The 57,671-nt window shown below is 71.7% G+C and carries 36 protein-coding genes and 1 pseudogene (1 of these 37 only partly in view); 12 read left to right on the top strand and 25 right to left on the bottom strand.

Features of this window, described 5'->3' with window-relative positions; genetic code table 11:
• Window positions 1-105: the start of a class I SAM-dependent methyltransferase gene (locus tag WMF11_RS22255; protein ID WP_437978822.1), read on the bottom strand. Its footprint begins 525 nt before the window's first position; the window shows 105 of its 630 coding nt (coding positions 1-105); the start codon lies at window positions 103-105; its stop codon lies off the left edge, out of view.
• Between the two features lie 136 nt (window positions 106-241).
• Here WMF11_RS22255 and WMF11_RS22250 point away from each other — a divergent pair, with 136 nt between their 5' ends.
• Window positions 242-1,507 carry a sulfotransferase family protein gene (locus WMF11_RS22250; RefSeq protein ID WP_437978821.1) on the top strand — a complete coding sequence of 422 codons (1,266 nt, stop codon included), beginning with the start codon at window positions 242-244 and terminating at the stop codon, window positions 1,505-1,507.
• A 30-nt stretch (window positions 1,508-1,537) separates the two neighbouring features.
• Here the strand turns inward: WMF11_RS22250 and WMF11_RS22245 are convergent, their stop codons facing one another.
• Together WMF11_RS22245 and WMF11_RS22240 are read right to left on the bottom strand one after the other, a co-directional pair.
• On the bottom strand, window positions 1,538-2,371 hold the full coding sequence (locus WMF11_RS22245; RefSeq protein ID WP_437978820.1) for an alpha/beta fold hydrolase: 834 nt from the start codon (window positions 2,369-2,371) through the stop codon (window positions 1,538-1,540).
• Window positions 2,372-2,803: 432 nt separating this feature from the next.
• Window positions 2,804-5,119 carry an adenylate/guanylate cyclase domain-containing protein gene (locus WMF11_RS22240; RefSeq protein ID WP_437978819.1) on the bottom strand — a complete coding sequence of 772 codons (2,316 nt, stop codon included), beginning with the start codon at window positions 5,117-5,119 and terminating at the stop codon, window positions 2,804-2,806.
• Between the two features lie 1,006 nt (window positions 5,120-6,125).
• On the opposite strand from WMF11_RS22240, the gene WMF11_RS22235 reads away from it, so the two are divergent.
• Complete coding sequence (locus WMF11_RS22235; RefSeq protein ID WP_437910501.1) at window positions 6,126-7,595, top strand: protein kinase domain-containing protein; 1,470 nt, start codon at window positions 6,126-6,128, stop codon at window positions 7,593-7,595.
• A 102-nt stretch (window positions 7,596-7,697) separates the two neighbouring features.
• Here WMF11_RS22235 and WMF11_RS22230 read toward each other — a convergent pair whose 3' ends face one another.
• A complete protein-coding gene (locus WMF11_RS22230) occupies window positions 7,698-8,546 on the bottom strand; it encodes a helix-turn-helix domain-containing protein (protein WP_437978818.1) in 849 nt (282 codons plus the stop codon).
• A 192-nt stretch (window positions 8,547-8,738) separates the two neighbouring features.
• Here WMF11_RS22230 and WMF11_RS22225 point away from each other — a divergent pair, with 192 nt between their 5' ends.
• Window positions 8,739-9,137 (top strand): hypothetical protein, encoded by a 399-nt coding sequence (locus WMF11_RS22225; RefSeq protein ID WP_437910499.1) that lies wholly within the window; start codon window positions 8,739-8,741, stop codon window positions 9,135-9,137.
• Window positions 9,138-9,143: 6 nt separating this feature from the next.
• On the opposite strand, the gene WMF11_RS22220 is transcribed toward WMF11_RS22225, so the two are convergent.
• From WMF11_RS22220 to WMF11_RS22205, 4 genes are all read right to left on the bottom strand, one after another.
• Window positions 9,144-9,851 (bottom strand): DUF4336 domain-containing protein, encoded by a 708-nt coding sequence (locus tag WMF11_RS22220; protein WP_437978817.1) that lies wholly within the window; start codon window positions 9,849-9,851, stop codon window positions 9,144-9,146.
• Between the two features lie 66 nt (window positions 9,852-9,917).
• Window positions 9,918-10,523, bottom strand: coding sequence for a glutathione transferase GstA (gstA, locus tag WMF11_RS22215; RefSeq protein ID WP_437979329.1), 606 nt, complete (start codon window positions 10,521-10,523; stop codon window positions 9,918-9,920).
• 44 nt (window positions 10,524-10,567) lie between these two features.
• The gene (locus WMF11_RS22210; protein ID WP_437979328.1) at window positions 10,568-11,323 is read right to left on the bottom strand and encodes a Uma2 family endonuclease; all 756 of its coding nucleotides are present in this window, start codon (window positions 11,321-11,323) and stop codon (window positions 10,568-10,570) included.
• 272 nt (window positions 11,324-11,595) lie between these two features.
• Window positions 11,596-12,855, bottom strand: a complete 1,260-nt coding sequence (locus tag WMF11_RS22205; RefSeq protein WP_437978816.1) for a formylglycine-generating enzyme family protein — start codon at window positions 12,853-12,855, stop codon at window positions 11,596-11,598.
• 591 nt (window positions 12,856-13,446) lie between these two features.
• Between WMF11_RS22205 and WMF11_RS22200 the strand changes: the two genes are divergently transcribed.
• The 3 genes from WMF11_RS22200 (at window position 13,447) to WMF11_RS22190 (ending at window position 17,324) form a co-directional block, all read left to right on the top strand.
• On the top strand, window positions 13,447-15,087 hold the full coding sequence (locus tag WMF11_RS22200) for a hypothetical protein (protein ID WP_437978815.1): 1,641 nt from the start codon (window positions 13,447-13,449) through the stop codon (window positions 15,085-15,087).
• A 68-nt stretch (window positions 15,088-15,155) separates the two neighbouring features.
• The gene (locus WMF11_RS22195; protein WP_437978814.1) at window positions 15,156-16,277 is read left to right on the top strand and encodes an acyl-CoA dehydrogenase family protein; all 1,122 of its coding nucleotides are present in this window, start codon (window positions 15,156-15,158) and stop codon (window positions 16,275-16,277) included.
• Window positions 16,278-16,457: 180 nt separating this feature from the next.
• Window positions 16,458-17,324, top strand: coding sequence for a hypothetical protein (locus WMF11_RS22190; RefSeq protein WP_437978813.1), 867 nt, complete (start codon window positions 16,458-16,460; stop codon window positions 17,322-17,324).
• Window positions 17,325-17,424: 100 nt separating this feature from the next.
• On the opposite strand, the gene WMF11_RS22185 is transcribed toward WMF11_RS22190, so the two are convergent.
• Window positions 17,425-23,436 (bottom strand): AAA family ATPase, encoded by a 6,012-nt coding sequence (locus WMF11_RS22185; RefSeq protein ID WP_437978812.1) that lies wholly within the window; start codon window positions 23,434-23,436, stop codon window positions 17,425-17,427.
• 63 nt (window positions 23,437-23,499) lie between these two features.
• Entirely contained in the window at window positions 23,500-24,486 is a 987-nt protein-coding gene (locus tag WMF11_RS22180; RefSeq protein ID WP_437978811.1) for a response regulator, read from the bottom strand.
• A gap of 529 nt (window positions 24,487-25,015) precedes the next feature.
• Here WMF11_RS22180 and WMF11_RS22175 point away from each other — a divergent pair.
• Entirely contained in the window at window positions 25,016-25,336 is a 321-nt protein-coding gene (locus tag WMF11_RS22175) for an SBBP repeat-containing protein (RefSeq protein WP_437978810.1), read from the top strand.
• 33 nt (window positions 25,337-25,369) lie between these two features.
• Here the strand turns inward: WMF11_RS22175 and WMF11_RS22170 are convergent, their stop codons facing one another.
• The gene (locus tag WMF11_RS22170) at window positions 25,370-31,390 is read right to left on the bottom strand and encodes an AAA family ATPase (RefSeq protein WP_437978809.1); all 6,021 of its coding nucleotides are present in this window, start codon (window positions 31,388-31,390) and stop codon (window positions 25,370-25,372) included.
• 62 nt (window positions 31,391-31,452) lie between these two features.
• Window positions 31,453-32,439, bottom strand: coding sequence for a response regulator (locus WMF11_RS22165; RefSeq protein ID WP_437978808.1), 987 nt, complete (start codon window positions 32,437-32,439; stop codon window positions 31,453-31,455).
• Between the two features lie 978 nt (window positions 32,440-33,417).
• On the opposite strand from WMF11_RS22165, the gene tkt reads away from it, so the two are divergent.
• The 3 genes from tkt to WMF11_RS22150 all read left to right on the top strand — a co-directional run bounded on the left by tkt (window position 33,418) and on the right by WMF11_RS22150 (window position 38,031).
• Window positions 33,418-35,406 carry a transketolase gene (gene tkt / locus WMF11_RS22160; RefSeq protein ID WP_437554583.1) on the top strand — a complete coding sequence of 663 codons (1,989 nt, stop codon included), beginning with the start codon at window positions 33,418-33,420 and terminating at the stop codon, window positions 35,404-35,406.
• Between the two features lie 143 nt (window positions 35,407-35,549).
• Window positions 35,550-36,491, top strand: a complete 942-nt coding sequence (locus WMF11_RS22155) for an AEC family transporter (protein ID WP_437978807.1) — start codon at window positions 35,550-35,552, stop codon at window positions 36,489-36,491.
• A 136-nt stretch (window positions 36,492-36,627) separates the two neighbouring features.
• Window positions 36,628-38,031 (top strand): PAS domain-containing protein, encoded by a 1,404-nt coding sequence (locus WMF11_RS22150; RefSeq protein ID WP_437910487.1) that lies wholly within the window; start codon window positions 36,628-36,630, stop codon window positions 38,029-38,031.
• Here the strand turns inward: WMF11_RS22150 and WMF11_RS22145 are convergent.
• From WMF11_RS22145 to WMF11_RS22125, 5 genes and pseudogenes are all read right to left on the bottom strand, one after another.
• Window positions 37,982-39,538: an Hsp70 family protein gene (locus tag WMF11_RS22145; RefSeq protein WP_437554579.1), complete on the bottom strand. Its 1,557-nt coding sequence runs from the start codon at window positions 39,536-39,538 to the stop codon at window positions 37,982-37,984. The two genes, WMF11_RS22150 and WMF11_RS22145, sit on opposite strands and share 50 nt — an antisense overlap.
• A 126-nt stretch (window positions 39,539-39,664) precedes the next feature.
• Window positions 39,665-40,489, bottom strand: coding sequence for a hypothetical protein (locus tag WMF11_RS22140; RefSeq protein WP_437978806.1), 825 nt, complete (start codon window positions 40,487-40,489; stop codon window positions 39,665-39,667).
• Between the two features lie 342 nt (window positions 40,490-40,831).
• Window positions 40,832-41,083 (bottom strand): annotated as a pseudogene (locus WMF11_RS22135) (NADH:flavin oxidoreductase/NADH oxidase); the annotation flags it as partial.
• A 115-nt stretch (window positions 41,084-41,198) separates the two neighbouring features.
• Window positions 41,199-41,600 carry a PEGA domain-containing protein gene (locus WMF11_RS22130; RefSeq protein ID WP_437978805.1) on the bottom strand — a complete coding sequence of 134 codons (402 nt, stop codon included), beginning with the start codon at window positions 41,598-41,600 and terminating at the stop codon, window positions 41,199-41,201.
• Between the two features lie 165 nt (window positions 41,601-41,765).
• Window positions 41,766-42,152: a VOC family protein gene (locus WMF11_RS22125; protein ID WP_437300988.1), complete on the bottom strand. Its 387-nt coding sequence runs from the start codon at window positions 42,150-42,152 to the stop codon at window positions 41,766-41,768.
• 284 nt (window positions 42,153-42,436) lie between these two features.
• Here WMF11_RS22125 and WMF11_RS22120 point away from each other — a divergent pair, with 284 nt between their 5' ends.
• Window positions 42,437-44,266: a M2 family metallopeptidase gene (locus WMF11_RS22120; protein WP_437978804.1), complete on the top strand. Its 1,830-nt coding sequence runs from the start codon at window positions 42,437-42,439 to the stop codon at window positions 44,264-44,266.
• 16 nt (window positions 44,267-44,282) lie between these two features.
• Here the strand turns inward: WMF11_RS22120 and WMF11_RS22115 are convergent, their stop codons facing one another.
• From WMF11_RS22115 to WMF11_RS22090, 6 genes are all read right to left on the bottom strand, one after another.
• On the bottom strand, window positions 44,283-45,104 hold the full coding sequence (locus WMF11_RS22115) for a GNAT family N-acetyltransferase (protein WP_437978803.1): 822 nt from the start codon (window positions 45,102-45,104) through the stop codon (window positions 44,283-44,285).
• Between the two features lie 287 nt (window positions 45,105-45,391).
• Window positions 45,392-45,961 (bottom strand): hypothetical protein, encoded by a 570-nt coding sequence (locus WMF11_RS22110; protein WP_437978802.1) that lies wholly within the window; start codon window positions 45,959-45,961, stop codon window positions 45,392-45,394.
• A gap of 311 nt (window positions 45,962-46,272) precedes the next feature.
• On the bottom strand, window positions 46,273-47,478 hold the full coding sequence (locus WMF11_RS22105) for a ferritin-like domain-containing protein (protein WP_437978801.1): 1,206 nt from the start codon (window positions 47,476-47,478) through the stop codon (window positions 46,273-46,275).
• 72 nt (window positions 47,479-47,550) lie between these two features.
• On the bottom strand, window positions 47,551-48,843 hold the full coding sequence (locus WMF11_RS22100; RefSeq protein WP_437978800.1) for a cytochrome P450: 1,293 nt from the start codon (window positions 48,841-48,843) through the stop codon (window positions 47,551-47,553).
• 276 nt (window positions 48,844-49,119) lie between these two features.
• Window positions 49,120-49,473 carry a hypothetical protein gene (locus WMF11_RS22095; protein ID WP_437554560.1) on the bottom strand — a complete coding sequence of 118 codons (354 nt, stop codon included), beginning with the start codon at window positions 49,471-49,473 and terminating at the stop codon, window positions 49,120-49,122.
• A 436-nt stretch (window positions 49,474-49,909) separates the two neighbouring features.
• Entirely contained in the window at window positions 49,910-50,596 is a 687-nt protein-coding gene (locus WMF11_RS22090) for a DUF1349 domain-containing protein (RefSeq protein ID WP_437978799.1), read from the bottom strand.
• A 94-nt stretch (window positions 50,597-50,690) separates the two neighbouring features.
• On the opposite strand from WMF11_RS22090, the gene WMF11_RS22085 reads away from it, so the two are divergent.
• A complete protein-coding gene (locus tag WMF11_RS22085) occupies window positions 50,691-51,173 on the top strand; it encodes a hypothetical protein (protein WP_437910477.1) in 483 nt (160 codons plus the stop codon).
• Between the two features lie 19 nt (window positions 51,174-51,192).
• On the opposite strand, the gene WMF11_RS22080 is transcribed toward WMF11_RS22085, so the two are convergent.
• Window positions 51,193-55,818, bottom strand: a complete 4,626-nt coding sequence (locus WMF11_RS22080) for a HEAT repeat domain-containing protein (protein ID WP_437978798.1) — start codon at window positions 55,816-55,818, stop codon at window positions 51,193-51,195.
• Between the two features lie 158 nt (window positions 55,819-55,976).
• On the bottom strand, window positions 55,977-57,536 hold the full coding sequence (locus WMF11_RS22075) for a hypothetical protein (RefSeq protein ID WP_437978797.1): 1,560 nt from the start codon (window positions 57,534-57,536) through the stop codon (window positions 55,977-55,979).
• Between the last annotated feature and the right edge of the window lie 135 nt (window positions 57,537-57,671).

Genomic DNA, 57,671 nt, shown 5'->3' with positions numbered 1-57,671 from the left:
GTCGTGATCGCGCGTGCCCTCCCAGAACGACAGGGCGTGATCGTCGTAGTGAGCCAGCGTTTTCTTGGTGAGCGCGGAGTGCCGGGGGGCGCTGTCGTCGTGCATGGCGGCAGTGTGGGCCCGGAGCGCCCGGCCGAAAAGGATCGGATGCGCTCGTGGTGCAGCCGCCGCGTGGCCCGCGTGCGCCCGCCCGTTCGGCGCTATCCCTCCGTGCCGCGCGCGCCTACCCTGAGGGCGGCGCATGCACGGACCCACCCGATCGACCCCTCATCCGTACCGCGTGTCGATGCCGTTTCGCGCGCTCAACGCGGTGGGGGCGCGGATGGGGCGCTCGGCCCTGCGCGCGCTCGCTCCCCTGGACGTCGATGTCCTGTTCGAGCGCGCCCGGCGGCACACGGGCCTGACCGATCCCGGCGAGGGCTGGTTCTGGGAGGGGCTGCGGGTCCTCTCCGCCTCGCTCGAGGACGAGGCCGATCTGGCCCTGCTCGGGAGGCTCGGCTTCGGCGACGAGATCGAGCGGCAGATCGCGAATCGCCTGTTGCTGCGGGAGGACGTGCGGCGCGAGCCGCGGATCACCGAGCAGCGCACGCCGCGCCCGGTCTTCATCGTCGGCTATCCGCGGACCGGCACGACGCTGCTGCACAACCTGATGATCCTGCACCCGGACGCGCACGCGCCGCGCTTCTGGCGGCTCCAGGCGCCGTCGCCGCCGGTCCATCCCGAGGACGAGGCCCGCGACCCCCGGCGCGCGGCGGCGAGGCGCCGCGTCCGCTTCGCGCACGCCGTCTGTCCGATCTTTGCCACCATCCACGAGCTCTCGGCGGACGGCCCGGAAGAGTGCGTGTTCCTGATGCAGAACACCCTTCTCCCCTGTGTCCGCGCCGAGACGCCGTCGTACCGGAGGTGGGCGCTCGCGCAGGACCTCGTCCCGGACTACCAGCATCACCGCCGCCAGCTGCAGGTGTTGCAATGGGGGCGCCCCGAGGGGCGCTGGGTGCTCAAGTCTCCCTTCCACCTGCCGGCGATCGCCGCGCTCCTGCAGGTGTATCCGGACGCGTGCATCGTGATGACGCACCGCGATCCGCTCCGGGTCGTCCCGTCGTTCTGCAGCCTCGCCGCGGCCGCGCGCGCGATGCACCAGCGGCGGGTCGAGCCGCGCGCTGTCGGCCCGGGGGCCCTCGAGCTGCTCGGCGCCATGATGGACCGCTTCCTCGAGGCCCGCGCGCGGCTCGACCCGGCGCGGTTCTTCGACGCGAGCTACGAGGAGCTGACCGCGGATCCCGCCGGGCTGGTGCGGCGCATCCACGAGCGCTTCGGCCTCGGGTTCGACGGCGCTGTCGCCGCGCGGATCGAGGGGTGGATGCGCGAGCACCCGCAGCACCGCTGCGGGGTCCATCGCTACGCCCTCGACGACTTCGGGCTCACCGAGCGGGAGGTGCTGGACCGGTTCGGCGGTTACCTGGAGCGGTTCGGCGAGCTCGCCGCGGGGAAGCGAGGGCGGAGCTGAGCCGGAGAGCGGGAGCGCCGTATCCCGGGCTCAGGCGGCGTCCAGCCAGGCCTCGAGCTCGGCGGCGAACGCCGCCGGCGCGTCGAGCATCAGCCAGTGGCTGGTCTCCGGCAGCACGACGGCCGTCAGCGCGGGCCTCAGCGCGTGGAGGCTCTGCGGCCATGCGTTCGAGGGGGCGAGGATGGCGTGGGCGCGGGCGCCCGGAGCGGCGAGGTAGCGGTCCAGCGCGTTCACCGCCTCGAACTCCAGCAAGTGCCGGGACATGCCGAGCATCCGGTCGTGCGGCGTGGCGGCGACGCGCGCCAGCACCGTCTCCCGGGTCGCGGGCGTGCTGCCGGCGAGCGCCTCGCTGAAGGTGGCAACGGCGGTGTCACGCCAGCCGTCCGCCGCGAGGGCGGCGAGGTAGGGCGGGAAGTGCTGCGCCTGGACCTCCGCCGGGATCTGCGTGAAATCCCGGGGCGGGTCTGCGAGCAGGAGGCGCGCGACCCGCTCCGGATGCGCGGCCGCGACGGCGAGCGCCACGAGCGCGCCATAGCTGTGGCCGACGAGCGCCACGCGGGGGAGCGCCAGGGCGTCGAGGACCGCGAGCACGTCGGTCGCGCACGCGGAGGGAGCGTAGTCCGCGTCGGGCGGGGGCTCCGACGCGCCGTGCCCCCGGAGGTCGATGGCCACCGCGCGCCGCCGGCCGGCGACGTGCGCGAGCGGCGCCTCCCAGAAGCCGGCGTGGCCGACCATGCCGTGCACGAGCACGACCGGCAGCGCCTCGCTCGAGGGGCCCGCGCCCGCGGCGGTAGGAGCGCCCGTGGCCGGATGATCGACGATGTGGAGCGCGCCCGCAGGGCCCGCGACGGTCAGGGAACGCATGTGCGTCTGCTACCTCGGTGTGGGGGGCCGCGTGAAGGGGCCGTGTTGCGCTGCGAGGGCGGAGCGTAGGCGAGGCGCCTGTTCGAAGCAAAGGTGCTCTCCCAGGAGGGCGTCGCCGTGGGGTACACGCAGGTCGATGTCCTCGGATGCGAGGAGAACCGGTCGCCGAGCCGATACGGCCGCTTCAGGAGGACGGGTTCGAGGTGAACGACATGCCTGTTGACGAACAGGCTCCCGCAGAGCGCCCCAGAGATCGCCTTCTCGCTCTTTTCCACGAGCCCCTGAGTCGGCCTGTCGTCCGCTCCCCGGCACCAGGGGAGAGCGCGAGTTCGTCCCAGGTCTCACGCGACGGGCCCCCTCTCCGGGGGCCGGGCGGCTCGGCAGCACCTCCCGCACACCCGGACGCGAGCCTGCCTGTACGGCGGCGAGCCGCTACGCCTCGGCGCGGTGCAGCTTCTGAACGAACGCCGCGAGCCCCGGCGGCGACGACGTGAAGTGGATGCGCACGACGTCGTCGGCGCGCGCGTCGAGCTCGATCACCTTCGCGTGCAGCTCCCCGCCGAGCTGCTCGCCTAGCGCGCCGGACGGGTGGATCTGGAGGTTCGTGAAGGGCGCGGGCCGGGGATGGATCCGCAGCACGGCGCCGAAGGGCGAGAGCCCGAGGATGAAGGCGGACTGCGGCTCGCCCTCCACCCGCTTGCCCGCGAGGCGCGCACAGACGACCGGCAGCGGCGACGAGAGCGAGAGGATCTCGACCCGCCGCTCGGGCAGGTAGAGCCGCTCGGGGTTGTCGAGGCCCAGCACCTCGTGGACCAGCACGCGGTTCGAGAACCCCTTGACGGCCAGCGCGTGGCTCTGACCGAGCAGGAGCCCCACGCCGGCGGCGCGGCGCGTGGTGTCCGCGATGAGGATCTGGCGGCCCACCGTGCACGACTCGATGCGGGACGTCAGGTTCACCTGCGCGCCGACAACGCCGTATTTCGTGCGCGCCTCGGAGCCGATGTTGCCGACGACGACGGGGCCGGTGTTGAGCGCGATGCCCATCTGCAGCGTCGGCAGGCCCTCGGCGCTGTTCTTCTCGTTCACCGCGTCCATCGCGATCTGCATCTCCAGCGCGCAGGCGACGGCGCGGCGGGTGTCGTCGCCCGCCGGGAACGGGGCGCCGAAGAGCGCGAGGATCGCGTCGCCGATGAACTCGATGATCGTGCCGCCGCGCGCGACGATGATGCGCGCCATCTCGCCGAGGTAGCCGTTCAGCAGCCGCATGACGACGTCGGGCGGCATGCTCTCGGTCATCGTCGTGAAGCTGCGGAGGTCCGTCATCATGATGGTCACCTCGCGCTCCTCGCCGCCGAGGAGCTGGGCCTCGGGCGAGGAGAGCAGGCGGTTCACCACGTCGTCGCTCAGGTAGCGGCCGAACGTCTTGCGGATGAACTCGCTCTTGACCGACAGCTCCGCCGCGAGCTGCGAGAGCTGCTCGCGCGAGCGCTTCAGCGTGAGCTGCGTGTCGAGCCGCCCGAGCAGGATGTCGAAGTCGATCGGCTTCGTCACATGGTCGTTGGCACCGAGCTTGAGCGACTCGACGACGTCCTCGCTCGCGCCGCGCGTCGTCACCATGATCACGGGGAGCTCGGCCTGCGACCGGCTCTGGCGCAGCGCGGAGAGCACGCCGAGGCCGCTGATGCCGGGCATGTTCACGTCGAGCAGCACGGCGTCGAAGCGCTCGCGCGCGGCGAGCCCGAGCGCGCGGGGTCCGTCCTCGGCGGAGGCGGTGCGGTAGCCGTTGTTCTGCAGCACCCGGCAGAGGACGTCGCGGTTGCCTCGGCTGTCGTCGACCACGAGGATGGTGCCGCGCCCGCTGCCCTCGATCTCGGCGTGGACCGCGGGCTCCTCGTGCGGGGAGGGGATGCTGACCTTCACGCTGGAGGGCGCGTCCTCGTCGCCGTTCTCCATCGCCTGCACGATGGTGAGCAGCTTGCGCGACGCGAGCTCGATGTTGCGGATGTCCTCGATGTGCTGCGGGGCGACCTTGCCCTGCAGCGACGCCACGAGCAGGCGCGTGTAGCCGAGGATCTGGTTGATGGGCGTGTACGGGTCGTGGCCCCCGCCGTGCGGCTCGTGGAGCCGCTGCGGCTCGCGCCCCGCGGTCGACCTGGCCGGCGGCGCGGGCTGATGCGCGGGCAGCCCGCCGGTCGCCGTGCGCCTGGCCGGCGACGACGCCGGCGCGTGGCCACGGCCGGCGTCGTCGTGGCGCGACCCCTCCGGGACACGCGAGCTCGGCGGCTCGGGCGGCTGGGTCGCGGGCGGGGCGGGGGAGCCCTCGGGCGGGTCCCACCGGTCGAACGGATCCTGCAAGGTGTAGCCGCTGCGCGCCGCGGCCGCGGCCGCGGCGGTCGGCCGCTCTCGCCAGCCGCGCGCCTCCTGCGACGCATAGACGCCGTGCGGAGAGAGCGGGACGCTCGGCCGATCTCGCCGCACGCGCGCGTCGGCCGGGAAGTGGCTGCCGCGCGCCGGCGGCGGCGCGTGCTGCTGAGGAGGCGGGAGGGTGCTGCCCCCGCGGTTCGATGCGGGCGCCGGCGGCAGGGCGCTGCCGCTGCCGGCGCTGGTGCGTGTCGGAGGCGGCGCTGACGGCAGGGCGCTGCTGCTGCTGGCGCGCGACGGGATCGTCTCCGGCGGGGTCCCTCGCGACGGCACGGGGCTGACCGTTGCCTTTTTGTGCGCGTCCTTGTCGGAGGGGGATCGGCTCATGGTTCCGGCGATTCTACGCCTGCGCGCGTAGACGCAACCATGGATGACACCCGCGCTTCATTTTTTATCGCACCCCTACGCCTCTGCTTCAGCCTCGGCGCGGCTGGATTTCCTCCGCCGGCGTACGCGGGAGCTCCGCGGGTGTCCAGGCCGTCCTCGGCTGGGTGAACTCTTTCAGTGAGCCGGCATCCAGAAGACGAGAGGCTTCAATCCTCCTCTAGAAGACAACCCGCCTGTCGCGGCGCGTGATCCGGGGAAGCGCGAGCGCCCCGCGCGGGTGGAGCTCCGGACAGGCCCGCCCTCCGATGTCGGACGATGCCGACACCCCAATGGGTCTCGCCCCGTCCTCGAGATTCCCGCCCTGGATGAAGGATGAAGAATGAAGACACGAGCGCCGCCCTCCATGCTGCCCGAACGGTGGTTGTGGAGGTAAAATGAAAGACTTTTTTCGAAGTCAAGAGGTGTTGAGCCTCGCGCCCCGGGGGGCTCATCTGGCGCGGCGAGGTGAGCCCATGGATGAAGCCGCAGCGGATCGCGAGCCATGGCCGTACGACACGCACGCTTGTTCCCGGGCTCCCCACCTGTTCATCAGGTAACCTACCTTCAACTCCGTTGTTCAGCGTCACCGCCCGCGACGACGGGTGCTTTCGATCGGCCGGATGAGCGTGGCGCTCGGCATGCGCTCATGCGCCGACACCGGCGCACGGCGGATATCCGTCCATGTGGCCGTATCGCACAGGAGCGCTCCGTGGCCCCTGCGCTCCTGGGGGATGTAAGAGATGTAAGAGACAGGTTGGCTTCAATGTGCGCGGGTGCGCGACACGCGCGCAGACGTGACTGACGCGACTGACGCGACTGACGCGACTCACGTGGCGGAGAGCACTTTGTTTCTCTTGCAGAGGCAATGAAGGCGTCGTAGTGATCTATTTACGCCATTCGGGCGAGTTTTCGGCTGGAGCTGACGGAACCACCGGCTCGGGCCTGTGCGAGAAGGAGTAGCAGAGGTATGCCCCTGCACACCGGACAGATGGTGACGCCTTCGCTGAGGCTCGTGCGCATCCTCCGGCGCGGCGGGATGGGGAGCATCTGGGTCGCGGATAGGCTTCCGCTGAAGGCTCAGGTGGCCGTGAAGTTCATGTCGCCCGAGTACGCGGACGACCCGGGCTACGTCGAGCGGTTCCGGCGAGAGGCGGTCGCCGCGGCGCAGATCACGAGCCCGCACGTCGCGCAGGTCCTCGATCACGGCTTGACCGCGGAGGGCATGCCGTACATCGCGATGGAGCTCCTCCGCGGCGACGACCTGAGGACCCGTATCAGCCGCCAGGGCCGGCTGCCGCTCGGCGAGGTGGCGCGTATCGTGACGCAGACGGCCAAGGCGCTCGGGCAGGCGCACCGACTCGGCATCGTCCACCGCGACATCAAGCCGGACAACCTGTTCCTGACCCAGGTGGACGGGGAGAGCTTCGTCAAGGTGCTTGACTTCGGTATCGCCAAGCGGGTCCGGGACCTGCGGGTCACCTCGACGGGGAACGTGGTCGGGACGCCGCTGTACATGAGCCCAGAGCAGCTCGTCAGCCCGAGGGATCTCGATTTCCGTGCGGATCTCTGGTCGCTCGGCGTCGTCGCCTACCATGCCATGACGGGGCGGACCCCGTTCTCCGGAGAGACGCTCGCGGCGCTCACGCTCGCCGTGCACAGGGGGCGGTTCACGCCCCCCAGCGCGCACCGGATCGACGTGCCAGCCGCCGTCGACGAATGGATGGCGAAGGCCCTGCAGCAGGATCCGAGCGCGCGCTTCGGGTCGGCGAAGGAGATGGCAGAGGCGCTGGAGCGTGCGCTGTCGTCACGCAAGTGGGGCACCGAGACGCCGGCTCCGGCGGCCGGGGACGCGGCTGTGGAGAGCGTGGTCGAGGCCCCGCCCGTGAGCTCGCAGGACGGCGTGGTCACCCGGCGCAACCCTGTCATGACGTCCCCGTCGATACCGGTCGTGGAGGCGGATCTCTGCGAGGACGACGGCGGCGACGGCACGACGGCGGTCCTGGGCTCGGCGTCGAGCCGCAAGAAGCGCAAGAGGCCATCCGCGCGGCTCGCGGCGGCCGCCGCGATCGGCGCCGTGCTGGCCGGCGCCAGCCTGTTCTTCGGCGTCCGGTTCACCGCGCCCGCTGCCGACAGCGCCGCGCTCGCCGCCGTCGCTCCCCGCGCCGGGCTGGCGAGCTCGACCGAGTCGACGCTCCTCGCCAGCGTCGTGGAGGCACCCCGGCCGCTGCTCGCGCCGGAGCTCCAGGAGCCCGTCCAGGCCGCTGCGGCGCAGCCCGAGAGCGCGCCCAGCAGCGAGGCCTCGCGGTCGACCTCGAAGAAGAAGCCCTCCGTGCGGCCCACGCGATCCCCCGGGCGGACCAAGACCATCCCGTCCACTGGGCGGCAGACCCGGCGCATCAAGCCTTTTCCGCGCAACGACATCGCGATGCACCGGTAGCGCTCCCGGCGCTGCTCATCGCGACGCGCGGGCAGCGCTCCTAGCGCTTCTCAGGGGGAGCGGGCCGTGCACGGCTCGTCGACGCGTGCGCGGCGCGCGCCCTCAGAGCGGGATCCGAGGGGATCTCTCGGCGGACGGCCCTTGTCCTCGGCGTCGCGCCGTCGCGCGCAGCGCCTCCGCGGTCGCCTGGTCTGCGGGGAAGAACGACTCGACCGCGAGCTCGGACAGGGTGACGTCGATCGGCGTGCCGAAGACCATCGTCGTGCTGAGGAAGCTCAGGATACCGTCCTCCGTCCTGAGCCTGAGCGGCACCGCGACGGCGACCGGGTCGGGCTCGCGGGCGGGCTCGGGGCGCCTCGATCCTTCCGGCGATGGATAGCGGATGAGCTCTTCGAGGAGCGTCACGAGGGCGGGATCGGAGCTCACGTCGATCTGACGGCGCAGGCGGGCGAGGAGGTGCGCGCGCCACTCGGGCGAGTTCTCGATGCGCGGCGCGAGGCCGCCTGGGTGCAGGCTCAGGCGCAGCACGTTGATCGGGGGCTGGAGGAGGGCGGCGTCGGCGCCAGCCAGGAATGGGCCGATCGCGCCGTTCGCGGCGACGAGGGTCCAGTGCCGATCGATGGCGACCGCCGGATAAGGCTCGTGGCCGGCGAGCACCAGATCGACCGCCCTGCGCGCCGCCGCGAGCGCCGGATCGCCGAGGCTGCGCTCCGGATAGAGCGGCGCGTACCCCGCCGCCACGAGGAGCTGGTTGCGGTCGCGCAAGGGCACATCGAGGCGCTCGGCCAGGTGGATCACCATCTCGCGGCTCGGCTGCGCGCGGCCGGTCTCGAGGAAGCTCAGGTGGCGTGTCGAGATGTCGGCCTCGCAGGCGAGGTCGAGCTGGCTCATTCGACGGCGCTGGCGCCACTCGCGCAGGAGACCCCCGATCGGCGGGTGTGAGCTCGTCATCGCGCGTCGACCCTAGCACGCGGGAAAATGACGCCCATTACCTCGGAGGTAATCGATCGCATGCCGAGGGCGCCCCAAGGTGAGCGGTGTCAGGGGCGCTGCGGACAGCCGGCGCGCCACGCGCGTTCGACGTCGAGCACGTCCCGCCCATCGAGGGGCGATGAGCCCCGACCGCAACGAAAGGAGCCCACCATGTCGTTCGTGATCTCTCCTCGCTTCCTGCGCCGCGTCCTCCTCGCCGACGCGGCCCTCAGCGGCGCTACAGGCCTCCTCATGCTCGCCGCCGCGGCGCCCCTCGCCGGCCTGACCGGCCTTCCCGAGGCGCTGTTCCGCTGGGCTGGCGCGAGCCTGCTCCCGTTCGCGGCGCTCGTCGCGTGGCTCGGCACGCGCGAGCGTCCGGCGCGGGGGGCCGTCGTCGCCGTCGTCGTCGCGAACGCGCTCTGGGTCGTCGACAGCGTGCTCCTCCTCGCGCTCGGCTGGTTCGAGCCGACGGCGATCGGTTATGCGTTCGTCGCGGCGCAGGCGCTCGCCGTCGCGCTCTTCGCGGAGGCGCAGGTCATCGGGCTGCGCCGCGCGCAGGCGGCCGCCTGAGCGCCCTCATCTCGCCGGCAGGAGCCGGCCAGCCCCGGCGCCCATCCACGCGAGCGCGCGGCGCGTCCGGTCCTTCGCCTCGCCTTCGATGACGTCGCCGTGGGCGACGACGACGCGCTCGAACTCCCACGCGAGGACGTCGGCGACGCTGCGCGCCGCCGCGCCCCGGTCCCTCATGAGCACGCGCCACACGTGGTCCTGGGCGGTCTTCCTCCACACGCCGCCCACCCAGAGGAAGACCTTCATGGCGAAGCTGCGGGCCTCATGCACGTTGAAGAGGAGATCCGTCACGATGAGCGTCCGCGACCGCGCGTGCAGGAACACGTGCTCCGCGATGTACGGCACGCCCTCGACGAGGCGTACGCCGAGATCGTCGCCGATCTCCGGCGCCACGCCGGATCGGGGCAGCGGGGTGAAGCGGAGGCCGGAGAGCTTCTTCTCGAGCCCGGGCGCCCCGAGCACGCTCGCGCGCGGCCAGCGCTCGGTCGCGGCCTTCAGGAAGACGTGGTGGAGGCAGCTCGGGGCGACGAGGGCGCGCACCTCGCCGAGCGCGTCGATCTCCCGGGCGGTGTCGTCATCGAACGCCAGCGGCGAGTGGATGACGATGCCGCCGTCGGCCCGCCTCACGACGGTCGTGCGCGCCGGCAGATCGCCGAACGGCAGCCGGAAGTCCCTCTCGTACGCCCACACCTCCTCGGCGATCGCCCGCAGCATGCCGTCATGCAAAGCCGCGCGTGATCGTGGTGTCAAGGCGCGTATCCGCAGGCACTCGAAGGAGGCCTACCGCCTCCGCTCGGCCTCGATGGCGGCCTGCACCGCAGGGCGGGCGCCGACGCGCTCCCTGTAGCGGCCGAGGACGGGCCATCCGCCGAGATCGACGCCCGCGAACCTCGTCCACGTCGTCACGGTGTAGAGGTACGCGTCCGCCACCGTGAACCGCTCGCCGAGGAGGTACGTCGCGCCCTCGAGGCGGTGCGCCACGTAGGCGAAGCGCCGGCCGAGCAGCGCCCTCGCCGCGCTCTTCTGCTCGTCCGGCGCCCGCGGCTTGAAGAGCGGCGAGAACTGCTTGTGCAGCTCGGTGCTGATGAAGCTCAGCCACTCCTGCAGCCGGTAGCGGTCCAGGGTGCCGGCCGGGGGCGCGAGCCCGGACTCGGGCCTCCGATCGGCGATGTACTGGACGATCACCGGCCCCTCGGTGAGCACCTCGCCGCCCTCGATCTCGAGCGCGGGCACGTAGCCCTTGGGGTTGATCAAGGTGAAGTCGGCGCCCGACCGGGTCTTCTTCGTGCCGAGGTGGACCTGCTCGAGCTCGAACTGGAGGCCGGCCTCGCGCAGCGCGATGTGCGGAGAGAGCGAGCAGGCGCCAGGGCTGAAATAGAGCTTCATCATCCGCTTCACAGGAGGAGCGAGAGGAGCGCGGGCGCCGAGCGCTACTTCAGCGTGTCGGGATCGACGCCGAGCTCCCGGAGCCTCGCTGCCAGCCGCATTGCCTGCTGCTCTGCGGACTCGGCGCGCTGCTCTGCGGACTCGGCGCGCTGCTCGGCGGACTCGGCGCGCTGCTCTGCGGACTCGGCCCGTCTCGCGAGCTCCTTGCCAGCAGGCACGAGCTCTCCCTCGGGGGTGAAGAAGCGGAGCTGTCCCTCCTCGACGCCAAGGAAGAGCTCGAGCTGAGCGCTCCAGAGGCGTCCGGACGCATCGGGGGAGAGCGGCTCGTACTGCCCGTCGACGAGGTGGAAGCCCGAGAGCTCGAGCGTCTCCGGATGGAACCAGAAGTAGTCCGGCGTCCGGAAGACGTCCTGGTAGATCTGCTTCTTGATGCCACGATCGGTGCCCTCGGTGCTCTCCGAGAGCACCTCCACGATCACGTTCGGGTACCGGCCGTCTTCTTCCCAGACGACCCAGCTCTTGCGTGGCCTCTGCTCGGTGCCGAGCACGACGAAGAAATCCGGGCCCCGGAAGTGCTCGGTCTTGAGCTGCCTGGGGCTGAAGTAGATGGTCAGGTTCCCCGCGGCGAAGAAGTCGGCCCGGTCCTTCCAGAAGAGGTCCAGGCTCTCGAGCAGCAGGATCATCTGGACGAGGTGCTGGTAGCTCTCCATCGGGGGCTCGTTGCTGTACAGATCGCCCGGCGGAGCGACGACGCTGGGGTCGACGATCTCCGCCGGCATCGCGAAGGCGAGGGACGTCATGTCGGAAGCCTGCCGGAGGATCCACCTCGCAGCAAGGTCCGCGGCGCACCTCGCCGTGTCCGCGTAGCCGCTCGACAGCTTGCGGATCCCGGGTGCGCTCATTTCGAAATCCGCCCTTCTGTGGCGTCGCCGCCAGGGCGCCTCGTGTTCGTCCTGCCCGGCCAGCGCAGCGTCCGTCGCTGTCGCACGCCGGCGCGTGGTGGCACCGCGCGCTCGAGCTCAGCTCGCTCGCGTCCGGTCGCGCGAGGGCCGCCCTCGGCGACGGCTCGGCGCTACGGCGTGCGCGCACAGCGCACGCCGACGCCGTAGTCGCCGCGGTAGTTCGCCGGATCGTAGGAGACCGCCGAGCGATTCGACGACAGGAGATACGGCATCAACCCCGTGTGGAAGCCGCCGCCAGGCAGCACCCGGTTCGTGGCGCCGGTGAGGTTTGCGCAGTCCTCGCAGGGGCTCACGTAGTTCGCGTAGACGTCGAGGTTCCACTCCCACACGCTGCCCGAGAGATCCCACTGTCCATAGCGCCCGACGCCGAGCGGCGTGCTCCCGACGTCCGGCACATTCACGACGCCCGTACAACTGCCCCGCCTTCCGCTCGGATAGTAGCAATCGTAGATCGCATACTCGTTGCCAGAGCCGGGATCCATCGAGCCCCAGGGATACATGCGCTGCTCGTCTCCGCCGGCGGTCGCGTATTTCCATTCGGCCTCTGTCGGCAGAAAGCCGCCGTCCCAGATGCAGAAGGCGTGGGCCTCGTACCAGTTCATGAACGTGAGCGGCAGCATCTCGTTGTCGCCGGCGTTCGCCGTCCAGGTGCCGTACACGGTGGGGGTCAGGTTCTTCGTCCACGTGGCGGCCGCGCCCTGGCCCGTCGGAATGTACCTGTCCCAGCTCGAGTTCCACCCGGACTCGAAGCTTTCGCGCTTCGCGCCATCGGCCACGCCCTGGCCGTCGTTCAAATGCGTGTGTTTGCCGCTGCCCGCCGCCGGCGGGGAGCCGCCGGCGACCAGGTAATCGACGTACTGCCGGAAGCGGCCGACGGTCATCTCGTATTTGTCCAGGCGAAACGAGCTCACCGTCGCGGGATCTCTCGTGTTGGTCGCCCCGCTGCCGCTGTTGCTGTACGTTCGATAGAAGGTGCCGCCCGTGACCAGCAGGCTGGTGCAGCAGCTCTCATTGCCGTCCGGGCCGCACGTCGAGAGCCCAGGTCCGCCGGGCGCGCAGCTCGGCGGCTCGTCGACGCTCGGGCCACCGCCGGATCCACCGCTTCCGGCCGAGGCCGAGCCGCCGCCCTGACCGCTCGTGCTGTTGCCGCCGCTGGATGTGCCCGCGCCTCCGCTGCTGCTGCTGCTCGTGGTACCGCCGCTGTTCGTGGCACCTCCGCTGCTCGTGGCGCCACCGCCGCCCGCGTCACCCGAGCTCGATCCATCGGCGTCGTCGCTGCCGCACGCCGCGGCGCCGAGAGCGAGGGCGAGCGCGGCGCACCATGCACCATGCCGCTGCCGCCCGCGTTCACGGAGCGCGGCGGCTCCCACGTAGGAAGCCAGTGCGTGCGCTGCGCGGCGAGCCGCCGCGTTGCATCGGAGCTTCCCTGTCTGTCGCCTGCGGACCATAGGTGGAAAGTACTTCACTCGAGCTATCATGTCTCCACGGAAATCGGAGACAGCGACGCTCAGGAAGTGTCGTTGTAATTTGCTGTCTTGTGCGTCGGCCCCAACCATTCACCGACGCATCGATCGAAGGCGCTGCGCGCCTCCCGGTGCTCGTGTTCATCGCTCGGAGCGTGCAGCTGGGACCATTTTATCGCGTGGGCGCATACGGCTCGTCGCCGAGCTTCGGGTATACCGGGGGCGAGCGGATCCAGGTTTCGGGGCTGCAGCCTCCAGCGGATGGAGGCGCGCGCCGCCGATCGAGAGCCATGCGTTCGTCCGACACCCTGGCCGCACGCCGCAGATCCTCGGCGGCGCGACGATTGCTTGACCGCTGCTCGCACGTGGATGCGCGCGCGGCCAGCGCGCGACGCACGCCGCGATCTACCTGGAGACATCACGATGACCGAGCGCGCGTTTCCCCTCGTCCCTTCGCCTCTTTCGCCGGCGCCTGCGACGCCGAACCTCCATCGTCCCATGGCCCCGGATGCGCTGCCCCGGCGCGGCGCCGCGGCGCTCCTCGTGACGGCGAGCGTGCTCTGGTCGAGCGCGGCGGCGCACGCGGCAGAGCCAGACTTCAACCACGATGGGTATGCCGATCTCGTCGTGTCGGCTCACGCCGAAGACGTGAGCGGCGCGCAGGACGCAGGCGTGGTCCACGTGATCTATGGATCGAGCCAGGGTGTCTCCGCGACCGGCGCCGGGGGCACCGGGCGCACCGATCAGTCGTTCGCCGCCGGCTCGCTCGGGATCGCAGGCGTCGCGCCGGAGGCGTGGGACAACTTCGGCAAGGCGGTCGCCTGGGGCGATTTCAACGCCGACGGGTGGACCGACCTGGCGATCGGTGTCCCGTCCCGGAATGTCGATGGACTGTTCGCGGCAGGAGCGGTGGCGATCATCTACGGCCTCCCGGCCCAAGGCTTCCTCGCGGCAGGGCTCCGGCCGGGCGGCATGGATGGCAACGCGAAAGCGCAGCTCATCACCCAGGACTCCACCGGCGTGGCCGGGACCGCGGAGAAGGCAGACAGGTTCGGCGCCGCGCTCGCGTCGGGCGACTTCAACGGCGATGGCATCGACGACCTCGCCGTAGGCGCGCCGGGGGAAGACTACCCAACTGGCGGCGTCAACATCATCTATGGCTCGGCCACGCCCCAGGGGCTGGGGTACGGGAAGGCGGGCACCCTCCGGCGCTGCCTTGCGCCCCAGGGGAGCATCTGTCCCTCGAACACCATCTTCCTGGCAGGCTCGACGCTCGCCGCCGCCGATTTCGACGGCGATGGTTACGACGACCTCGCGATCGGGAGCGACTGGTACTCGCGAGGCCTCGTCACGCTCCTCTACGGTACAGCGTCCGGCTTCGCGGCGAGGGACCTCTACATCCTCCGACAGGGCCACGAGCTGCCGGGGCCGTCCAACGAAGGCGACGAGTTCGGCTCCGCGCTCGCCGCCGGAGACTTCGACGCCGACGGGTTCGCGGATCTCGCCGTAGGCGCGCCCGAGGACTTCGTGCCGGTGCTCGGCGGATACGACGCACCTCAGGGATCCGTGAGCGTGGTCTATGGCACGAGCGATGGGCTGTCGACCCTCGGCAGCCAGCGCTTCTTCCCGTCCTTCCTGGGGAACCCCGGGAACGAGCTGATCGGGTTCGGTAGCGCGCTCGCCACCGGCAACCTCGACGGGCAGCACGGGGACGATCTGGTGATCGGCGCGCCGTACGAGTCGGGAGCAGGGTACTCGGGGAATGGCGCGGCGTATATCCTCTACGGCATCTCCGGCGGGCTATCCATCCTCTCCCGCAGGCACTGGACTCAGGAGAGCTCCCTGGGGGCCTTCCTCTTCGCTCCGATATGCGACGAGTTCTACGGGAACGGCGATCACTTCGGCGAGGTGCTCCGCGCGGGCGACTACAACAACGATGGAAGGGCGGATCTCGCGGTCTCCGCGCCAGGAAAAAGCCTGACAGCCGACGTCGGCCACGAAGGCATGGTCTTCGCGCTCACCAGCGGCGGCAACTTCTTCGACAGCGATCCGCGCAACTTCTCCTCCGCGCGGTCGCTCCGGCAGGGGAGCGATGGCGTGAACGACCTCGGAGAGGCGAACGACCGTTTCGGGCAATGACACCTGTCGGCGCCGCGCTCGGTCGGGTCGCTGGGTCGCGTCGCCGCCGCGGCCTACACTCCCTTCGCATGTCCCCCGGATCACCCACGCCGCCCGCCACGTCCGGCTCCGCCGCGCTGACCGAGCGCGCCCGCCGGCTCGCGACGCTCGTGCTCGCCCCCTCGGCGAACGCCACGGATCAGGCCGCGACGGTTCCCCGAGAGCACATCCGCGCCCTCGCGGGCGCAGGTCTCCTCGGGATCGCGACGCCAGCGTGCCACGGCGGCCACGGCGCCCCGCCGCGGGTGGCGCGCGAGGTCCTGGAGATCCTCGCCGGCGCCTGCGGTGTGACGGCGTTCGTCCACATGCAGCACGCCGCCGCGTGCCCGCTCATCGCGCGCGGCGACAACGAGGCGCTCAAGGAGCGCGCCCTGCCTCGTTTCGCCTCCGGAGAGCGCTTTTGCACCGTGGGCTTCTCGCACGTCCGCCGCCCGGGCCCACCGATGGTCAGGGTCGAGCCCGACGGCGACCGGTTCCGCTTCGACGGCACCGTGCCCTGGTTGACCGGCCATGGGATCGCCGACGATGCGGTCATCGCCGGCGCGCTCCCCGACGGACGCTTGATGTACGTCCTGACACCGCTGCAGGCGGGGGATTCCATCGAGGCATCGCCGCCGCTCCGCCTGAGCGCGATGAACGCTTCGGCCACGGTGTCGCTGACGCTGCGCGAGCTCCGCGTCGGCCCCGAGCAGGTGATCGCCACCCTGACGCGCGAGCAGCAGGCCGCCCGCGACGTGGCGGGATTGCTCACGCCGTCGGCGCTCTCTCTGGGCGTCGCCGGCGCCGCCACGGCCCTGCTCGCGGATCTGGCGGAGCGCCGCGGCAGCGCGCGCCTGGCGGGCGCCGCGCGGGCGTTCGAGGACGAGAGGGAGGCCGCCCGGGCCGAGGTCGATGCATGGGCGGACCGGCCGGAGGACGATGGCCATGCAGAGCATGCGGTCCGCGTCCGCGCCTGGTGCATCGATCTGGGCGTCAGGGCCGCGCACGCCGCGGTCGCTGCGACCGGCGGCAGCGCCAACCTCGTCGACCACGCCGCGCAGCGCCTCTTCCGTGAGGCGATGCTCTATTCGCTCACGGCCCAGACGCGCGACCTGCAGATCGCGACGGTGGAGCAGCTGATCGAACGGTCCACCCGCCCCAGGTTGGGATAACGACCGCGTCGATGGTGCGATGACGGTCGGCGAGGTGGGGATGCGGCGTCACCGAGGGCCTCCTCAAAAACGTTGCAGTCTCTCCCGAGGCGCTCCATGGCTGAGCCTGGATGGCGGGTCAGAGCAGGAGCGCGCCCCCGCCCGCCCTCGCCGGGCGTCCTCGGCGCCCCTGGAGGCCGCATGAACCGCCCGACGCCCCCCGTTCCCTGGTCCCCGCCCCTCTGGCTGACGCCCGACAGGATCGTGCTCGCCGCGGTCGTCGCGTTCGCGGCGGCGGCGGCGCTGCCCGCGGTCCAGGGGATCCCGACAGCGCGCTACAAGATCGAGGTCCAGCCGGGTGCCGTCGCGGTGGTGGCCCTCTCGACGGCGTTGCTCAGCTTGATCCTGGTCCGCTTCGCGCTGCGCGCGACGACCGCCCGAGTCGCGTCGCTGCGGTGCGTCTGGGGCGGCGCGCTCGCTGGTGCGCTCAACGCCGGCCTGTCGCTCGCGGGCATGGGCGTCATCAGGCACGGAGATATGGGCAGCGCCCTCTGGGAGCTCGTTGGGGGCTCCCTGTTCGGCAGCATCTTCGGGGGGCCGCTCGGCTTCGTCTTTGGGGCCTCGTACGCCGTCGTCGTCGTGAGCGCCGTGCGCGCGCGGCTGGATCCTTCGCACGACGGCCCCGATCGGGTGCTCACGACCGTGGGCGTGTGGCTCTTCCTCGGGGGAGCGTGCGCGGAGCTCGCCCGACAGGGGGTACCCGTGGCGGTGTCGCCGTCGCGCCTTGCCGTCCTCGGGCTTGGGCTGGCCGCGCTCGGCGCGGCGCGGCGGTACGCCCGACGGGCATGGCTGGCGCGCGTGGCCGCAGGCGTCGAGCCCGCGTGGCAGCTCGACGTGCTCCGCGGTGAAGAGCAGGGGGCGGGGCTCCTGCCGCTCATCCGGCCCGGTGGGCGGCTCCAGGACGGCGTGCTGCTGTACAGGGCGCCTGGGCACGATCGGTACCGCAGCGTCGCGCCGAGCACGCCGGCTGCGCTCACCACCCTTCCTGAGGCTCGCTCAACAGGCTGAGGGCGACCCGACCCAGGTTGGCGACCGGACCCAAGGTCAGGGCGACCCGGAGGCTCTCTCCCTCCCACCCTAGGCATCGTCCCCCGACCGAGGGGACTCGCTACGTCGATTCCTGCGGATCCGCGCGGCCGTCGGCGCCGCCTGGGCCGTACGCACCGACGAAGTCCCGCAGCCTCCGGGTCTGGTAGCTGCGTGCCAGCGTCGTGAGCTGCTCGATCCAAGGTCTGAGCCGCGGATCGTGCTGCGCCATCCGCTCCGCCTCCTCCACGATCTTGTGGACGAGCCCCTTCTTCGCGAGCGCCGACAGGAGCGCCAGCTCTTCGGCCGGAGGCGGCGCGAGGTGGCCGCCGCCTTCGGGCTCCTTCCCCGGCGCATCGCGAGCGGGGGCTTCATCGCGGCGAAGCCACTCGATGCCCAGCAAGCGCGATATCTTGTCCAGGAGCGCGCTCGCCACGACGGGCTTGGGCAAGAAGTCGTCGCAGCCGGCGCTGGCGCATCGCTGCCGCTCGGCCTCGGATACGCTCGCCGACGAGGCCAGGATGGCGACTTGCCGGAGCTCTGGCACGAGCCTGAGGCGACGCGCGGTCTCGTAGCCATCCATGTCCTTCATGTACACGTCCAGCAGGATGAGCGCCGGCGCGCGCTGCGCGGCCACGCGCAGCGCCTCCTTGCCGCCGTCCGCCTCGCACAGATCGAAGCCGAGCGGGCCGAGGAGCCCGCGTACCACCGCGCGATTGTCGGAATTGTCGTCCACGATGAGTATCGTGCGGCGCTCCCCCGGATAACCGATGATCGTGTCCCACCCGCTGGCTTCGCCTGGGCTCGTCGCGAGCTGCGCCTCGGCGAGCGGGAGCGTCACGGTGAAGACACTGCCCTCACCGACATCGCTTTGCACCTCGATCGCACCACCCATCTGCTGCACGAGCTTCTTCGTGATGGCGAGGCCGAGCCCTGTGCCCTCGCTCTTCGCGCTCTGCTCCCCCACCTGCTCGAAGGGCTCGAAGATGCGCGACAGGTGCTCCGGGGCGATCCCAGGACCCGTGTCCTCGACCCGGAACCGCACCATCCGCCCTGCAGCGACTGTCTCCTCCAGCACCTCGACATGGAGGCACACGCGTCCCAGCTCGGTGAACTTGATGGCATTGCCGAGGAGGTTCAAGAGCACCTGCATCAGCCGCTTCTCGTCGGCACGGACGGCCTGGAGCGCAGGACCGCGCAGCTCATGGGAGAACGTGATCCCCTTCGCTTCGGCGCGCATCCGGCACAGATCGACCACCGTCCGCACGAGCGCAGGCAACCGGAACTCTGTCAGCACGGAGTCCATCTTGCCCGCCTCGATCTTGGCCAGGTGCAGCAGGTCATTGATGAGCGAGAGCAGGTGCTTGCTCGACTTCTGGATGACCCGCAGGCCCTCCCGCCACGCCTGCGGGATATCGGGCGTTCGCTCCAGGATCTGGGCATACCCCATGATCCCGTTGAGCGGCGTTCGCAGCTCGTGGCTCATGCTGGAGAGAAAGTCGCTCTTGGCCTGGCTGGCGCGCTCCGCCGCTTCCTTGGCGATGCGGAGCTCGACGGTGCGCTCCTTGATCTTGGCCTCCAGGTCCCGGTAGAGGAGCGCGTTCTCCACGGCGATGGCGGCCTGCGCGGCGACCACCGACAGGAGCTCCACCCGCTGCTCGGGGAACGCCGCAGGCACCTCGCGATGCTCGAGGTAGAGCACGCCCACGAGGCGCCCTCGATGCGACAGGGGGAGCGCCAGGAGCGAGAGCACCGGGTGCACGGCCAGGTACGGATCGGCCGCGAAGCGCCCGTCGGCCCTGGCGTCGTCCACCACGACCGGCTCGTTCGTGCGCGCCACGTAGTGCGCGACCGTCCTCGCCACCTCGCGGCTCTGCGAGAGCGGCTCGGACAGGCCCGTCTCGATGCGACCCCCCTCCACCGAGAGCCGCGCCACGACCGAGATCTCTTCGCCCTCGCCGAGCAGCAGGACGCCGCGCTGCGCGCCGGCGCTCTCCAGCACGAGCTCCATCAGCCGGCCGACGACCCGCTCCGGGTCGAGCTCGCTCGACAGCGCCCGCGCCGCGCGCACCGCGGTGTTCACGTCGAGCTGCGCGCCGCCGGTGACCCCCGTGGTGGTCAGCGTGGCGACCCCCGTCGTGCGGCGGCGATCGGCCGCCGCGGGCTGGGCAGGCGCACGGAGCAGGGCCGGCCATCTCGCCTCCAGGTGGGCCACCACGGCGTGCGCCTCCCAGCGAGCATAAGCGTCCCTGGCCTCGCGCAGGTACACCGCTGCGATACGGCGCCTGCCCGCCTCGAGGTGAAACTCGGCGCAGAGCTGAGCGGCCAGGGCTTCGATGTGAAAGAATCGTTGCTCGCGCGCGAGCTCGATGGCCTCGTCGTACCTGGCCATGGCCTCGTCGGTCTTGCCCTGCAGGCGGGCGTGCTCGGCCTCGATCAGGCGCAGCTTGTGGAGGAAATTGTCCGCGCTCCCCTCGGCGAAGTACCTCAGCCGCGCGAGGCCCTGCTCGATCTCCTCGCGGAGCTCGGCCCGCTCCGCCGCGTCCGCGGCCTCCGGCCAGCACCTCGCGGCCGCGAGCGCGAGCCAGAGCGGGATGTCCGTGACCGGGGGGAAGCCGAAGATGGACACGCGGAACTGCTCGGCCTCCCGTGCCCGCGAGAGGGCCATCGGGTACGCGCCGGCGACGAGGAACAGGTGCGCCTCGAGGATGCGCGCCAGCTCGGCTGCCATCCCGTCTCCGTCCGCCAGGAGGGAGCGCGATCCTCGTGAGAGCGGCTCGCCCGACAGGAGCCTCCGTGCGCCGTCGGCGGTCGTCAAGAGGTCGCACCACGACGCGATCGCCTCGAAATAGTGCGTCCCGAGCGCGGTCCCCGCGCGCTGCATCAACCCCCAGCGCGCCGCCCTGTGCGCCTCGAGCTGCCCGAGCGGCTGGCCGCGCCACACTCGGTAATAGAACAGGTCGCCTTCCAGCCCCCAGCTCGCCCCCTGGAACGAGCCGACCTTCAGGCCGGTCGCGCAGGTTCGCTCGAAGATGGGCCCCATTTCATCCGCAGGGCGGGAGTAGGCCGTGTATTGCCCCTGGAAGGACAGACACTCTGCCAGAAAGGGCGACGCGACGCGCTCGGCCGCGCGCACGCCGGGGCCGACCCAGCTCGCGGCGCGACGGTACATGCCCGTGCTGAGCGACCACACGTTCGCGAAGCAAACGATGATGAAGGGAGAGACCGGCGTGAGCGCGCGCCGCTCTCGCACCCTCAGCACGGCGCGGGCGATCACGAGCCCGGACAGCATCGGCTGACCGCCGATCGCCGCGCACACCATCAGGTGCATCGTCAGCGCATCGATGAGCACCTGCTCCGGGGAGGGATCGAGCGGCATCCGTTCGAACGCGTCCGGGTCGCGCTCGAACCACCGATCCAGCTCGGCGGACTCCTCGACGAGCGCGGCGCGGCGCGCCTCGTCGGCGCCCGGAAATGCGATGTCCTGCTCCGTGAGCGCGGCGAGCCCGAGCTCGACCCCTCGCGCGAACTGGCCCGCCGCCTGGGCGCTGCGGACGCGCATCTCGTGCGCCGAGAGCCTGGTGAGCGCCGGCAGCGGCCTGGCGAGCAGCCGCGCGCACCGCGCCTCGACGTCGTCGAACTCCCGCAGCAGAAAGGCCCCCTCGATCTGCTCGAGCGCGAGCTCCGCGCACAGCGGCGCGTCCTTGCGCCAGGCGTCATCGCCAAGCAAGTCCTGCGCGGTCTCGGCGAGGCTCAGGAGGAGCCGGTACGAGCTCGCCGCCTTCGCGGCGCGCGCGGCCTCGAGGTTCAGCCGCGCCAGCGCCTCGCGCTCGCCTGCGGAGTCCATCCGCGCCGAGCCCAGGTTGAGGTGCCGCACGAGCTCCAGGAGCTCTTGCGGTGTGCCCCCCTGCGTCCGATGCCGCGCCCACAGCCGCCGGCCGATCTCCAGGTGCGCCAGGACGCGCTGCGCCGGCGGGGCCCGCTCGTAGCTCGCCTGCTGCACGCGGTCGTGCAAGAAGCGGTATTCAGCGTCGAGCGCTCCTTCTGCGGTTCCGGTTCCGATTCCGGTTCCGGCCTCTCCCAGCGCCTGCGCGGTCCGGTAGGCTCCATCGGCCGGCACCACCAGTTCTTCCCGCAGGGCGGGCCACAGCGCGCCGGTCACCGGGGCGCGCTCCCATCCGCTGAGCCGCTCGAGGTCGTGGAGGTGGAAGGCGTGCCCCGCGCACGCGGCGAGCCCCAGGAGCTGCTGTGTCGCTTCGGGCATCTCGAGCAGCTTGTCCGTCAGGAGGGCGACGACGTTGTCGGTCACCTGCGCCTGCTCGATCTCCTTCTGGCCCCAGCGCCACGCGCCGCTCTCCGGGTCCCGCGCCACCTTGCCCTGGCGGTGCAGCGACAGCAGCAGCTGCTCCATGAAGAACGGGTTTCCTCGCGTCTTTTGCCACAGCACCCGTGACAGCGGCTCCACGCGCGCCGCCTCGCTGTTCAGCGCCCGCGCTGCCCATGCCTGCACGTGCTCCGCCGACAGGGGGTGCACCGACATCCTCGACACCCTCGCCCCGCTCTCCTCGACCGACGCCACGAGCCTCCACAGCGGGTGCTCGGGGGGCGCCTCGTTGTCGCGGTACGCGGCGATCACGAGGAGCTCTCTTCGCTCTGCGTCGGTCAGCAGCGTCCTCAGGATCTCCAGCGTGGCGCTGTCGGCCCACTGCATGTCGTCGAGGAACATCACGAGCGGCGCGTTCGGCGTCGTGACCGCCCGCACGAAGTTCAGCCAGGTCAGCCTCTGGCGGGCGAGCACCTGCTCGCCGTGCACCGGCGGCACCGGCGCGAGCTTGCCCATGATCAGGTCGAGCTCCGGCACCACGTCGGCGATGAGCCGGGCGTTGTCCCCCACCTCGGCCTTGATTCGCTCCTGCCACGCCGCGAGCACCGGCTTCGGGCTCGCCAGCCACTGCTGCATCAGCGCCCCGAACGCCTGCGCCATGGCCGCGTAGGGCGTCGACCGCGCGAGCTGATCGTGCTTGCCCGAGATCAGGAGCCCGCGCCCCGCGCGCGCAATGTCCCGGTAGACGGTGCGCACGAGCGCCGTCTTGCCGATGCCGGACGGGCCGCCGATGAGCACGAGCTCCGCGGCGCCCTCGGCGGCGCGGGCGAAGGCTGCGCCCAGGAGATCGCGCTCCTGCTCTCGCCCGACGAGGACGTCGGGCAGCAGCAGCCTCTGCGAGAAATCCTTGTCCCCGAGCGCGAAGCGCTCCACCGCGCCGCGCTCGTGCCACATGCGCAGCGCTCGCTCCAGGTCTTCCGCTGCCCCCTTGGCCGTCTGATACCGCCGGTCAGGGTTCTTCGCGAGGAGCCTGGACACGATCGCCGCGATGCCCGGAGGCACGTCGCGGGCGATCTCGTCGAGGGACGGCGGCTCCTTGGCCAGGTGCGCGTGCACGAGCGAGAGCGGGTCGCGCTCGGTGAACGGCAGCCGCCCCGAGAGCGCCTCGAAGAGCGTCACGCCGAGCGAGTAGAGGTCGGTGCGGGGATCGAGCGCTCGCGCCGTGCGGCCCGTCTGCTCGGGCGACATGTACGCCAGTGTCCCCTCGAGCCCTTCGGGGATGCTCGCCGCCGTCGCCTCCAGCGGCAGCGACGAGGCGATGCCGAAGTCGAGCAGCTTGATCTGCGCGTACCCCGCGTCGACCAGCACGTTCTGTGGTTTGATGTCCTTGTGTGTCACGCCTGCCGCGTGCACGGCCTCGAGGGCTCGAGCGAGGAGCGCTCCCAGCCTCAGCCCAGCTTCCACCGGCAGGCGCCCGCGCTCGGCGAGCTCGAGATCCAGCGACCGGAAGCCCGGGTCTTCGAGCACCAACGCGGCCGTGCCGCCCAGCGGCAGGAGCTCCCGCGCCCGTGCCACCCCAGACACCTCTCTCAGCTGTGTCAGGATGTGATGCTCATGCAGGATGCGCCCCGTCACGCGCGAGCTCGGCGCGGCCGCCACGGGGAGCTTGAGCACCACCCTGTCGCCGGAGCGACGATGGACCGCGCGGCACACGCGGGTCTCGGCCCCTTCGTGCATCACCTCCCCCACAACGTAGTCTCTCAGATCCATCCCGGTTCAGCTCCTCCTCGGGTCCGGCGGAGACGCCGGGCAACAACGGAATTCTGCGGTACTTCAGCGCTCGGGCCTGTGCTGGCCACGACCGCGCGTGCGCAGCGCGTGCTCGACGCCCGACTGGAGGGTGGCCTTCGTCACGAGCTGATCGAGGTGCAGGTCGAGCGCCACGAGCGTTTGCGCTGCCTCTGCGCGGATGCCCGTGACGACCGTCCGCGTGCCGAGCAGCGAGAGCCCCATCGCGGCTTGCACGAGCATGCGCGCAACCGTCTCATCGACTGCTTTCACGCCGGTGATGTCGATGATGAGATGGTCCGCCCCGCGCTCGCTCGCTCCGCGCAGCGCTGTCTCGACCGCTTGTCCGGCGCGCTCGACGTCCACCGTGCCGATGAGGGGCATCACGAGGACGCCATCGATCATCGGAATGAGCGGAGCGGACAGCTCGAGGAGCCGCTCCCGCTGGGCCGCGATGATCTGCTCTTGCAGCGCCGCCCTGGCCGCCTCGGCGCGCTCGCTCTGCGTCAGCTGCTGCGAGAGCCGCTCGTTCGCGTCGCGCAGCATTTGCACGGCCTGCGCCAGCGCCTCCTCCGCCTTGGCGCGCTCCCGGATCTCCTCCGAGAGCCTCGTATTCCGCTCCTCGAGAGCCCGCGTTGCGCGCCGGAGCGAGATCTGGGTGTGCACCCGCGCCAGGAGCTCGGTCTTCTCGAACGGCTTGGTCACGTAGTCGACGGCCCCCAGGCGAAAGCCCTGGATCCGGAACTTCGCTTCAGCGAGCGCCGTCATGAAGATGACGGGGATGCCCTGCGTCGCCGGATCGGCCTTGAGCCGCCGGCACGTCTCGAACCCGCTGAGGCCGGGCATCAGCGCGTCGAGCAAGACGAGGTCCGGCTGGGCCCGGCTGACCAGCTCGATCGCCTCTTCACCGTCGCGCGCGACCGCGACCTCCAGGCCATCCGACATGAGCGCGTGCGACAGCACGGCCAGGTTGTCCGCGCTGTCGTCCACGATGAGGACGAGGCCAGAGAGCGGAGTTTCTTGTTCTTGCATGGGTCTCTACCGGCTCAGCACGATCGCGCGAGCCTCGTGCGCCCGGTCGGCGTGCCCCAATGGACGGCGGGCGAGCAAATGCGTACAACGTGAGCTGGCGGACCCATCACAGGAAACATTCCGTCTTCTCTTTCCCGTTCGTACCACGGGCTGTTCAGCCGTAACATACCTTTTGTAGGCGGACGCGGAGAGGGGTGCAGGGTGCGGTGGAGAGGGTAGGCTGAGCCACACAGGTCATCCATTCCATCTACGTACGCATGAGATGGGCGCTTTCCACCTGGTTCCGAGGTCCCATGTCGGCTCGCCTCACGTGCTTTCCTTCGCGAGGAGGCCTCCGCTTTTTTCGGCTCTGACGCTCCATCCCCATCTCCAGGCGCTGGAGCTCCTCACGCTCGGGCGTCGTGAGCGCTCCCGGCAGCTGGCCGGTGCTCCGGTCGTCCGCCGTCGCCAGACGTACCGCCTCCGCCTTGAGAGCTGCGAGCCGGGGTCGCAGCTGAGCTGCTATTCGGGGCTACCGGGGACGCAAGGCGTGGGGCGCTGCACCGCCGGGGCTCGGACCTACCTCCCAGACGGATCTGGTTATGGCCCGTGCACCGGCGAGATCACGCCGTCAGCTGAACACTGCGCCTCGGAGGCCGACGAGGACTGCGATGGTACGGGGCAATGCTCGCTTCCGCCGCTTTGGTCCGCCGCGCTGGGCGGCGCTGGCGCTGACGCCGCCTACGGCGTCGCAACGGACGCCGCGGGCAACCTCTATGTGACGGGCGCGTTCGAGGGGACGGTCGATTTCGGGGCGGGGCCGCTCACCGCCACGGGCCGGGACGGCTTCGTCGCGGTCTTGGCCCCCTGACGCACGCGAGCGCGCCGAGCACCATTCCGCGTTCTACGTCGGTTCCTGCGGATCCGCGCGGCCATTGCCGCCGTGCGCGCCGCCTGGGCCGTACGCACCGACGAAGTCCCGCAGCTTCCGGGTCTGATAGCGGCGGGCGAGCGTCGTGAGCTGATCGATCCAAGGCCTGAACCGCGGGTCGTGCTGCCTTATGCGCTCCGCCTCTTCCAGGATCCTGTGGATGAGCCCCTTCTTCGCGAGCGCCGACAACATCTCCAGCTCTTCTGCCGGAGGCGGCGCGAGGTGTCCGCCGTCGGGGAGCTCCTCCGCCGGCGCGTCCCGAGCAGGCGCCTCTTCGCGCCTGAGCCACTCGATGCCCAGCAAGCGCGATATCTTGTCCAGGAGCGCGCTCGCCACGACGGGCTTGGGCAGGAAGTCATCGCAGCCGGCGAGGGCGCACTTCTGCTGCTCGGCCTCCGAGACGCTCGCCGACGAGACCACGATCGCCACCTGCCGGAGCTCGGGCATGCGCCGGAGACGGCGCGCGGCCTCGTAACCATCCATGTCCCGCATGTACACGTCCATCAGGATGAGCGCCGGCGCGCGCTGCGCGGCCACGCGCAGCGCCGCCTCACCCCCGTCCGCTTCGCACAGGTCGAAGCCGAGCGGGCCCAGGAGCCCGCGCACCACCGCGCGGTTGTCGGGGTTGTCGTCCGCGATGAGTATCGTGCGGCGCTCCCCCGGATAACCGATGATCGTGTCCCACCCCCTGTCCTCGCCGGGGCTCGTCGCGAGCTGCGCCTCGGCGAGCGGGAGCGTCACGGTGAAGACGCTGCCCTCACCGACCTCGCTCTGCACCTCGACCGCCCCACCCATCTGCTGCACGAGCTTCTTCGTGATGGCGAGGCCGAGCCCTGTGCCCTCGCTCTTCACGCTCTGCTCCCCCACCTGCTCGAAGGGCTCGAAGATGCGCGACAGGTGCTCGGGGGCGACCCCAGGACCCGTGTCCTCGATGCGGAAGCGCACCATCCGCCCCGCAGGGACGCTCTCCTCCAGCACCTCGACACTCAGGGAGACGCCCCCGCGCTCGGTGAACTTGATGGCATTGCCGAGGAGGTTCAAGAGCACCTGCATCAGCCGCTTCTCGTCGGCACGGACGGCCTGAAGCGCGGGGCCGCGCAGCTCGTGCGAGAACGTGATCCCCCTGGCCTCGGCGCGCACCCGGCACAGATCGACCACCGTCCGCACGAGCGCAGGCAACCGGAACTCCGTCAGCACGGAGTCCACCTTGCCCGCCTCGATCTTGGCCAGATGCAAGAGGTCGTTGATGAGCGAGAGCAGATGCTCGCTCGACCTCTGGATGACGTGCAGGCCCTCCCGCCACGCCTGCGGGAGTTCGGGCGTTCGCTCCAGGATCTGGCAATACCCCATGATCCCGTTGAGCGGCGTTCGCAGCTCGTGGCTCATGCTGGAGAGAAAGTCGCTCTTGGCCTGGCTGGCGCGCTCCGCCGCTTCCTTGGCGATGCGGAGCTCGACGGTGCGCTCCTTGATCTTGGCCTCCAGGTCCCGGTAGAGGAGCGCGTTCTCCACGGCGATGGCGGCCTGCGCGGCGACCACCGACAGGAGCTCGACCCGCCGCTCGGGGAACGCCGCAGGCGCCTCCCGGTGCTCGAGGTAGAGCACGCCAAGGAGGCGCCCTCGATGCGACAGGGGAAGCGCCAGGAGCGAGAGCACCGGGTGCGCGGCCAGGTACGGATCGGCCGCGAAGCGCGCGTCCGACCTGGCGTCGTCCACCACGACCGGCTCGTTCGTGCGCGCCACGTAGTGCGCGACCGTCCTCGCCACCTCGCTGCTCTGCGAGAGCGGCTCGGACAGGCCCGTCTCGATGCGGCTCCCCTCCACCGAGAGCCGCGCCACGACCGAGAGCTCTTCGCCTTCGCCGAGCAGCAGGACGCCGCGCTGCGCGCCGGCGCTCTCCAGCACGAGCTCCATCAGCCGGCCGACGACCCGCTCCGGGTCGAGCTCGCTCGACAGCGCCTGCGCCGCGCGCACCGCGGTGTTCACGTCGAGCTGCGTGCCGCCCTCGGCGCCCGTCGTGGTCAGCGTGGCGACGCCCGTCGTGCGGCGGCGATCGGCCGCCGCGGGCTGGGCAGGCGCGCGGAGCAGGGCGGGCCATCTCGCCTCGAGGTGGGCCACCACCGCGTGCGCGTCCCAGCGGACATAGGCGTCCCTGGCTTCGCGCAGGTACAGCGCTGCGATACGGCTCCTGCCCGCCTCGATGTGGAACTCGGCGCAGAGCTGGGCGGCGAGGGCTTCGATGTGGAAAAAACGCTGCTGGCGAGCCAGCTCGATGGCCTCGTCATACTTGGCCATGGCCTCGTCGGTCTTGCCCTGCAGGCGGGCGTGCTCGGCCTCGAGCAGGCGCAGCTTGTGGAGGAAGTTGTCTGCGCACCCCTCGGCGAAGTACCTCAGACGCTCGAGGCCGTGCTCGATATGCTCGCGGAGCCTCGCCTGCTCTTCCGGATCCGTGGTCTCGTTCCAGCACTTCGCCGCTGCAAGCGCGAGCCAGAGCGGGATGTCTGTCACAGGGGGAAATCCGAAGAGGATCTGTCGGAACTGAGCGGCCTCCCGTGCCCGCGAGAGGGCCATCGGGTACGCGCCGGCGACGAGGAACAGGTGCGCCTCGAGGACGCGAGCATGCGCGGCCGTCATCCCGTCTCCCTCGGCCAGGAGGGAGCGCGACCCTCGCGAGAGCGGCTCATCGGAGAGGAGCAACGCCGCGTTGCCGCTGGACATCAGCAGGCCACACCATGACGCGAACATCTCGTAATAGTGTTTTCCGAGAGCGTCTCCTGCGCGCTGCATCAGGCCCCAATGAGCCGTCCGGTGCGCCTCGATCTGTCCGACCGGCTGACCACGCCATACGCGGTAGAAGCTCAAGTCGTCCACCAGCCCCCAGCTCGTGCCCTGGAACGAGCCGAGCTTCAGGCCCGTTGTGACGCTTCTTTCGAGGACGGGCCCCATTTCATCGGCGGGGAGGGAGTAGCCCATGTACATCGCCTGGTAACACAGACACTCTGCCAGCAAGGGGGACGCGACACGCTCCGCCGCGCGCACGCCAGGCCAGACCCAGGATGCGGATCGGCGGTACATCCCCGTGGTGATCGACCACGCGTTCGCGAAGCAAACGATGTTGAAAGGAGAAATGGGCGTGATCATGCCCCGCTGTCGCACCCTTTGGACGCCGCGGACCATCGCGAGCGTGGACAGCATCGGCTGACCGCCGATCCCAGCACACACCATCAGCTGCATCATCAGCGCGTCGATGAGCACTTGCTCCACCGACGGATCGGAGGGCATCCGATCGAACGCGTCCGGGTCGCCCTCGAACCATCGATCCAGCTCGACGGACTCCTCGAGCAAGGCGGTGAGGCGCGCCTCGTCCGTGTCGGGAAGAACGATACCCTGCTCCGCAAGCGCCGTGAGCCCGTGCTCTACCCCTCGCGTGAACTCACCTGCCACCTGGCAGGCGCGGACGCGGAGCTCCTGTACCGAAAGCCTGATCGGCGCCGGAAGAGGGGTCGCGAGCAGCCGTACGGACCGCGTCTCGACGTCATCGAACTCCCGCAGCAGAAAGGCCGCCTCGAGCCGCTCCAGCGCGAGCTGCGCGGTCAGCTCGGGCTCCGTCTGCCACGCGCCGTCGCCCAGCAAGGCCTGCGCGGTCTCCGCGAGGCTCGCCAAGAGCCGGTGCGAGCTCGCCGCCTTCGCGGCGCGCGCGGCTTCGAGGTTGAGCCGCGCCAGCGCCACGCGTTCCTCTACGGAGCTCGCCCGCGAAGAGCCCAGGTTCAGGTGCCGCACCAGCTCCAGGAGCTGCTGCGGTGTGCCGCCCTCCGTCCGATGGAGCGCCCAGAGCCTCCGGCCGATCTCCATGTGGGCGAGCGCCCGCTGCTCCGGCGCGACCCGCTCGTAGCTCGCCTGCTGCACGCGGTCGTGCAAGAAGCGGTATTCAGCGTCGAGCGCTCCTTCTGCGGTTCCGGTTCCGATTCCGGTTCCGGCCTCTCCCAGCGCCTGCGCGGTCCGGTAGGCTCCATCGGCCGGCACCACCAGCTCCTCCCGCAGGGCGGGCCACAGCGCGCCGGTCACCCGGGCGCGCTCCCATCCGCTGAGCCGCTCGAGGTCGTGGAGGTGGAAGGCGTGCCCCGCGCACGCGGCGAGCCCCAGGAGCTGCTGTGTCGCTTCGGGCATCTCGAGCAGCTTGTCCGTCAAGAGGGCCACGACGTTGTCCGTGACCTGCGCCTGCTCCAGCTCCTTCTGGTCCCAGCGCCATGCGCCGCTCTCCAGATCCCTGACCACCTTGCCCTGGCGGTGCAGGGAGAGCAGCAGCTGCTCGACAAAAAAGGGGTTTCCTCGCGTCTTTTGCCACAGCACCCGTGACAGCGGCGCCACCCGCGCCGCCTCGCTGCGCAGCGTCCGCGCCGCCCACGCCTGCACCTGCTCTTCCGACAGGGGGCTCACCGTCATTGTCGACACCGTCGCGCCGCTCTTCTCCACCGCCTCCACGAGCTTCCAGAGCGAGTGCTCGGGCGGCGTCTCGTTGTCGCGGTACGCGGCGATCACGAGGAGGTCTCGTCGCTCTGCGTCGGTCAGCAGCGTCCTCAGGATCTCCAGCGTGGCGCTGTCGGCCCACTGCATGTCGTCGAGGAACATCACGAGCGGCGCGTTCGGCGTCGCCACCGCCCGCACGAAATTCAGCCACGTCAGCTTCTGGCGGGCGAGCACCAGATCGCCCTGCACCGGCGGCACCGGCGCGAGCTTGCCCATCACCAGGTCAAGCTCGGGGACCACGTCGGCGATGAGCCGGGCGTTGTCCCCCACCTCGGCCCTGATCCGCTCCTGCCATGCCGCGAGCACCGGCTTCGGGCTCGCCAGCCACTGCTGCATCAGCGCCCCGAACGCCTGCGCCATGGCCGCGTACGGCATCGACCGCGCCATTGGGTCGTGCTTGCCCGAGATCAAGAGCCCGCGCCCCGCTTGCGCGATATCCTGGTACACCGTGCGCACAAGCGCCGTCTTGCCGATGCCGGACGGGCCGCCGATGAGCACGAGCTCCACGGTGCCCGCGGCGGCGCGGGCGAAGGCGGCGCCCAGGAGATCCCGCTCCCGCTCTCGCCCGACGAGCACGTCTGGCAGCCGCAGCCTCGGCGAGAAATCCTTGTCCCCGAGCGCGAAGCGCTCCACCGTGCCGCGCTCGAGCCACATGCGAAGGGCTCGCTCCAGGTCCTCGGCTGCCCCCTTGGCCGTCTGATACCGCCGGTCAGGGTTCTTCGCCAGGAGCCTTGACGCGATCGCCGCGACGCCCGGAGGCACGTCGGGGGCGACCTCGTCGAGGCTCGGCGGCTCCTTCGCGAGGTGCGCGTGCACGAGCGAGAGCGGGTCGCGCTCGGTGAACGGCAGCCGCCCCGAGAGCGCCTCGAAGAGCGTCACTCCGAGCGAGTAGAGGTCGGTGCGCGCGTCGAGCGCGCGCGCCGTGCGGCCCGTCTGCTCCGGCGACATGTACGCCAGCGTCCCCTCGAGCCCTTCGGGGATGCTCGCCGCCGTCGCCTCCAGCGGCAGCGACGAGGCGATGCCGAAGTCGAGCAGCTTGACCTGCGTATACGCCGCGTCGACCAGCACGTTCTGTGGCTTGATGTCCTTGTGTGTCACGCCTGCCGCGTGCACGGCCTCGAGGACCCGGGCGAGGAGCGCTCCCAGCCGGAGCCCCGCCTCCACCGGCAGGCGCCCGCGCTCGGCCAGCACGCCATCCAGCGACCGGAAGCCCGGGTCTTCGAGCACCAGCGCGACCGTCCCGCCCCGCTGCAAGAGCTCCCGCGCCCGCGCTATCCCTGATACCTCCCCGAGCTGTTTCAGGAGGTGGTGCTCATGCACGATGCGCCCCGTCACGCGCGAGCTCGGCGCGGCCGCCACGGGAAACTTGAGCACCACCCTATCGCCCGAGGGACGATGGACCGCGCGGCACACGCGGGTCTCGGCCCCTTCGTGCATGACCTCCCCCACAGCGTAGTCTCTCAGATCCATCCCGGTTCAGCTCCTCTTCGGGTCCGGCGGAGACGCCGGGCAACAACGGAATCCTCTCGTGCTCAGAGCTCGGGCCTCGGCTGGCCACGACCGCGCGTGCGCAGCGCATGCTCGACGCCCGACTGGAGGGTGGCCTTCGTCACGAGGCGATCGCGGTGCAGGTCGAGCCCCACGAACGTGTGCGCCACCTCGGCGCGGATTCCGGTCACGACCGTCCGCGTGCCGAGCAGCGAGAGCCCCATCGCGGCTTGCACGAGCATGCGCGCGACAGTCGCGTCTACCGCTTTGACGCCGGTGATGTCGATGATGAGATGGTCCGCCCCGCGCTCGCTCGCCCCGCGCAGCGCTGTCTCGACCGCTTGCCTGGCGCGCTCGACGTCCACCGTGCCGACGAGGGGCATCACGAGGATGCCATCGATGATCGGAATCAGCGGCGCGGAGAGCTCGAGGAGCCGCTCCCGCTGGGCCGCGATGACCTGCTCCTGCAGCGCCGCTCTGGCCGCCTCGGCGCGCTCGCTCTGCGCGAGTTGCTGCGAGAGCTGCGTGTTCGCGTCGCGCAGCATCTGTACGGCCTCCGCCAGCGCCTCCTCGGCCCTGGCGCGCTCCCGGATCTCCTGCGAGAGCCTCGCATTCCGCTCCTCGAGAGCCCGCGTTGCGCGCCGGAGCGAGATCTGGGTGTGCACCCGCGCCAGGAGCTCGGTCTTCTCGAACGGCTTGGTCACGTAGTCGACGGCCCCCAGGCGAAAGCCCTGGATCCGGAACTTCGCTTCAGCGAGCGCTGTCATGAAGATGACGGGGATGCTCTGCGTCGCCGGATCGGCCTTGATTCGCCGGCACGCCTCGAACCCGCTGAGACCGGGCATCAGCGCGTCGAGCAAGATGAGATCGGGCTGGGCTCGGCTGGCCAGCTCGATCGCCTCCTCACCGTCGCACGCGACGGCGACCTCCAATCCATCCGACATGAGCGCGCTCGACAGGACGTTCAGGTTGTCTGCGCTGTCGTCCACGATGAGGATGAGCCCAGAGGGCGGAGTTTCTTTCTCTTGCATAGGTTTCTGCAGGTCTCAGTACACCCCAACCAGCCTTCCGCTCCCGGTCGGCATGTCCAATGGGACGGCGAGCGAGCGGACGCATGCACCGTGCGCTGTGTGGCCCTGCCACAGCGAAGGATCCCCCCGGACTCCCTCGTCTCGTACCACGGGACGGTCGGAATTAGCACGTGTTTTGTGGGCGCAAGAGGAGGGGGGCCCCACCTCGATCCAGGCGGGCCATGTCGGCTCTCCGGCGAAGCCCAGGCCGGCATGGCCGTGCGCCGATCGGTCGTTGAGCCTCCGCCGCTTCCGTGGACACCGCTGGAGGTATCAGCAGGCAGGGATTGGGACGGAGAACGAGGAGGGGGACACGCCCGGGTTCATGGCGCAGGCGGCATGGCTGGTGAAGGCGCTCCTTCTCATCCTTGTCCTTCAACTTCCGGATACCCAGGGCGTCCTTCCGCCGGAAGGCCACTTGGCGGTTTCTCTCTTTCCGCGATGAACCTCCGCAGCCACTCGGAGGATGGCGGAGAGGCAAAGGATGTCGCCGTCCACCCAGAGGACAATGCCGTGGTCGTGGGCCGCAGCCTGGGAAATCCGGATCTCGGCGGTGGGTCAATCCCCGCCGGAACGAGCCTTGTGGTGAAGGTGAACCCGGCGTGGGGGCGAAGGCCGCCTTGGCGCCATCGCGTCCGCCTGCACCTCAGGGCGGCGGCGAACGGCGGCATGTCGGCCCGGCGCCCGTCTCCCGGCGAGCGCCGCGCGAGCAGCTGCCGGGGCTCCGCGAGCGCAGCGGGCCCCGCGGCGGGCGTCCGCCATGGCGCAACCAATGGGCGGACCGGCCCGATCTCCGCCCCGCGGCTCCGGCGCATCCCACGAAACCCTGGACAGTCGAGCGGGCACCGAGGCGCGCTCGCAGCGGTCCAGGCGTCGGCGGCGGGTGAGGGGCCTCGCGAAGGGGCGCGCTTCGCGACGAAGTAGGTTAGAGTGCGCGCCATGCCTGATTTCGCCAAGCTCGCCGCCGCGGCCTCGATCGCCCGCGGCCTCGCCATGGATGCCGTCCACGCCTGCTCATCCGGTCACCTCGGCCTACCGCTAGGGGCCGCCGAGATCGGTGCAGCGCTCTACGGCGACATCCTCCGCCACGATCCGAGCGAACCGCACTGGTTGAACCGCGATCGCTTCGTCCTGTCCGCCGGTCACGGCAGCATGTTCCTCTACGCCTGGCTGCACCTCTCGGGCTATCCGGTGTCCCTCGACGACGTCCGCCGCTTCCGGCAGTGGGAGTCGAAGACGCCCGGCCACCCGGAGTACCATTACACCGAGGGCGTCGAGGCGACGACGGGCCCGCTCGGCCAGGGCGTGGGCAACGCGGTCGGGCACGCCGTGGCCGCCAAGATGCTCGCCGCGCGTTACAACACGCCCGAGCACACGATCTTCGATCTCAATGTCTACTGCCTCGCCGGCGACGGCTGCCTCCAGGAGGGCGTGGCCGCCGAGGCGGCCTCCTTCGCGGGGCACTTCAAGCTCGACAACCTGATCCTCATCTACGACGCCAACGACGTCACCCTCGACGCGATGGCCATCAAGACCCAGAGCGAGGACACGGCCAAGCGCTTCGAGGCGTACGGCTTCGAGGTGCTCCACATCGAGCAGGGCAACGATCTGGAGGCCGTCCACCGGGTGCTCGGCCAGGCGCGGGCGTCGAAGAGCGGAAAGCCGAAGTTCGTCGTCGCCCACACCGTCATCGGCAAGGGGATCCCGGAGGTCGCCGGCACGCAGAAGGCGCATGGCGAGGGCGGCGCCAAGTTCGTGGATCAGGCCCGCAAGAACCTGGGGCTGCCCGCGGAGCACTTCTACGTCAGCGAGGAGGTGAAGCAGTTCTTCGCGACGCGCAAGGAAGAGCTCGCCAAGGTGCGCGGGGCGTGGGAGGCGACCTTCCAGGCCTGGCGCGCGAAGAACCCGGAGCTCGCCCGCCAGCTCGACGACGGCCTCGCGAAGAAGCTCCCGGCGGACCTCGACGCGCGCGTCCCCGCCTTCGCCGCCGGCACCAAGGTCGCCACGCGCAAGGCCGGCGAGACCGTGCTGCAGGCGGTCGCCGAGGCGGTGCCCGCGCTCATCGGGTCGAGCGCCGACCTCTACGGCTCGACGTTCAACTACATCGCGTCGAGCACCGACTTCGATCCGGAGCACCCCGGCGGCCGGAACATCCGCGCCGGCATCCGCGAGCACGGCATGGGCGCGATCATGAACGGCATCGCGTACCACGGCGGCCTGCGCCCGAGCGGCGCGACGTTCCTCGTGTTCGCGGACTACCTGCGGCCGAGCGTCCGCCTCGCCGCGCTGTCGCACCTGCCGGTCATCTACATCTTCACGCACGACTCGGTGGGCGTGGGCGAGGACGGGCCGACGCACCAGCCCGTCGAGACCGTCGCCGGGCTGCGCGTCATCGTCGATCTGGACGTCATCCGGCCGGCGGACGCCGAGGAGACGGCCGGCGCCTGGATCTCCGCGCTGGAGCGCAACGACGGCCCGACGGTCCTCGCGCTCACGCGCCAGGCCGTCCCGCTGCTCCCGGGCGACGCCGCCGCCAAGCGCGAGGGCGTCCGGCGCGGCGCCTACGTCCTGGTCAAGGAGACGGCGGCGCTCGAGACCATCCTGATCGCGACGGGCAGCGAGGTGCAGCACGCGGTCGAGGCCGCGAAGCGGATCGGGCCCGGCGTCCGCGTCGTCTCGATGCCGTGTGTGGAGCGGTTCGCGCGCCAGGATCACGCCTACCGCGAGGCCGTGCTGCCCGCCGCGTGCACGCGGCGCGTGTCCATCGAGGCGGGCGTCACCTTCGGCTGGCACCGGTGGGTCGGCACCAAGGGGATCGCCCTCGGCATCGACCGCTTCGGCACGAGCGCCCCCGGCGACATCGTGATGGACCGGCTGGGCATGAATGCCCAGGCAGTGGTGCAGGCCGTGCAGGACCTCGTGCCCTGACCACCTGAAGAAGCGCGGGGGCGCCGGGAAGCAACCTTCCTCGGCGCTCCTGGCGCGGTCTCGACCTCCCGCCCCGCTGCCGGACGGCCGCATGACCAGCGAGAGCGCTGGACGCCGCCCGCCGCCGAGCTAAAAGCGGGCCCGTGCCGTCGGGCGACCTGATCTCGCAGCTGTTGGCCCTCTTCGCGGTGCTCGGGGTCGGCGTGCTGCTGCGCGCGCTGGGCCGCGCCGGTCAGGCGGACGCCGCCGTGCTGCACCGGCTGGTCATCGACGTCACCACGCCCGCGCTGATCGTCAGCGTGCTCCGCCGCTCGGGCATCGGTCACGGCGCGTGGGGCGCGGTCGCCGCGTCGACGGTCGCGCTCTTCACGTGCGCCCTCGCGGGGGTCGCCGTGGCGCGGGCGCTCGGGCTCCCGCGCGCCGCGCAGGGCGCCGCCGGCCTCGTCGGCAGCTTCTCCAACACCGGCTTCCTCGGCGTGCCCGTCGTGCTGGCCCTCTACGGCGACGCGGGCGGCGCGGCGGGGACGGCGATCCTCGTCGACAGCATCGTCACGGCGTTCCTCCTGTGGACCTTCGGCGTCGCGCTCGCCGCGCGCATGGGCGGGGGCGGGGGCGGCGGGGATGGGCGGGGCCTGCTCGCGGTGCTCCTGCACCCGAACGTGCTGTCGATCGCCGTCGGGCTCACGCTCCACGCGGCGCCGATCCCGCTGCCGGTGTGGCTGGAACAGGCGCTCGGCGCGCTCGGGAGCGCGACCCCGACGCTCGTGTTCCTCGCGCTGGGCCTCAGCCTCGACCTCGGTTCGCTCCGCGGCCGCGTGCGCCCGCTCGCGGCGGTCGCCGCCGTGAAGCTGCTCCTGTCGCCCGCGGTCGCGCTCGGCGCCGCGGTCGCGCTCGGCCTGAAGCGGCCCTCCTCCGAGGTGGCGGTGCTTCAGTCCGCCATGCCGACGTCCATGGTGTCCGTGATCGTCGCCGCGCGGTACGGCTGCGACGGCCAGTTCGCCGCGGCCACCGCGGTCGTGACCACGCTCGGCGCGCTGGCGACCCTGCCGATCCTGGTCGAGGCGCTGCGCCGGATCGTCCCGTAGCGCGCTCTCCGCTCCCCCGCACACGAACGCGACCCAACGCGGCCTGACGTGACCCAGAAGCGCAGGTCCCGCGCAGGTGTGAGCGCCGCAACGCGACCAATCGCTGAAAGCCGAGCTCCGCAAATCGGCGTTGGCAATGCTGGACGGAATATGTAAGTGTCCAGCGTGTAATAATGCATGGATACGACCTGAGCGCGATGGCCACTCGCGAGCTGAAAGGGCAGATCCGATGAGCCTGGGGGGCATGGACATCGAGGGACTGCAGGCTGAGCTGGAGCGGCTCCGCTGCGAGGTCAAGGCGCTGGAGCAGCGCGCCCAGGCCGCGGAGGCGCAGGCGGCGCTGTACCAGGGCGTCTTCGAGCACCTGCCGGTCCCGTCGGCGCTCTACGGCGCCGACGGCGTACTCGTGGACATCAACCGACGGAACCGCGAGATACTGGCCGTGCCGTCGAAGGAGGCCATGGTCGGCAAGCACAATATGTACGAGGACCCTGTCGCCTTGGCGGGCGGATACACTGCCCACTTCGATCAGGTGATCCGGAGCGGCGGAGGCGTGATCATGGCGCCGACCGCGTACAACACGGCCGACGCCGGCCTCGATCGCACCGAGGACCGCACCGTCTGGACCGAGACCAGGATGTCGGCGGCCGACGTGGGCGGCGCGCGCTACGTGATCGGGATCAACCTCGACGTGACCGACAGGATGCGCGCCCAACAGGCGTACCAGGACAGCGCGGCATTCGTCACCGCAATCGTGGAGCACGCGCCCAGCGCCGTCTACGTCAAGGATCTGAACGGCCGCTATGCGCTCGTCAACAGGCACTTCGAGCGGCTCATGGGCCTCTCCCGGGACGCGGTGCTCGGGCGCGCCGATCGCGATGTCATGCCCTCGGAGCTCGCCGAGGCTTTTGCGCAGTCGGAGCGGCAGGTCATCGCGACGGAGGCGCCGCTCGTCAAGGAGGAGCAGCTCCTGATCGAGGGCCGCGTCCATTCCTTCGTGACCACGAGGTTCCCGCTGCTGGACTCACGAGGCACGCTGCATGCGGTGTGCGGCATCTCCGTGGAGGTCACCGAAAGCCGAGCGGCCGAGGCCGAGGCTCAGCGGCTTCAGGACGAGATCATCCACCTGCAGGAGGCCAGGCTGCGCGCCCTCTCCACGCCGCTGCTGCCGATCGCGCGCGGCGTGGTGGTGATGCCGCTCATCGGCAACATCGATGCGCCGCGGGCTCAGCAGGTGCTCGAGATCCTGCTGGCGGGCATCGTCGCCCACCAGGCCTCGATGGTGATCCTCGACGTTACGGGCGTGCCGACCATCGACACCCAGGTCGCGAGCGCGCTGGTGCGGACGGCGCGCGCGGTGAACCTGCTCGGCGCGCAGGTGCTCCTGACGGGGATCCAGCCCGCCATCGCGCGGACGCTCGTCGAGCTCGGGGCGGATCTGGGCGGGCTCCTGGTGCGGTCCACGCTCGATTCGGGCATCGCGTATGCCCTCACGCCCCGACCTGGTAGACGCGCCGGTACCCTGCCTCCACATCCGTGATCGTCACCTCGACGATCCCGTGGGAGGTGATCGCGTACTGCTCCTCGATCAGCGGCCCCTCGTTGCCCATGCGCTCGACGGTCACCCCGCCGAGCTCGGCGGCGCGGTCGCGGAGCCGCCGGTCGAAGGGGAACACGACCTCGTTGAACGCCGTGATGTCGCCGTGGGGCACGCCGAGCCGGTCGAGCGCGGCGCACTCGACGAACCGGTAGCGGCCGACGTTGTGCGCCGCCCGGTACACGCGCCGCGAGACCACCGGCGCCTCGTGGCTCGACGGGATGCGCGCCTCCCGGTCGAAGATCGGGTCGAAGACCACCTCGTCCCCGCCGCTGCCCTCCCGGAACACCCCGAAGTGGCGCGAGAGCCGGTCGGAGAGCTCGAAGCCCGCGTCCTCGTCGACGGCGATGGCCAGGCCGATCGCGATGGCCGCCGAGGGGTAGGGGGAGCGATGGACGCGGCGCCCGAAGCGCTCGCGCAGCGTCCGCGCGACGATGGGCAGCGAGCTCGCGCCGCCGACGACGTAGATCCCCGCGATGTCGGCGAGCGCCTCGCCCGCGCCGGCGTCGAGGCGCGCGATCACCGGCTGCATCGCCGCGATGGTCGACTCCACGAGGGGAACGCACCGGTCGTAGTAGTCGGCGGTCGCGATCGTCACCTCGCGGGCGGGCGAGAGGTCGCCCAGGCAGGCCTCCAGGTCGATCACGATGCGCCGGGAGTTCGGGTTCAGCCGCTCCTTCACCTCGCGGCACTGGTCCGCGAGCGCCGCGAGCGCGCGCGCCGGCAGGCCCTCGCGCTCGATCTTCTCGATCTTGCCGGCGTCGAGCGCCATCGAGGCCAGCGCGGCGTCGAAGTCGTCGCCGCCGAGGTGGTTCAGGCCCGCGGTCGTCACGGCGTCGTGGCTGCGCCCGGTCATGTGGACGAGCGACGCGTCGAACGTCCCGCCGCCGAGGTCGTAGACGACGATGTGCTCGCGCTTCGACGTGATGGTGCTGCGGTGGCGGTGCGTGTACTCGAAGCCGGCGGCCGACGGCTCGTTCAGGAGCGCGATCACCTCGAAGCCGGCGCGGCGGAAGGCGTCGAGCGTCACGAACCGCTGCGACCCGTGCGCGTTGGCCGGGGTCGCCACGACCGAGATGAGGCGCCCGTCGTCGTCCTTCTTGGGCCGGTTCGACCGGTTCAGCACGGCGTCGCGGAGCGACCGCAGGAACAGGGTCAGGAGATCGAGCACCCGGAGCTTCGTCCCGCCGATCTCGACCTCGACGTCGGGCGACGCGCGCGGGCCGGAGAGCACCCGCTTGAACGACCGGAGCACGGTCCACTCGGGGTCCGAGGCGACCGCGAGGGCGTCGAAGCCGAACCGGAGCTCCCCCCGCCGCTCGGCGGCCACGGAGGGGTAGAAATCCACGGTGTCTCCCGCCGCGTCCTGGAAGCTGACGACAGGGTAGTTCCCGCGATCGCAGCACGCGACCACGGTCCGCGTGGTTCCGAAATCGATCCCGAGGCGCAAGGTAGGGTCTCCTCCGGCCCCATGCTGCCACATCCGGCCGCCCGCGGTGAAACTCTGCGAGGCCGGCGATCGCGGCGCCGACGCGGGCAGCGCGTGCGGGCGCAGGCCCTGAGATCCCCATGAATCTCAGCTCATCGGCTCGCCTTCCTCCGCGTCGGCCCAGAGCACCTCGCGATCGTACGCCCATCCGCTCGTGGACAGCTCCAGGCGGACCAGCGCGAGCTCCGCTTCATGGCCGCCGACGCAACCGTCGAGCGCGTGACGCCGATCCACGACAGCTGCCAGTCGCCGCGGGCCGTCGCTCCACCGCGCGGCAGGTGCTCCGCGCTGCAGCTCGTCTCGGACGTGCCCCGGTGTGCGGCCGCCGAGGCGTTCCTCGATGAGCTGCTCGGCTTCTCCGCCGAAGAGCACGCGTGGGAGCGTGAACTCGTGGCTGCCGAGCCCCTCGAACACGGCGAGGATGTCCAGCACCCCGAAAGCGCCTGCCAGGACCTCGAGGCGCGCGGCGCCGGCGGCCCTCCACAGATCCCGGTGTACGAGCGTCGCGAGATCGATGTCGCCTGGCTGCGGCGGCGCCTCTCCGCGCGCGCGCTGGACGAGCGCCGCCCATCCGGCCTCGAAAGGGGCGCTGTCGAGCGCGCAGCCGCGCAGGTGATCGAGGCGCATCTGCTCTGCTGACCCTGTGTGCTCGGCCCTCTCGCGCGCCCGCTCCTCGACGGCGCCTGGGGGCACGACGCCATCCGCCACGGCCCACGTGAGCGCTCGCCGCGCGGGAACGTAGACGTATCGGCGCTCTCCTCGCTCGAAGAGGATCAGGTTGCGGCGCTGGTACTGCCAGAACCACTGGCTCACCCCGAGGACAGACCACGAATCGAAGAGCCCTGGAGGGTCGATGCGCACCGTATCGAGCTCGCTCGTCTTCCAGTGGCGCTCCTGGGACCCGAGCATCAACGCGGTCAGCGGCGTGTCGGAGGTGATGACATCGCCGGCAGCGTGGGGGAGTGAGCCGTCACGTCGGGGCTCCCCGTGAGGGGCCGGCGTCCTGTAGCAGGAGTGGCTGACCCGCGAGGGGGCAGGTCTCGATGGCTCGACCGCGCGCCCTCGAAGCGCTTCCCACAACCATCGACGGACGCTCCATCGATCCCGCATCGGTCGAAGATAGCTGCGGACGAGTGGACGGCCAACGTCCCCTGTTCAGCGCTTGAGCCAGTGACCGTACGGCGGCGGGAGGACGCGGCTCGGCTGCTCCACTCCCAGCTTCTTGGCCGCGTGATAGGCCCAGTGCGGGTCGTCCCGCTGGAGAGGCTCGATCTGCCCGTCCTCCCACAGGCCGGCGTCTCCGGGGCTGATGCGGCCTTCCGGGGACACCGCCGTCGCCTCGGCGATCGCCAGGCCGACTCCGCCCCTCGCCATCGAGCCCAGATGAACAAGGTGCCAGTCGGTGGCGTACCCGTTCCTGGAGGAGTACTGGCACATGGGAGAGACGACCACGCGGTTGCGCAGCGTGACGTCCTTCAAGCGAAAGGGCTCAAATAACCTGGTCATGGAGACCTCCTCGTCAAGTCGGCGCAGCTTTGCACTCCCCAGCGTGCGCGCGCCAGCCGGTGCGCCCTCTGGTCGGACAGCGCGCTCTCCTCCGCTCCTCGCGGGACGCCTGACGCTACTTCTTCGTCTCGCCCTGCTTGTCGTCCGTCGCGCCGCCGCTCGCTTCCACCAGGGAAGGTGGCGGGTCCGACTGGACCGTCTTCGCGTCGCCGGGCTCGAGCGTCACCATCATGGTCCGGTTGCCGCGCTCCGGGTCCACGAACGTCACCTCGTGCGAGCCGGGCGCGACCTTGCGCCCGGAGATCGGCGTCGTCCCGATGGGCTTGCCGTCCAGCAGGATCTCGGTCGGCTGCGCGGCGATCACGTCGAGCATCGGCGCGTCGTCGAGCGGCGGCTCGGGCTCCGACTCGGGCTCGGCCGCGATCGGCGCGGGTCGTGGGGGCTCCGGCGGCGGCTTCGGGGCGCCGCCGCAGCCGGCGATGGCGAGGGTGACGAGGAAGGTGGAGGTGCGCAGCATGGACCCGAAGCTAGACAGGAAACGCGCGGGAGGAAATGGCGATGGTGGCCTCACACGCGCAACGCTCCACCACGGCGCGCTCGCTCCGGTCCAGGCAGGGCGCGCAGCTCCCCGGGGGATCCCGACCGAGGAGGGGCTCTTTCCCGCGATCGAGCGATCGCTCCGTCATCCGCCGCCGCTGCCGTAAGGACGGGTGATGATCTCGAGGAAGTGCCCGGCGGGATCGGGGAAGTAGACGCCGCGCCCGCCGTCATGGTGGTTGATCTCCCCGGGGTGCTGCGCTCTGGGATCGGCCCAGTACGGGATCTGGCGTTCGCGGATTCGACCGAAGATCTCGTCGAACTCGGCCTCGCTGACCAGGAAGGCGAGGTGCTGGGAGCGGATCTCGCCAGGGGTGTCGATGAAGTCGAGCGTGACGTCGTTGTCGAGCCGCACCGTCAAGAAATGCCCGAACGGCACCGGCGCCGAGAGGCCCAGGATCTCGGTCAAAAAGGTAGCGGACGTCGTCTTGTCCCGCGCCGGGACGATGGTGTGATTGAGCTGGACGGCCATGCTCGCTTCCTCCCTTTCGTGGGCGGTTGCCCATCTCCGGGCGGATCTTGAGCGATCTCGCGACGAGGGGCCACCTCCAGGCTGGCGCGATGACCTGGATCGAGCGGACTTTGCCGCCTCTCGGCCATCGCCGCCGCGCGCCCGAGAGGATTGCTGGAGCCGGCGAGCGGCCTTAGGAGCCCCACCAGGATCGCGGCGCCGAAGCGCACCCCGCGCCCTCTGCGCGTCCGGGGTGGAGGGACGGTCTTACGCCGGAGCTGTCCGCGATCGAGGAGCGGCGAGAAATGGTGCGCATTCCGATGTTCGTCGCGTTGCCCTGCAGCATGCTCGCGCTCACGGCGGCCTGCTCCGATCCCGCCCCGCCCACGCCGCCGCAGCCCGCCACCGACCCGGCGGCGGAGGAGGCCGCGCGGTTCATCGATGCGGCCGAGGCGGAGCTGCACGAGCTCAGCACCTACAACAACCGCGCGGCGTGGGTGGCGGCGACGTACATCACCGTCGACACCGAGATCCTCGCGGCCGCGGCGAGCGCGAAGCTGCTCGGGGTGCAGGCCGATTACGCGAAGCGGGCCGCCCGCTTCCTCGACCTCGATCTGCCCTATGACATCCGCCGCCGGCTCGAGCTCCTGCGGACGTCCCTCACGCTCTACGCGCCCGCCGATCCCGCGAAGACGAAGGAGGTCGCGACCATCGCGTCGAGGCTGGAGGCGATGTACGGAGCGGGCAAGTACTGCCCCGCGAGCGGCGAGTGCCTCAATCTCGAGGACCTGAGCAGGACCCTCGCGAAGAGCCGCGACCCCGAGGAGCTGAAGCGGGCGTGGGTCGGCTGGCACACGGTCTCTGCCCCCATGCGGGGCGATTTCACGCGGCTCGTCCAGCTGGCGAACGAGGGCGCCCGCGAGCTCGCGTTCAAGGACACAGGCGACGCGTGGCGCTCGAAATTCGAGATGCGGCCCGGCGTGCTGTCGCGGGAGGTCGATCGCCTCTGGGGGCAGGTCAAGCCGCTCTACGACGCGCTCCACTGCTACGCGCGCGGCCGGCTCGCCGCGAAGTACGGCGAGGACGTCGTGCCCGGCAAGGGCCCGATCCGGGCGGATCTGCTCGGCAACATGTGGGCGCAGGACTGGAGCAACATCTACGATCTCATGGAGCCCGAGGGCGCCGCGCCGATCTACGATCTCGACGCCGCGCTGCAGGCGAAGGGGTACACGCCGATCGAGATGGTGAAGACGGGCGAGCGCTTCTTCGTCTCGCTCGGGTTCGAGCCGCTCCCGGCCACCTTCTGGGAGCGGTCGCTCTTCGTCAAGCCGGCGGATCGCGACGTCGTCTGCCACGCGAGCGCGTGGAACATCGACGACGAGGAGGATCTGCGCATCAAGATGTGCATCGAGATCACGGCCGGCGACTTCCAGACGATCCACCACGAGCTCGGCCACACCTTTTACCAGCGGGCGTACAACCACCTGCCGCTCCTGTACCGCGACAGCCCCAACCCCGCGTTCCACGAGGCCATCGGCGACACGATCGGGCTCTCGGTCAGTCCGGAGTACCTCCAGCGGATCGGGCTCGTGGACCAGCTGCCCCCGGCCTCCAGCGACCTCTCGCTCCTGCTCCGCGAGGCCCTCGGCAAGATCGCCTTCCTGCCGTTCGCGGTCTCGCTCGACCGGTGGCGCTGGGGGGTGTTCTCGGGGGACATCCAGCCGGCGGGATTCAACAAGGCCTATTGGGATCTCCGGAGGAGGTACCAGGGTGTCGTGCCGCCGGTGCCTCGCTCCGAGTCGGACTTCGATCCTGGCGCGAAGTACCATGTGGCGGCGAGCGTCCCGTATATCCGGTACTTCTTCGCCCATATCCTCCAGTTCCAGTTCCACCGCGCGCTCTGCGACGCAGCGGGGTACAAGGGGCCGCTCCACCGCTGCACGATCTACGGCAGCGACAAGGCCGGCGAGCGCCTCCGGCGGATGCTGGAGATGGGGCGGAGCCGCCCGTGGCCGGAGGCGCTCGAGGTGGTGACGGGATCGCGGCGGATGGATGCGGCGCCGATGCTCGCCTACTTCGGGCCGCTCAAGGACTGGCTCGACCAGCAGAACCGCGGCAAGACGTGCGGGTGGTAGGCGGGGGCGCGCGGGATCAGGCCTGGGTCGGCGGCAGGTAGTCCGGCGGCGGCGTGTAGAAGGCGAAGCGCGTGACCGCGTGGTAGCCCATCACGTCGTACACGGGCCGCCCCAGGTCCGTCGCGTGGAGGACGGTCTTCTGGGCGCCGGTGGCGCTCAGCGCGTCGTCGAGACAGCAGCGCATCACCGCCTCGGCGTAGCCTTTGCGCCGGTGCTCGGCCGCGGTGGCCACGAAGCCCACGTACCGGATCCCCGCCACCATGAACGTCGCCGCGCAGCACACCGGCTGGTCGCCCACGTAGCCGACCCGCCCGAACGCCCGGTCGTCCCACAGCGCCTCGTGGGCCAGGGCGGCGCGCCCGGTGGGGAGCGGGAGGCCGTAGGCGATGGAGTTGAGATCGGCGACGGCCGCGCGCGTCTCGGCGTCGCCCACGCGCCTGAGCTCCAGGCCGGCGATCTCCCGCCGCGGGGTGGGGAGCGCGTCGGCCACCATGCCCATGATCGACACCGCAGGTTGGAAGCCGAGCCCGGCCAGGAGCTCGGCGGCCGCTTCCGCGTCACCGCCGGGCGCCCAGCTGTCGGACAGCGCGAAGAACCAGGGAACGCCGCCGGTCCGGGCGAGCTCGGCGCCGATGCGCGCGCGGCGCTCCAGATCCGTGAGGTTGCCGGCCGGCGAGGAGAGCGTGGCGATGTTGAGCAGCGCCATGCCCGTGCCCGAGAGGATGACGGAGACACCGTCCGCGTGCTCGATCCGGTGACCGGGGAGGCAGCGGCTGAAGTGGACCCAGGCGGCCAGGAACTGCGCGTTGCACTCTGCAATCTCGGTCGGGTCGGACATGGGAGACCTCCTCTGGACCGAGATATACCGGGCCGGGCGCCCGGCGATCGACCTTTCGCCGTCGAGCGTGAGGGCCACGCGGCGCTGCCGTGGCTGTCGGCTCGGCAGCGGCGGGGCGCTCTGGCCGCGCAGGATGATCCGATCGACACTGGCGGATCAGGGCGCCGGATGTGACGAAACCAACGCGAAGGCGCCAGTCCCAAAAGGACGCGGACCGGAGAGCGGAGGTGCGCCGACGGGCGCGAGGGGGCCGAGGTCAGCGCCGCTCGTCCCCCCCTCGGGCTGCTTCACGGCTCGACCGACCCCAGCGTGTGGCAGTTGTTGCACGAGAAGTCGCCACTGTTGGTCGTGGGGTCGTACTGGACGCGCTGGAGCAGGCTGGCCATCTCGGGCACGACCTTCTCGAACATGAAGGTGCTCCACTCCGCGCGCTCGGGGTGCTCCGGGTCTTGCACGTACTCGAGGAACCCCTCCTCGGTGTCGGGTAGCACGGCGATCGCCGGGCTCGGCATGGCGTAGGCGCGCGTGGGCCCGTCGGCGCCGTGGCACGTCGCGCAGTCCATGGTCTCGAACGCCGGGTCGTACGCCACGAACACCTCCTTCATCCGCGGCAGCACGTCGCTGTTCATGTAGGCGACGCGCTGCTCGAAGTTCATGTCCTTCCACGCGGTCGGCTCCGGATCGCTGGAGTCCTCCGCGCCGCCGCACGCGGCGACGAACAGGCACGCTGCCATCGAGGCGCGCCTCACGACCGCGCTCCTCGTCCGGCGATCGGAGCGCGGCGGCGCGTGATCCGGCTGCTCTTGCGCTACCTTGGCGTCGTTGGTGGCCGGTACCGCGGTCATCATGGATCGCATGTCGTATCTCCTCTCCTGGGTCGTGCTGGTTCGAAGCGGGTCGTCCGGACGGCACTGACCGGATGCGCCCTGGTTCTACCGTCACGACGAACGGGCGGGCCCGAGATCGACACGCTCAGCGATGTTTTTTTGCTGCCGCCATCTGTCGACAACTGCTTGAAACTGCTGGGTCATCAGCGCGCCATTGCGGCGAGGCTCAACGTCGACTGACGTCGCCCGACGCCGACTGATGTCCACTGACGCCGGCTGATATCGGCTGATCTCGACGGACGCGGATCGGGGCAGGGGTATGGATGCTTTCTTGAATCCTCTCACGAGGGCGACGCCGCGGCGCAGGGGCTGGCGTCGGGCGAGGGAGCGGAGAGGGGCGCGGACAACAGCGCATCTGCGCACGGCGCGATCACGTCGCGCACGGCTTCCAGGTGGCAGCGCGCCCGCTCCGCCTCGGTGAGCCGGCCGTGGTCACGCCATGCGGCGGCGTCGATCCCGGCGCGCTCGCCGAGGTGCGCGCCCCGCAGGGCGAGCGCCTCGTCGAACGCGCGCGCCACGGCCGCGCGCACCGGCTCGCCGCCGCGCGCCACGGCCCAGCGCACGAACGCCCACGCGAGCTCGGCGTGAGAGGCCTCGTCGGCCGCGATCCTGTCGAGGCCACGGCGCGCCTCGGGGTCGCGCGCGCGGTCCCGCTGCGCGCTTGCGAGGAGCGCGGCGAGCGTCTCACCCACGCAGCCCTCGCGCACCGCGCTGGCCGCGGCGCCGGCGAGCGTGGGCGCGCCGAGCGCGCCGTCCATGGCCATCGGCCCCGGGCCGAGCGGCCGGCCGGCGTAGCGGCTCGCGAGCGTGAAGCACGTCCTCGCGTGCTGCAGCTCGTCCGACAGGGCGCGGTGCGCGGCGTCGATCAGGGCGGGCGGCGCGCCGAGGGCGAGCAGATCGAGCGTGAAGCGCGCGAAGGACGCGATCGAGGCGTGCTCCAGGCGCGCGTCGGCGAGCCACGCCTCCGCGAGGGCGGCGCGCGTCGCGGGATCGAGCGCGGTCACGTCGTCCGTCGCAGGATCGAGCGCCCAGTCGGCGCGCGCCTCGACGCCGGCCAGGCGCGGCTCGCCGCCCACGAGGAACGGGCGGCCGCAGGCGCCGATGCCCGGGTCGTCGACGTCGTAGCAGCACTGGCCGTCCTCCAGCCGGCCGTTCTCGTAGCTCACGCAGGACACGGGGTTCGGATGGTAGTCGCTCGGGCAGGCCTCGGCGCTCCCTCCAGCGCCGCCGGCCCCGCCGCCCCCGTCGCCGGCGTTTTGCTGGATCTCTTCCAGCGAGAAGCACCTCGTCTGGACGCTGCTCTGCCCGCCGGCGCCGCCCTGCCCGCCGACGCCACCCTGACCGCCGGCGCCGCCCTGACCGCCCGCGCCCGTACCTGTCTCCGCGCCCTCCACGGCGCCATCGAGGCAGCCGACAGCCAGCGACAGGCCGGTGAACATGCCGGCTCCCACGATGTGCATGATGCGCGCGCGAAGATCTCTGGTCATGGTGCCTTGCCTCCTGCGATGTGCCGGCCCTCGGCACGGGATCGGGATGTTTCCTGATCCCCCGGGACGCAGTCACGCCGCGCCGAGCGTCACCGGCACGGCCATGGGCTTTCGGAAGAACAGGCTGGGCGCGTAGCTCGGCCGCGCCGCGGCGGCGAGGCGCAGGCCGGGGAACGCGGCGCGCAGCGCCTGCACGGCGCACCTCACCTCGATGCGCGCGAGGGGAGCGCCGATGCACGTGTGGACCCCCCAGCCGAAGCCGAGGTGCCGCCCGCGCGGGGTGGCGACGGGGCGGGTCACGTCGAACCGCTCCGGGCTCGGGAAGACCGTGGGGTCGTGGTTGGCGGCCCCGAAGAAGGCGAACGCCGTGGCGCCCGCGGGGATCTCGACGCCGCCGACGACCGCGGGCGCCGTCGCGCGCCGCGGCTCCATCTGCACGGGCGCGTCGATCCGGAGCGTCTCCTCGATCGCCGCCTGGAGCAGCGCCGCGTCGCCGCCGATGGCGTCCCAGAGCGCGGGCGCCTCGAGCAGGCGGAGCACGAGCGAGCCGATCAGGCTCGCGACGGTCTCGTAGCCGGCGAAGAACAGGACGATGATATGGGAGATCATCTCGTCGACCGACAGCGGCGCCTCGCCGTCGACGCGGGCGCCGATCAGGGCGGTGATGAGGTCGTCGGCGGGCTCGGCGCGGCGCCGCTCGATGAGGGCGGTCAGGTAGCGCTCGTAGGAGACGAACCGCCGCGCCGCCTCCACCTTGCGCGCCGTGTCGGCCGTCGGATCGTAGAGCGTGAACCGCTCGTCCTGGCAGGCCCTGAGCAGGGGCGCGTCCTCGAGCGGTATCCCGACCAGGGCGGCGCTCATCTGCAAGGGGAGCGGGAAGGCGAGCGCCTGCATCAGATCCACAGGGCCGCTGCCGGGGTCCATGGCGCGCACCAGCTCGTTTGCGGCCCGGGCGATCGCCGGCTCGAGGGACGCGACCCTCGCTGGCGTGAACCCCTTGGAGAACAGCGCCCGCGCGCGCGTGTGCCCGGGAGGGTCGTTGTTGAAGAGCGCCGGCGGCAGCTCGTACACGCCCTGCTTGAGCTCGGCGATCACCTCCGGCGGCAGATCCGGCGGCAGGTCGAGGATGTGCGCGGAAGAGAACAGGACCGGCTCGCGGAGCACCTGCGTGAGCTCGGCGTGGCCCGTGACGAGGTAGGCGGAGAACGCCTCGCTGTAAGCGACCGGCGCCTCCCGGTGGGCCGCCTGATAGAACGCGCGCGCGGGGTCGTCTGCAAACCCCGGCGAGAAGGGCTGGAACAGCGCGCCGATCCGGCGCGCGCTCGCGCCGGCCGGCGGCCCCTGAGGGGTGTTCTCTTCAAGCATCGGCCCCGAGACTACCGGGTCCGGCGAGCGAGGGAAACAGCCCGGGAGATCTGCAGAGCGCCCGCCCGAGGAGGGCGCCCGGCGCGCAGGCGCAGACGAGGACCGCGGCGATGGTCCTGCTCGCGGCGCGGCGCGCGGAGGGGCCAGCGTGCGCCACGCGAGGTGTTCGCGGCGTCGAGGGGGCCACGACCGCCCTCGGCGCCGCCTCGATCTCGACCAGGCGGTCACGCTCCGCCGAGCCGCCCTGCCGCGCGCGGCCGCCTGATGGGATGGGACCTAGAGGTCCTGGATGTAATCACATCCGATGCTCCTGCCGAGAGAGTGGCAGTGGATGGCGGTCTCCGGCGCCAGGTCCGGGCGATGGATGTTGGGAGTCCGGTAACAGGTGGACTGGTCATTGCCGACGATCAGATATGCCCACCGCCTCCCCGTCGGGGTGGGGCCCGACATCGTGCAATCGAGCCTGGTCCCCGCCACGAAGCCGTTCACGATCGCTTGCTCGGTCTCGCCGGCTTCTTCGCTGTCGATCGACGGATCCATGGATCCCACGCACGCAGCGCCGGAGACGCAGACGAGCCCTGTCACCAGCGCCATGCCGAGCCAGTTCTGGAGATTGCGACGATTGCTCATACTTCCCCTCTTTCTACGACGGAGACTCGTTGCGGTGGAGCCCCGGTGGTCACCGTCCCCGAGCCTCGTCGGATTCACGAGCAAGAGCTATGCTCGGGGCGTCTGTCACCCGACGCTACAGCGTCACTGGCGTCTCTTCGGACATCGAAACATCTCCGCTCGCGGGGCAAAGTCACGCGAAAGGGAGACGGAGAACGTCACGAGAGACAGGGAAACGGCCGACATCGAAGATCGACACGATCGCCAGGGACACGGAGCCTGGCGACAGGTCATGGAGAACGCCGCCAGGGACACGAAATCGAGCGACTTGGATGTGGAGATCCTGGCCAGGGACAAGCCTGTCCCTGGCGCCGTCGTCACGCCGGATCCTGCGCGCTCACGGGCGCCGCGGGGGCGCGCGCAGGACGAGGCCGCGCGCCGTCGCGCGGCCCGCGCTTCACAGCACGTGCGGGAGCGGCAAGGCGAGCCCGGTGAGCGGCGGCATCTGACCGGCGCGCGCCAGCGCATCGCCGTACACGCCGTCTCCGCTGCGGAGGTCGCCGAGGCGGCGCGGCGCGAAGCGGATGTCGTCGAAGACCGCGGTGCAGCCGTCGCCTGCGGGCGACTGGGCCGAGAAGCCGACGGCGAGCTCCGCCGTGCTGCCCAGCGAGAAGCTGCGGACGAGGTGCCATGTCGTCCCGTCGGTGGAGGCGTGGAACGCGCACACCCGCCCGAGCCGCGAGACGCGCAGCCAGACGTGATCCGCGTCGACCTCGAAGGATCGGCGGTCGTCCGACAGGCCGCGGGTCACCACGGAGACGACCGTCGGGGCGCCCTCCGGCGAGAGCTCGAAGCAGAGCTTCGCCCACGAGCGCTCGTGCGCCCAGAGGAGCAGCACGCCGGCGTCGCGCGCCGCCGAGAAGCCCACCGTCACCCGCGCGCTGGCGAGGAAGTCGCCGTGCGGCGTCCCGAGCAAGCGCGGCGCGTTCAGCGCGCCCCGGGTGCGCTCCGGATCGAGGAACAGGTCGGTCTCGCCGCCTGCTGTGACGGTCAGGCTCGACGCTTTCCCAGCGCTCCAGCTCCTGGGCGGTACCTCCCAGCGGAGCGGTGTGGGCCACGGCGCTAGGTGCACAGGTTCACTCACCTCGTCTCCCTCCCCTGCATCGCGTCGATGGTACCGGAGTGTGCTCCTGCGTTGTCGTGGAATCGTTTCGGTGTGTATGGAGGATCTCGCTTCTATGCGAATTACCGTCCTTCTGATCTCCTGCTGCTCGGTTGGAATCCTGGCAGGGTGCTTCACCTCGCGGAAGGGACCGCCGGAGTTCCTGCTCGGCGCGAGGGCGGTGCGGACATCACCTGATGGCGATGGTGACCGGGACGAGAACGCCGGCACCGGGGTTAGCGGCACCGGCTATGTGGACGCCGCGGCCGCCCTCGTCGGTGCGGCCGGGTCGACCGTCGCAAACCGCGCGTTGTACGACACTTGCTACGCGGCGTGTCCAACAGGGACGGCGTGCGACGCAGCTACGGGGATGTGTGTGCGGCAGCCGTGCGGGGGGAAATGCCCGGCCGACTACCGCTGCAAGGTCGTCGAGGGGAAGGAGGCCTGCGTCCTCGGCGAGCCCGACCGCGGCGTGGTGTCGCCGCCGGCCGCGCCCGGGGCAGGGGAGCTCGGGCCGGGAGCGGCGCCCGTGGATGCGCCGGGGCCGCGGGTCAACTGAGGAGCGGCGCCCCGCTCGATCACCGCCCCTCGATCCGCCTCATCACCTCTGCATAGACCTCGCGCCGGTCCGGCCGAGCGCGGCCCAGCGCGTCCTTGAGCGCGGGGATCGCCGGCGCGCCCACGTGCCCGAGCCCCTCCGCGGCCGCGCGGCGGACGACCGCGTGCGGGTGCAGGAGCAGGCCCACGATCGCGGGGAGCGCCGGCGGCCACGGCGCAAAGCAGAGGATCCGGATCGCCGAGCGGACCACGTCCGGCAGCGGATCCGAGAGGAGCGCGCACGTCGCGCGCAGGTAGGCGGCGCGATCGACCGCGTCGCGGAGCAGCCGGTGCGCGTGGAGCCGCACCCGGGGGCGCCGATCGCCGAGCAGCTCCACGAGCAGCGCCGCGAGCTCCCCGTCGGGCGCCCCGGCCAGCGCCGAGAGCGCCCGGCGCGCCTGCTCCGCGTCTCCTGCGCGCGCGAGCCGCACGAGCTCCTGCCGCGCTGGACCTCGGTCGCTCGCCTCGGGCGCCTGTGGCTCCGGGCGCGCGCGCAGCGCCTCCAGCGCCCGCGCTTCCTCGGCCGCGCGTCCCCCTCCGGGCGGCCGGAGCGGGCCGTCGTCGAGCGAGAGGCGCCCGGCCAGATCGGCGCGCCCCTCGGCGCGGAGGCGCTCCACCACGGCCTCCAGCTCCGGCGTCCGGAGCAGCCGCTCGCCCGCGACCAGATCGAGGTAGCCCCACGCCCCCTGCCGGAGGTGATCGAGCAGGCGAGCCGCCCGCGCGTCGGGCGCGACGCGGCGGATCGCCTGGGCCGCCGCCGCGCGCGTCGTCGGCGCGCCCGACTCCCACCACGAGAGCAGCTGCGGGAACAGGCGCTCCGCTTGCGGCGGCGTCAGCAGGTCCACCAGGCGCGCCGCGCGCTCCCGGCGCGCCTCGTCGGCCGGGTCGCCCCGGAGCTCTTCCTCGGAGAGATGGAGCAGCGAGGGCGCCAGGCAGGGCAGCCCCGGGGGGTCCACGCCGTCCATGTCGCCGCGCAGGTAGGCCTCCAGCGCGGCGGCGCGGGCGTCGGGCTCCGGCCACGAGAGGAGCGCGACGGCGGCCTTGCTCCGGAGCTCGGGCGCGGGCGCGGCCAGCATCGACAGCAGGCGCTCGCGGAGCGCGGCCGAGCGCGGCTGGTCGAGATCGGACGGCCGGGGCACCCGAGCGCCGGCGCTCGGCGCGGCCGCCTGCTCGGCGAGGGTCCAGGGCGGCGCGCCGATCGGCTGGAGCGACTCCATCCAGTCGATCAGCGCCGGCCGCGCCGGCTCGGCCGCGGCCGGGAACACCTCGATCAGCGCGGCCAGCTGCGCGCGCGAGCCGAGGCCGCCGCGCGGCCGCTCCCGGAGCGCCGCGAGCGCCGCCGGCTCCAGCGCCGCGGCCCGGAGCGCCGCCCGCCACGCGGCCGCGCCCTCGGGATCCTCGCCATCGCCCGCCTCGGCCGTCGCCCCGAACGCCTCGCGCAGGATCGCCGGCTCGGCCGTCCATGGATCGGCGGCGGCGCGCGCCATCGCGAGCGCCTGATCGACGTCGGCGCGCCCGAGGATCGCCCCGCACCGCCGCAGCAGCGCGAGCGGCGATCGGCGCGCCCCCGGCGCCGGCGCGAGCCCGCGCACGCGCGCCGCGACGCCGAGCGCCTCGGCGCGCGCGAGCTCGGGCGCCGCCTTCTCGAGCAGCGGGAGCAGCCCGTCGCGCAGATCGGCCGACGCCGCGGCGAGCCCGTCGAGCAGCACCGCGGCGTGCCGGGCGTACAGGCGCGCCTCGACGGGCGACCACGGGGCGGTGGACGCGCGGACGATCAGCCGGAGCGCCGCGTCGCGCAGCGCCGGCTCGTCCGCTGCCAGGCGGAGCCACTCCGGCGCGAGCTTCCGCAGGGCGGCGAGCCACCGGTGCGTCAGCGCCGCCTGCCGCTCGAGCAGGCGCCGCGCCGTCGCGTCGTCCCAGCCGTCGCGGGCGAGCGCGGCAGCGAGCGCGTCCGCGGCGCCTGCGAGCGCGTCCGAGGCGCCTGGGGGAGGCGCGGCGCCCGGCCGCCCTCGCTCGCGGGCAGAGAGCCCGTGCGCCTCGATCTCCACGGCGAGCTCGTCGGCGGTCCCGGAGGCGAGGGCGATCTCGCCATCGAGCACCCGCTCGAGCAGCCGCGCCGCCGCGGCCGATCCCTGGCGGAGCCCGCTCCGGATCGCCTGGGCCGACAGCTTGCCGCTCAGGGCGTCGAGCAGCCGGTCGCGGGCGCGCTCGTCCTCCGCGGCCCCCGCGGCGGCGAGGATCGTCGCCTCGCAGGCCGGCCCGACGATCGCCCGCAGCGCGGCCTCGAGCGCAGCCCGCAGCCCCGGGTTGTCGTGGCGGCCGAGCCAGAAGACGAGCTTCGGCACGGCCTCGGGCCCGCCCGCCCGCGCCAGGGCCTCGGCTGCCGTCTTCTTGATGCTCATGTTCGGGTGATCGAGGCACGCGGCGATGGCGGGGCAGGCCCAGCGCGCCTCCATGCCCCCGAGCGCGCGCAGCGCCTGCCTCGCCGTCTGCACGTCGCCCGCGCCCGTGAGGAGCGTCAGGCTGGCCGAGAGCGCCTCGGCGCCGTCCTCGGCGAGCAGCGCGATCACGCGCTTGCGCACGCGGGGATCGCGGTGGCGGAGCAAGCGCGGGACGCGCGAACGGGCGGCCTGACCGCGCGCCGAGCGCAGAAGGTCGACGAGGAGCGCGCGCTCGCCCGCGGACACGTCGGGTCGGTCGAGGAGATCGAGGGCGAGGCTCGCGAGCAGCGCGTCGCCGGCCGCGCTCTCGCTTGCGGCGTCGAGGAGGCAGACAGGCCGGATCTTCCGGCGCTGGTGGAGTCGCCGCCCGAGGCCGCGGATCGCCTCCGTGACGTCGTCCGGGATCGCCGGCTCCGCGGGCCGCGCGGGGCCCCGGTCGAGGTCGCGATCGGGCGGCTCGGCTGGCCCGCCGGGGGCCCACGCCGCGGCGTGATCCGCCGCGATCCGGAGCAGCAGATCGGCGATCGCCGGGAGGGCGCTCGCGTCGCCCGCGCGCGCGAGCGCCCTGAGCGCGTCCGCTGGCGTGCACCGCTTCACCGCGCGCTGGAGCACCGCGAGCTCCGCCGCCTCGGCCCCGGCGAGGTCGGCGGCGATCTCGGCGGGCAGGTCCCGGGGGTTCAGGCGGGCGACGAGCGCGCGCCGCTCCGCCGGCTCCTCCGTCAGGTGCCAGAGCAGCGCCGCGGCGCGGTGGCGCTCGCCTCGGAGGTGCGGCGCCATGGCCGCGCCTGTGCCGCCCTGGCCGAGCGCGGCCCGGAGCGCCTCCGCCGTGCGTGGGCCGCCGATCGCGGCGAGCGCCTCCAGGGCCGCGGCGGGCGCGCGCGGCAGGGCGGCGAGCACGTCGTCCTCCGCGGCCGCGTGGCGCAGGGCGCCCAGCGCGCGCAGGAGGGGGGCGGGCGAGGGCGCGTCGCGGAGCTTCTCGGCGAGCGCGTCGCCGAGCGGGAGATCCGCCGCGCCCTGCCGCGCCATGGCGACGATGATCTCGGCGCGGCGCGGCCAGCTCGCGTCGCCGCCCGGCGCCGCGGCGAGCGCCGACAGGAGCGCGCGCCGGCAGGTGAAGGCGATCGCCGCGACGTCCTCCGCGGCGATCGTGGGATCGGCGAGGGCGAGATCGAGCAGGGCCGCCGCGTGCTCCGGGGCGGGGAAGTGCCCGCGCCGGTGCAGCGCGCGCAGGCAGGTGATCGCGCTCGGGCCGAGCAGCAGCGGATCGCCCGCCGCGACGCTCAGGATGGCGCCGACGTCCTCGCGGGTCGCGTGCTCGCCGAGGAGCGTGAGCGCCCGCTGCCGGAGCCGCGGCGGCGCGTCCTCGCGGGAGACGAACGCGCGGAGCGCGGCGCCCTCGCCGTGGCGCGCCGCCGTCTCCAGCGCTGCGGCGGCCACCTCGGGGGCGCCGCCGAGGAGCTGCTCCAGGCGCGCGCCCGGGAGCGGCGCGCCGGCGAGGACGGCCCAGGGCGCGGCGAGCTCGCGCAGCGCGCCTGCGACGATCGCGGGCGCCGCCGCGTCGAGCAGCGCGGCGAGCACCGCGCGCGCCTGATCGGGCGCGAGCAGCGCCGCGTGCAGGCATCGCCGGGTGAGGTCGAGCGCCGCGGCCGCGAGGACCGGATCGCGGCGCGCCGCGAGCTCGGGGAGGAGCGCCTCGGGCGCGGGGAGCTCGGCCGGATCGAGCGCGTGGAGCGCCTGGTAGAGGAGCTCGCCGGCGGGCTCGCCGCGGAGGGCCTCCGGCCGCGTGAGGATCTCGGTCCGGAGCCACGCGACGCGGACGGCGGCGGGGAGCGAGGCCTCGCGCCACGCCGGGAGGCGCTGATCCGGGAGGGAGGGCCACAGCTCGCGGTAGAGCCCGGCGAGGAGCAGCGCGATCTCCGGCGTCCTGTCCAGCGTGCGCAGCGTGCGCGGGAGCAGCGCCGCGAGCTCTCGCCGCCCAGCGCTGCCCTCGCGCCGGGCGGCCTGGGCCATCCGCGTGAGCCCGAGGTACCGCACGCGCTCGTCCTCGTGCTTGACGAGCTGGCGGAGCATCTCCTTGCTGCAGAGCGCCTCGTCGACGTGCTCGGCGAGCCACCGCACGTCCGCGCCGCGGAGCGCCGCGGCGAACGTCTCGTCCAGGTGCACCATGGCGGCGCCATCGTAGACCGGCGCGCGGCGGCGCGGCGCCGGCAAAGCGATGGCCCAGCGCCTCGTCACCGAGGCCGTCGGCGCGCGCTCACCGCGATGGCCAGCGCCTGGTCACCGATGCCGTCGGCGCGCGCTCACTCCGATCACTTCACTCCGAGTTACTCCGACGGCCTGCTCCCCGTCACGGCAGCGCGCGACAGATTCAGCAGCGCCTTCGCGCGCGAGTACGCGATGTACGGGTTGTCCGTGGAGCCGCCAAGATCGTCGGCGTCTTCCCCTGGGCCCTGCGCTCTCACCGGGAGCCACAGGTAGTCGGGGTGCATCAACTTGCCGTTGATGCCGTTGACGAGGGCGGGGTTCCTGATCCACTCGCCGCCGATCACCGCCAGCCGATCGTCGAGCTCGAGCACGTAGTGGAGCTCCACGTTCATGACCGGGATGTTGCGCTGCGCGGGGGGCTGGAGGAGCTGCTCGGGGCTCACCTCGTCCGAGACCATCCCGTAGCGCCCGCTGACCCGGACGAAGCGCCTCGCGTACGGGTTGAACCGGTAATTGTAGCAATCCGCCCCCTGGAACCCGCCGTTACAGACGAGCCGCGCTGCCTCCTGCGCGCTCACCTCCGCCATCGCGTCGATGTTGAACGACGTGACCGGGTAGCTCCACACCTCGCGGTGCCACGTGTAGTCGACGACGAACGCGCGCCGCGCCCGAGCGCTCGACGTCGAGCTGATGGAGCTTGCGCCCAGCCCGAGGAGGCCGGTCATGGCGATGTGCATCGTCCCGGGGTTCAGGTCGCGGCACGCCGGATCGACGGGCCTTCCGTACTGATCGCGCTGGACGAGGTCCTCTCGCGCCTCGCAGCGTCGCCCGGACACCGTGGCCGAGTCGCTGTGGTACAGCTCGGTCATGAGCGCCTCGATATCGGCGGTGCGGAACAGGATGCACCCCGTCTCCACCGAAGCGCAGGTGGTCACCTTCCCGCTCGAGAGCTTCACGCGGATGTCGCGCTGCGGCGGCCCGCCGTCCTCGGCGACGACGTAGGCCGCCCAGCCGTTGCAGTGTCCCCACCAGTACTCCGGGGTCACCCCTTGATACAGGCCGTGGTTCTTCAGCTCCCAGTACGTCGTCGGCCCCGCGACGCGCGTCGCCCGGGGAGCGCGCAGCCCGTCAGCCCGGCCCACCCCCAAGGTGATTGTGCCCGCGGGCGCATGGAGGGACCGGCCCTGTCCCGCGTAGAACAGGAGATCGTACTTCTCGGCCGGCGAGAGATTGTCTGGATCGGACGTCAGATCGCCGTAGTCCTTGACCGCGGAGTTCCACCGGTCCGCGATGCCGTTCCTGTTTTGCGGCCACCACTGCGAGGCGAAGGGGCCCGTGGACTGGCCCTGGAGCAGGCTCGAGTTCAGCGCCGCGTACGACCCCCTGAGCTCCGGATGCAGGCTCGTGGGCAGGTTCGCGCCGTCGATGGCCTCTCGCGTCCCGGTCAGCGGGATGAGGAGCGTGTGCGAGCCGCCGAGGATCTGCCCGGTCTCGGGCGAGAAGCCGAGCACGTACGGTACCGATCCACCCTCGATGAAGCGCGCCGTCTCCGGCCGCGCGCCGCTCTGTATCTGCAGAGCGGCCACGCCTTCGCGTGGCGGCTCTTGCTGATCCAGGTCCATACAGCCCAGCGCGAGAACCGCTGAGCCCACCGCCATCGCCCCGATGCGCATTGTCATGGCCGATCCCCCCGACGCCTACCCTGTGCCACCTGGGTCGCCGGTGTCTGCAGAGGTCAGGCCAGCGGAGAGGAGGATGCGTCGCGCAATCGATGCACGCGCGCGGCACGCACCCGCAGCCGTGCTGCATTGAAG

The organism is Sorangium sp. So ce295, from assembly GCF_051527405.1.
GTDB classification, from domain to species: domain Bacteria; phylum Myxococcota_A; class Polyangia; order Polyangiales; family Polyangiaceae; genus Sorangium; species Sorangium cellulosum_B.
This window is presented reverse-complemented; position numbering and strand designations above follow the sequence as displayed.

Excerpts from the sequence above, each read along its gene's own strand:
- WMF11_RS22220 (WP_437978817.1), bottom strand. The coding sequence starts at position 9,851 with ATGCTGCGGGCGATCGCCGAGGAGGTGTGGGCGTACGAGAGGGACTTC.
- WMF11_RS22130 (WP_437978805.1), bottom strand. The coding sequence starts at position 41,600 with ATGCTGCGCACCTCCACCTTCCTCGTCACCCTCGCCATCGCCGGCTGC.
- WMF11_RS22085 (WP_437910477.1), top strand. The coding sequence starts at position 50,691 with ATGCGAATTACCGTCCTTCTGATCTCCTGCTGCTCGGTTGGAATCCTG.
- gstA (WP_437979329.1), bottom strand. The coding sequence starts at position 10,523 with ATGAAGCTCTATTTCAGCCCTGGCGCCTGCTCGCTCTCTCCGCACATC.
- WMF11_RS22200 (WP_437978815.1), top strand. The coding sequence starts at position 13,447 with ATGGCCCCGGATGCGCTGCCCCGGCGCGGCGCCGCGGCGCTCCTCGTG.
- WMF11_RS22240 (WP_437978819.1), bottom strand. The coding sequence starts at position 5,119 with ATGAGCCGATCCCCCTCCGACAAGGACGCGCACAAAAAGGCAACGGTC.
- WMF11_RS22170 (WP_437978809.1), bottom strand. The coding sequence starts at position 31,390 with ATGGATCTGAGAGACTACGCTGTGGGGGAGGTCATGCACGAAGGGGCC.
- WMF11_RS22230 (WP_437978818.1), bottom strand. The coding sequence starts at position 8,546 with ATGACGAGCTCACACCCGCCGATCGGGGGTCTCCTGCGCGAGTGGCGC.
- WMF11_RS22190 (WP_437978813.1), top strand. The coding sequence starts at position 16,458 with ATGAACCGCCCGACGCCCCCCGTTCCCTGGTCCCCGCCCCTCTGGCTG.
- WMF11_RS22235 (WP_437910501.1), top strand. The coding sequence starts at position 6,126 with ATGCCCCTGCACACCGGACAGATGGTGACGCCTTCGCTGAGGCTCGTG.
- WMF11_RS22150 (WP_437910487.1), top strand. The coding sequence starts at position 36,628 with ATGCTGGACGGAATATGTAAGTGTCCAGCGTGTAATAATGCATGGATA.
- WMF11_RS22120 (WP_437978804.1), top strand. The coding sequence starts at position 42,437 with ATGGTGCGCATTCCGATGTTCGTCGCGTTGCCCTGCAGCATGCTCGCG.
- WMF11_RS22080 (WP_437978798.1), bottom strand. The coding sequence starts at position 55,818 with ATGGTGCACCTGGACGAGACGTTCGCCGCGGCGCTCCGCGGCGCGGAC.
- WMF11_RS22075 (WP_437978797.1), bottom strand. The coding sequence starts at position 57,536 with ATGACAATGCGCATCGGGGCGATGGCGGTGGGCTCAGCGGTTCTCGCG.
- WMF11_RS22100 (WP_437978800.1), bottom strand. The coding sequence starts at position 48,843 with ATGCTTGAAGAGAACACCCCTCAGGGGCCGCCGGCCGGCGCGAGCGCG.
- WMF11_RS22165 (WP_437978808.1), bottom strand. The coding sequence starts at position 32,439 with ATGCAAGAGAAAGAAACTCCGCCCTCTGGGCTCATCCTCATCGTGGAC.
- WMF11_RS22095 (WP_437554560.1), bottom strand. The coding sequence starts at position 49,473 with ATGAGCAATCGTCGCAATCTCCAGAACTGGCTCGGCATGGCGCTGGTG.
- WMF11_RS22210 (WP_437979328.1), bottom strand. The coding sequence starts at position 11,323 with ATGACGTCCCTCGCCTTCGCGATGCCGGCGGAGATCGTCGACCCCAGC.
- WMF11_RS22110 (WP_437978802.1), bottom strand. The coding sequence starts at position 45,961 with ATGCGATCCATGATGACCGCGGTACCGGCCACCAACGACGCCAAGGTA.
- WMF11_RS22125 (WP_437300988.1), bottom strand. The coding sequence starts at position 42,152 with ATGGCCGTCCAGCTCAATCACACCATCGTCCCGGCGCGGGACAAGACG.
- WMF11_RS22180 (WP_437978811.1), bottom strand. The coding sequence starts at position 24,486 with ATGCAAGAACAAGAAACTCCGCTCTCTGGCCTCGTCCTCATCGTGGAC.
- WMF11_RS22115 (WP_437978803.1), bottom strand. The coding sequence starts at position 45,104 with ATGTCCGACCCGACCGAGATTGCAGAGTGCAACGCGCAGTTCCTGGCC.
- WMF11_RS22225 (WP_437910499.1), top strand. The coding sequence starts at position 8,739 with ATGTCGTTCGTGATCTCTCCTCGCTTCCTGCGCCGCGTCCTCCTCGCC.
- WMF11_RS22245 (WP_437978820.1), bottom strand. The coding sequence starts at position 2,371 with ATGCGTTCCCTGACCGTCGCGGGCCCTGCGGGCGCGCTCCACATCGTC.
- WMF11_RS22250 (WP_437978821.1), top strand. The coding sequence starts at position 242 with ATGCACGGACCCACCCGATCGACCCCTCATCCGTACCGCGTGTCGATG.
- tkt (WP_437554583.1), top strand. The coding sequence starts at position 33,418 with ATGCCTGATTTCGCCAAGCTCGCCGCCGCGGCCTCGATCGCCCGCGGC.
- WMF11_RS22105 (WP_437978801.1), bottom strand. The coding sequence starts at position 47,478 with ATGACCAGAGATCTTCGCGCGCGCATCATGCACATCGTGGGAGCCGGC.
- WMF11_RS22185 (WP_437978812.1), bottom strand. The coding sequence starts at position 23,436 with ATGGATCTGAGAGACTACGTTGTGGGGGAGGTGATGCACGAAGGGGCC.
- WMF11_RS22195 (WP_437978814.1), top strand. The coding sequence starts at position 15,156 with ATGTCCCCCGGATCACCCACGCCGCCCGCCACGTCCGGCTCCGCCGCG.